Origin of the sequence: Nocardioides sp. NPDC059952 (genome assembly GCF_042730435.1) — a bacterium.
In the GTDB taxonomy this organism is placed as follows: domain Bacteria; phylum Actinomycetota; class Actinomycetes; order Propionibacteriales; family Nocardioidaceae; genus Nocardioides.
Genome location: NZ_JBHWLY010000048.1, coordinates 1 through 45,896 on the forward strand (window position 1 = coordinate 1; position 45,896 = coordinate 45,896).

The window sequence follows — 45,896 nt, forward strand, 5'->3', positions numbered from 1 at the left end:
AGTCTATGCGACCTGGTTGCTCACACACCGTAAACACCCCCCCCCACAACTCGACCTGCCAGACTGTCCGCGTGACCGAGCCCTTCCGCATCGCCCTGCTGATCGACGCCGACAATGCCCCCGCGTCCAAGATCGACGCGATCCTGAACGACCTGGCCGAGTACGGCGAGGTGACGATCCGGCGGGCCTACGGCAACTGGACCAAGTCCGAGCTCAAGGGCTGGATCGAGGAGCTGCACGATGCCGCGATCCGGCCGATGCAGCAGTTCGACCTGACCGCGCACAAGAACGCCTCCGACATGGCGCTCGCGATCGACGCCGTCGAGCTGCTGCACGCGGCGATCCCGGACGCGTTCGCGCTGGTCTCCTCCGACTCCGACTTCACGCCGCTGGTGCACTACCTGCGGGAGAAGGGGCGCGCGGTCTACGGCTACGGCCGGGAGAAGACGCCGGCGCCGTTCAAGAGCGCCTGCACCCGGTTCACCGTGGTGGAGAAGCTCGGCGGCTCCGAGGAGGAGACCGACGCCGACGCCGAGGCCGGCGCCACGCCTGCCCGCAAGCCGTCCTCGGCGACCTCGGGGCAGCTGCTGAAGCGCAACGCCCGGCTGATCCAGCTGCTGCGCAACTCCATCGCCGCGGCCGCCGACGACGACGGCTGGGCCCTGGTCGGAACGGTCGTCTCGCGCATCCGCAACCAGTCCTCCGAGGACCCGCGCAACTACGGGTACGCCACCTGGACCAAGCTGATCAAGGCGATCGACCTGTTCGAGCTCAAGGACGAGGGCACCTCGGCGATCGCGGTCAGCGACAAGCGCACGAAGAAGTGACGTACGTCTGCTAGGCCGCGTCCGCGGCGCGGTCCCGGTCGGTTGCCTTCTTCGGCTTCGGGCGGGTGCAATCGATCCCCTGGGGCACCGACCCGTTGAGGTGCTTCAGCGCGGCCTTGAAGTCGCGGCAGCGCTCGGTGTCCTCCTCCTTGTTGCGCGGGTAGCCGATCGCCGCGTTGACCGCGCCCATGTCGAGAGCGTCGGCGAGCGGGTTGATGTCGCGGGCGACGGTCCAGTACCACCGCGAGATCGGCGCGCTGTAGTCAAGCGAGCGGGCGAGCTCGGGGCGGCGGCGCAGGTCGATGTCGAAGTAGGCGCCGGCATCGGAGTAGTTGGCCTCGCCGGTCAGCTGGATGTAGCCGCGGCCGGCGTACTTCCGCTTGTCGTGGGGGCCCTTGGCGTCGTGGTGGAAGGAGCTCTCGTTGGCGAGGGTGGTCAGATACGCGGCCTGGCGGTAGGCGCTGGTGATGTCAGCGTCGGCCATGGCGCGGTTGAGGCTCGGCAGCCCGGTCTCGACGGTCCGTCGGTCGCCGACCTTCTCGCCGAACATGGCGACCAGATCGGCATACGTGACCGATGTCCGCGCCGGTGCTGCACCAGCGCTCGGGGATACGGGGACAGCGAGAAGGGTGGCCGAGATCGACGCTGCGACAAGGCCGAGAATCCTGTGGCGCATGGGGACAGAGTGACTGCTCATCGGCGATCCCGCAAGCGGCCCCTGCCAGGCATAAGATGATGCCACTCAATCAACACACGCCGTGGTGGGGGAAGCCGGTCGAATCCCGGCGCTGACCCGCAACCGTAGGCCCGAGCACCGAGAGTGTCCTGGGCGAGCCGGAGCACCTGCCGACGGACGCGTACTGACCTGACGCTGTCGTGGAAAGCAGCGGGTCGGCCCTGGGCCTTCCCGACGAACAGCGCGGAAGGAACCATGAAGAAGACCGTCCTCGGTGGCATCGCCGCCGCCCTCGCCCTCACCTCGCTCGCCGGCTGTGGCGAGAAAGCCATCGAGGAGGGGGAGAAGTCCACCTACGACGCCAAGGTGTCGACCTCGGTGGCCGACTGGCTCGTGGCCCAGGCGCCGGAGGGTGTTGCCCACAACGCGCAGTACGGCACCGACGACTTCGGGCTCAGCGCCGACATCGGGATCGCGCTGGCAGAGGTCGGCGGCTACGACGAGGAGCTCTCCACGATCGCCTCGGCCGTGATGGACAACAAGAAGGCCTACACCTCGCCCGGATTCGGCACCGTCACCTCGGCGGGGGCCACCGCGAAGGCGCTGGTCCTCCAGCAGAACGTGGACGCCTCCGACCCCGATCTGCTGAAGCAGCTCGAGGGCACGGTCGCCGCCAACGGCCGCATCGCCGACAAGCTCGACCCCAAGAACAAGGAGGCGGCCGACTACTCCAACACCATCGGACAGTCGTACGCCGTGTGGGCGCTGAACAACGCCGAGAGCAAGAAGGCCGCGGCCGCGACGGAGTTCCTGGCCGGGCAGCAGTGCGAGGAGGGGTGGTTCCGGGTCACTTTCGCTGCCGACCCCACCGCCGCCGACCAGACCTGCGACGCCGACCCGAAGGCCGTCCCGGACGCCGACGCCACCGCGTTCGCGCTGATCGCCCTGTCCGGTGTGGCATCGCCGGAGGCGGAGAAGGCCGTCGAGTCAGGCGTGGAGTGGCTCAAGGAGACCCAGGCGAAGGACGGCTCGTTCAAGGCCGCCACCGGCAACATCGCCAACTCCAACACCACCGGCCTGGCCGGGTGGGCGTTCGGGCGCGCCGGTGAGACCGAGGCCGCGGAGAAGGCCGCGACCTGGGTCGCCGACCACGTCGTGACCTGTGGCGACGACGCCGGCGCGGTGGCCTACGACGATGCCGCTCTGACCGAGGGCAACACCAAGGGGCTGACCAAGGAGTCCGAGGGGATGTATCGCCTCGCGGCCGCTCAGGCGCTGCCGTCGCTGGTCTTCCTGCCCAAGGACGCGACCGCGAAGAGCTCGTGCTGATCCTGCGGTCCTCGTTGGTGGCCCTGGCGATCCTTGCCGGGGCCACCGCACCCGTCCTCACGCCCGTCTCCGCATCCGCTGCCGCTGTCGCCGTCTCCGAGGGGTGCGACGGCGTCACCGTCGTCGTCGAGCCCAACGCGCTGGGCGGCGACCCCGAGGTGACCTGTGTCCAGCCCGGGGAGGGCGACACCGGCGCCGACCTCTTCGAGAAGGCCGGACACCCACTCACCTATGTGACCTCGATGCCCAGCGTCGTATGTCGCGTCGACGAGCGACCGAAAACCGCCGGTTGCGCCCAGATGCCGCCTGCCGACGCGTACTGGTCGCTGTGGATCACCGACGATTCGGGGGCCTGGAGCTACGCCTCCAGAAATGTTACCGAAATCAGCGTGACCTCCGGGCAGGGTGTTGCGTTCACGTGGATAGACGACGATGTCGTTACCGCTCCGGCGACGGAGCTTGGGGATGCTGTGGGGGCGCCCTCAAGCCCGTCGCCGGAGTTATTTCCGGAGGAATCGACAGATCCGGCCTCGGGGGCCGAGCATCTGCCCGCCTGGGTCGCACCCGCGGGGATCCTCGCGCTCTTCACCGTCGCCGGAGTCGTGTGGTGGCGACGACGATGAGCGAGCTCTTCCGTGAGGCTGCGGTCGCCCGCCTGCCCCGTGATCTGCACCCCGTCGCCTGGTGGGTGTGGGCGATCGGCATGGCTGCGTACGCCTCCTTCACCACCAATCCGTTGCTGCTCCTGCTCGTGGTGGGGGTCGTGTCGGTCGTGGTCGCTGCGCGCCGCGGTGAGCAGCCGTGGGCGAAGGCGTTCCGGCTCTACGTCGGCCTCGCGGTGTTCATCGTCGTGACCCGGGTGCTCTTCCGGGTGCTTCTGGGCGCCGTGCCGGGTCACGTGCTCATCGACTTTCCCGAGATCCCCCTCCCGGAGTGGGTGCTGGGGATCCGGCTGCTCGGGCCGCTCACCCGGGAAGCGCTGCTGGCCGGCCTCTACGACGGGATGCGGCTGGGTGTCATCGTGATCTGCGTCGGCGCGGCCAACGCACTGGCGAACCCGAAGCGGCTGCTGCGCTCGCTTCCGCCGGCGCTCTACGAGGTCGGCACCGCTGTCGTGGTCGCCGTGACGGTGCTGCCGCAGCTGGCCGAGTCGGTGCAGCGGGTGCGTGCCGCGCAACGGCTGCGCGCCGGTGCGACCGGGAAGGTCAAGCGGCTGCGGCGCTTCCTGGTGCCGGTGCTCGAGGACGCCCTTGAGCGGTCGATGGCGCTGGCGGCGGGGATGGACACGCGCGGCTACGGGCGTACGGCCGGCGTCCCGGTCGCCACCCGGCGGATCACCTCGGTGCTCATGCTGGTCTCGCTCGTCGGGCTCTGCGCCGGTGTCTACGCGGTGCTGGACGGCACCACGCCCGGGTGGTTGGCCGTCACCATGCTGAGCCTGGGCGTCGGCACCGCGGCCGGAGGGCTGGCGCTCGCCGGCCGCCGGGTGACGCGGACCGTCTACCGGCCCGACCGATGGCGCTGGCCGGAGGTCGTGGTGGCGACGAGCGGGATCGTGGTCGGCGCCGTGGGCTGGTGGATCGCCCGTGATCAGGTCCCGGTCGCCTTCCCAGGAGTGAGCACCGTGCCGCCCGTCACGCTGAGCGCCATGCTGGGTGTGCTCGTCGGGCTGGTCCCGGCCGTCGCCGCCCCGCCACCGGCATCATCGCTCGTCCACGAGGAGGCAGTCGCATGATCGACCTGCGAGGCATCACGTTCACCCCGCCGGACTCCTCCGAGCACGTGCTCAAGGACGTCGACCTCACCATCGAGGAGGGCGAGCTGCTGCTCGTCTCCGGTCCGACCGGCTCGGGGAAGTCGACGCTGCTCGGTGTGCTCGCCGGCCTGGTGCCGCGCTTCTCCGGCGGCGTGCTCGACGGTGACGTCCTGCTGGACGGGGCCTCGATCGTCCACAGCCCGCCGCGCGAGCGCGCCGGGATCATCGGCTACGTCGGGCAGGACCCGGTGGCCGGGTTCGTGACCGACACGGTCGAGGAGGAGCTCGCCTACGGGATGGAGCAGCTCGGCCTCGCGCCGGCGACCATGCGGCGCCGGGTGGAGGAGACCCTCGACCTGCTCGGCATCGCCGAGCTCCGGCAGCGGTCGCTGCGGGAGCTCTCGGGAGGGCAGCAGCAGCGCGTCGCGATCGGCTCGGTGCTCACCACCCACCCCCGCGTCGTCGTGCTCGACGAGCCGACCTCCGCCCTCGACCCCACCGCCGCCGAGGACGTGCTCGCCACCATCACCCGGCTGGTGCACGACCTCGGCACCTCCGTCGTGCTCGCCGAGCACCGCCTCGAGCGGGTCGTACCCTTCGCCGACCGCATCGCGCTCCTCGTCGGCGACGGCTCCGTCGCCGTCGGCGACCCTGCCGAGGTCCTGGAGACCTCACCCATCGTGCCGCCGCTCGTCGAGCTCGGCCGCGAGCTCGGCTGGTCGCCGCTGCCGCTGACCGTGCGGGACGCCAAGCGGAAGGCGAGAGGTGTGGCGCTTGCTGACCGTGTTGGTCTCGACACGCCCCCACCGCCCAGCGGAGCCGGCGGCTCGACCAGCGCACTCACCGTCACCCGAGGACGTACGCCGGTCCTGCACGACGTCTCGATCGAGCTGCCCGCGGGGCGGGTGACGGCGCTGATGGGACGCAACGGGTCGGGCAAGTCGACGCTGCTGTGGACGCTGCAGGGGACCCAGAAACGGCTGGCCGGGTCGGTCGCCGTGGCCGGCAAGGATCCGGCGGCCCTCGACCCGGAACGGCGGCGCGCCCTCGTCGGGCTGCTGCCGCAGACCGCGGCCGATCTGCTCTACCTGGAGACGGTGGCCGAGGAGTGCGACGCCGGTGGCCCACGGACCCGGGAGATCCTGGACAGCCTCGTCCCTGGCATCCCCGACGACCAGCACCCGCGCGACCTCTCCGAGGGCCAGCGCCTGGCGCTGGCACTGTCGCTGATCCTCAGCGCCGACCCTCCGGTCGTGCTCCTCGACGAGCCCACCCGCGGCCTCGACTACACCGCCAAGCAGGCCCTCTCGGAGATCCTTCGCGACCTCACCGGAGCCGGTAAGACGGTCCTGGTGGCGACCCACGACGTCGAGTTCGTCGCCGAGGCCGCCGACGACGTGGTGGTGCTCGCCGACGGCGAGGTGGTCTCCGCCGGTGACGTACGCACCGTCACGGCCGAGTCGCCCGCGTTCGCGCCCCAGGTGAGCAAGGTCTTCGGCCCGGGCCGGCTGACCGTACGCGAGATCGTCGAGGCGGTGGGCGAGGGATGATCAGGTTCTCGCCCCGCACGGCGGTCCTGCTCGCGATCATCTCCGTGGCCGGGCTGATGATGTTCGGGTGGCCGCTGCTGCTCCACGGCTACGACCGGGTGCAGCCGCCGTTCATCTTCCTCGCGCTTCTGCCGCTGATGCTGGTGGTGCTGCTGAGCGAGCTCTCCACGGGCGGGATCGACACCCGGATGATCGCGGTCCTCGGCGTGCTCAGCGCGATCGAGGCCGTCCTGCGCGCCGTCTCCGCCGGCACCGGCGGGGTGGAGCTGGTCTTCTTCATGCTCATCCTCGGCGGCCGGGTCTTCGGTCCGGCCTTCGGGTTCGTCCTCGGCTGCACCAGCCTGTTCGTCGCCGCGCTCGTGACCGCCGGCGTCGGACCGTGGCTGCCCTACCAGATGATCGGCGCCGCCTGGGTGGCGATGGGGGCCGGACTCCTGCCGCGGGCGAGCGGCCGCCGGGAGATCGGGTTGCTGGCGGCGTACGGGGTCTTCGCCTCGTACGCCTACGGGCTCCTCCTCAACCTGCAGGGCTGGCCGCTGCTCACCGGCGTCACGGTGCCCGGCGCGAGCGGCAACCTCTCCTACGAGCCGGGTGCCGAGTTCAGCGAGAACCTGGCGACGTTCCTGCGCTACACCCTGGTGACCTCGACCAGCAGCTGGGACACCGTGCGCGCGATCACCACCGCGGTCGCCATCGCCCTGCTCGGGCCCGCCGTGCTCGCCACCCTGCGCCGCGTCGCCCGTCGGGCCACGGTCACCGGGGTCGTGCGCTCGACAGGCTCGACCACCGGCTAGATCACACGCGCCGGTGCTCGGCGACCCGGGCGAGAAAGGCGAGCAGCAGCTGGTGGACCCGGTCGGGCTGCTCCATCTGTACGAAGTGGGTGCCCTCGAGCTCGACGTAGGTGCCGTTCTTGACTCCGGCGGCGACCCGCGACATGTGGCGCGAACCTGCGATGAGGTCGCGGGTGCCCGCGACCAGCACGACCGGCACCTTGATCCGGCGCAGCGAGACCGAACGGCGCTGCGAGGTGCGCAGCGCGAGGTGGAAGTACCACTCGACCGGGGTGGTCAGGAACTCGGCCAGCGCCGCCGCGGCGAGCTCGGGATCCGGGACCTTGCCGATCAGGCCGGCCTTGGAGAACACCTCGATCGCCCGCGGACCGAGGTCCAGGCGCGCAGCCAGGGGAGTGATCAGGGAGCCGGTGCGACGCAGCACCCTCGAGGCCGTGCGGGTCACGATCGCGGCTGCAGGGGCCGGCAGCCGTAGCGGTCCCAGCATCGACTTGAACGTGTCACCGGGCACCCCGGCGACACCGAAGACGCCGGAGACCCGCTCGGGATGGTCCGCGGCCAGCTCGAACGCGGTGTTGACCCCGATCGACCAGCCCATCACGACCGGCCGGGAGAGCGCGAAGGCGTCCATCACTGACAGCGCGTCCTCCGCGAAGTGCCTCGAGGTGGTCTGCTCCGGGTCCTTCGGCCGCGCCGAACCGGAGGTGCCACGGTGTTGCCAGGAGACGACGCGTACGCCGCACGAGGTGTGCAGCAGCGCCGGCCAGTTCCACGGGCTGGTGCCGAGGCCGTTGCACAGCAGCACCGTCGGCCCCTCGATCACGCCCTCGGGGTCGTTGGTCCAGGCACGGATCAAGGTGCCGTCGTCGGAGAGCACGTCACGGAACGCGACCGTCGACTCGGCCATCGCCCGCGGAACACTCATGCCGACATTCTCTCCGAAGCGAGCAGCTGGAGATAGTTCTGTACGTCCTCACGCTCGGCACGCCGCAGCAGGATGGCCTCCTCGGCGGCCTTGGCGTTGTGCCGGGCGACGAGCTGGGAGGTCACCGGCCAGGCGAGCAGCAGCTGGATCGGTCGTAGGAACGGGCCGACCATTCGCCCCGCGGTGCGTGCGGCGAGGAGGGCGGCCACCTGGGCGACGGCAGGGGTGTGTACGGGTGCGGTGATGGTCGACAACGGAGCAACTCCAAGGACAGGCGGCGGACCGGGCGGCGGAGGGGGAGTTGTCACCAAACTGTAGTGACCCCGACGTTCGGAGTCAGTGACGTTCCGATGTCGCTTGTGTGAAACGCCCCACTACACCGGGGTCGACTCCGCCGGCACGTGATGCTCGGGCTTCCCGGTGCGGGTCGCTCCCGCGGAGGCCACCACGACGCAGGCGATCGCCAGCCACTGCAGGACCGAGAGTCCCTCGTGGAGGATCAGGATCGCGGCCAGAGCGCCGGCGGCCGGCTCCAGCGACATCAGGATCGCGTAGAGCCCCGACTTGATCGAACGCAGGGCGACGAGATCGAGGGAGTAGGGGATCACCGACGACATCAGGCCCACGATCAGCCCGACCAGCCACACGTGCGGAGAGCCGAGCCCGTCCGCGTACGCCATCGCCGCAGGTGTCAGGGCCACCGCCGCGACGGTGGAGGCCAGGGCGAGCCCGTCGAGCCCCTCCCAGCGGGCGCCGGTCGCCTTCGACAGCACGATGTACGCAGCCCAGCAGACCCCTGCGAGCAGCGCGAAGAGCACGCCCACGACCGAGATCCGGCCGGGCTCGAGACCGAGCAGCACGACCCCCGCTGCTGCCAGCGCTACCCAGACCAGGTCGCGGGCCCGACGCGATGTGACCAGCGCGATCGTGAGCGGACCGATGAATTCAATGGTGACCGCGATCCCGATCGGGAGCCGGGCGAAGGACTGGTAGATGGCCCAGTTCATCAGCCCGAGCGAGGCCCCGAAGGCGACCACGACCAGCCAGTCGCGGCGCGAGAGACCGCGAACCCTGGGCCGGGTGATCGCCAGCAGGATCAGCGCGGACAGCGTCAGCCGCAGCCACACCATGGCCGTCGGGGTGACCTCGTCGAAGAGCGACTTCGCGAAGGTCGCGCCGACCTGCACCGACGCGATCCCGATCAGAACCAGAACGACCGGGTGGGCCAGCCTCGCCCGGAAAGAGGAAGCTATGACCACCCGGTCAGTCTAGAACCACGTAAAGACCCGCTAGTGCGCCGAGTCCGTCTGCGAGACGTTGGACAGGTTGGTGGCCTTGTTGGCCTCCTCAGCGAGCCGCTCGGACCCGCGCACGGAGTCGTTCGGGATCGTGGCGTGCTCGGTGTGGTCCTGCTCGTAGATCTCCGGCGGGATCGGCGGGGGCACGGTGGCGGTGATCCGCGATCCGTCGGGGCGGATGCCGCGGTGCGGCTCCTCGTCGATGTGGGCGCCGATCCGCGGTCCCTGGTCGGCGAGCGGCACGATGACCGGCGATCCCTTCGAGACCACGAACTCCTCCCCGCGGACGCTGATCGGGATGTCGAACTCCTCGCCCGGGGTGTCCACGACGGTGAACACGATCTGGTCCCGGGTGACGGCGACCTGCATCCGGGTCGAGTGCCACTGCACCCGGAAGACCAGCGAGCCCCACTCCACCGGCAGGCGCGGGTCGAAGGAGAGCTTGCCGTCGTAGTCGCGCATCCCGCCGAAGCCGAACGCGAGCCCGCCCCACACACCCCCGGTGGAGGCGATGTGCATCCCGTCGACGGTGTTGCCGTGCATGTTGTGGAGGTCGACGTAGAGCGCGTCGTAGAAGTAGCGCAGCGCGTCGTCCTGGTAGCCCACCTCGGCCGCCACGATCGACTGCACGACCGCCGACAGCGTCGAGTCGCCGGTGGTGATCGGGTCGTAGTACTCGAAGTCGGCCCGCTTCTCCTCGGGGGTGAACCGGTTGCCCTGCTGGAAGAGGGCGAGCACCACGTCGGTCTGCTTGAGCACCTGGAACCGGTAGATCACCAGCGGGTGGTAGTGCAGCAGCAGGGGACGTACGTCGTCGGGGGTGTTGGGCAGGTCCCACACCTCGCGGTCGAGGAAGTTGTCGTCCTGCGGGTGGATGCCGAGCCCCTCCTCGTAGGGGATGTGCATCGCGGCGGCGCAGCGACCCCACTCGTCGACCTCGTCGGGGGAGATGTCGAGCCGGCCCATGACCTGCGCATACTCGCGCGGGTAGTCCGCCCGGAGCATCTCGATGGTCTCGACGGCCTTCTCCAGGTTGTAGCGGGCCATCACGTTGGTGAACAGGTTGTTGTTGACCACCGTGGTGTATTCGTCCGGCCCGGTCACCCCGTGGATGTGGAAGGACGGCTCGCCGTTGTGGCGCCAGAAGCCGAGATCGGCCCACATCCGCGAGGTCTCGACCAGGATGTCGACGCCCTCACGGATGAGATAGCCGATGTCACCGGTCGCGTAGACGTACTTCATCAGCGCGAAGGCGATGTCGGCATCGATGTGCACCTGCGCGGTGCCGGCGGCGTAGTAGGCCGAGGCCTCCTGCCCGTTGATGGTGCGCCAGGCGAACAGCGCACCCTTCGCGGCCATCTCCAGCGCCCGCTGCCTGGCCGCGGGAAGCATCACCGAGCGGGCGTGCATCACGTTGCGGGCGACCTCGGGCTGGGTGTAGCAGAGGAACGGGACGACGTAGCACTCCGTGTCCCAGAAGTAGTGCCCCTCGTAGCCGGAGCCCGTGACGCCCTTCGCGGGGACGCCGAGCCCGTCGGTGCGCGCCGTCGCCTGGGCCAGCGAGAACAGGTTGAACCGGATCGCCTGCTGGGCCGCGGCGATGTCCTCGGCGTCGTCTTCTGCGGCGGCGGAGATCTCGACGTCGGCGGCGGACCAGAACTCGTCGTACCAGTTGCGCTGGTCGCGCTCGAAGTGGCCGACGCCCAGCCGGATCGCCCGGTCGAGCGTACGTCCGCAGCGATCTGCCAGCTCGCGCACCGGCACCCCGCGGGAGGTGTGGTACGTGACCGTCTTCTGCACCCGCAGCGTGCTGCCCTCGGTCGCGTCGACCCTGAAGACCGTCTTGGCCAGGTCGTCCTCGGCACGGACGACGGTCTCGACCGGGTCCGGCGTGTCGATCTGGTGGGCGGCGCTGACCGCGATCGTCATCCCCGAGTTGGCGCACCGGTAGCCGAGGGTCATCTGCTCCTCGTCGGCGACCGACATCTGCGGGAGCAGGACCCGGGTGTCGAAGGCGGAGGCCTTGCGCGGGTCCATGCCCTCGCCCAGCGCCGCCGACGGCACGTGGTACTCGTCCTTGCCGTCTTGCCGGTTGAGCAGCTGGGAGGAGATCACGATCGGCGCCGCGCCGCTGAGCATCGTGATCTCCAGGGTCTGGATCGAGAGGTGCCGCTGCGTCATCGACACCATCCGGGTCGACTTGATCGCGACCCGCTTGCCCGAAGGCGTACGCCACACCAGGTGCCGGCGCAGCACACCCTCGCGGAAGTCGAGCACCCGCTCGTACTCCTCCAGGTCGGAGGTGCCGAAGGTCAGGGGTTCGTCGTCGACGTAGATCTTCATGATCTTGGCGTCGGGGGCGTTGACGATGGTCTGGCCGGTCTTGGCGAAGCCGTAGGCGTTCTCGGCATGGCGGATCGGCCAGGTCTCGTGGAACCCGTTGATGAAGGTGCCGTGCGCGTAGGTCGGGCGACCCTCCTCGGGAGTGCCGCGCATGCCGAGATAGCCGTTGGCGACGCTGAAGATCGTCTCGGTCAGGCCGAGGTCGTCGGGGGAGTAGCTGGTCTCCACCAGCCGCCACGGGTCGATGGGGTAACGGGCCCGGTCCAGGGGGTTCGGGCCGACGTTGGTTCTCACTGCTGTGCTCCTTGAGCAGGGACGAGTTCGTCGAGATCGGAAACGACAAGACCGGCGCCGGCGGCCGTGAGGGTGTCGTGGCCGGCGCCACGATCCACCCCGACGACCAGCCCGAAATCGCCTGCCTTGCCGGCGCGCACCCCGGAGACGGCGTCCTCGAGGACGACGGCTTCGCTCGGGGTGGCTCCGAGGACCTTACCGGCGTAGACGAACGTGTCCGGTGCAGGCTTGCCGGGCAGGCCGAGCTCATCTGCGACGGCGCCCGACACGACCGTCTCGAACCGGTCCAGCAGCCCGGCCGCCTTCAGCACGGTCGGCGCGTTGACCGACGACGACACCACCCCGAGCCGGACGTCGAGCGTGGCGAGATGGTCCAGGAACCGCACCGAACCCGGATAGGCCTCGACGCCGTCGCGCTCGAGCACCAGGTTGAAGGCGTTGTTCTTCCGGTTGCCGAGTCCACACACGGTCTCGAGCTCGGGCGCGTCGTCCGGGGTGCCCTCGGGAAGCGTGATGTCGCGGGAGGCGAGGAAGTCACGGACGCCGTCGTAGCGCGGCTTGCCGTCGACGTACGCGAAGTAGTCCTGGTCGGTGTAGGCCGGCGCCCCCGGGGTCTTCTCCTGCAGGTAGGCGTTGAACATCTCCTCCCAGGCACGCATGTGCACGACCGCGGTCGGCGTGATCACGCCGTCCAGGTCGAAGAGGATCGCGGTGAACGTCTCCCAGGCAACAGGTCTGGTCATGACTTCAGGCTAGGGGCTGGGCAGCTCAGGCCGAAGAACCCGGGCCCGCCCGGTGCCCCCGACGCGCGATGTTTTCCCTCGACGTCCTGTCGCCGAAATCTCCTGGCCACAGACGACGACCGGGTGGATGCTGGAGTGCATGGGTACGCAGCTGCTGGTCGGGACCCGGAAGGGTCTGTGGATAGGGCGCTCGGACGACGCCCGGCAGGACTGGGATTTCACCGGTCCGCACCATGACATGGAGGAGATCTACTCCGCCATGATCGAGCCCGGGACCGGGCGAGTCCTTGCCGGATGCTCCTCGCTATGGCTGGGTGCGCTGGTGCGCGCCTCCGCCGACGGTGGCGAGACCTGGACCGAGACCTCGATGTCGTTCCCCGAGGACGTCGACGCGAGCCTGGCTCGGGTCTGGCAGCTCCAGCCGGGGCTACCGGAGGGCACGATCTGGGCCGGCGTCGAGCCCGGCGCGATCTTCCGCTCACGCGACGCCGGCGCGTCCTTCGAGCTGGTGCGCGGGCTGTGGGACCACCCGCACCGCACCGAGTGGAACGAGGGGTTCGGCGGGCAGGCGTTCCACACGATCCTGCCGCACCCGACCGATCCTGACTCGGTGACCGCGGCGATCTCGACCGGCGGCGTCTACCAGACCTCGGACGGTGGCGAGACCTGGGAGGCGCGCAACAACGGCATCATCGCCGTCTTCCTGCCCGAGGGGCAGCAGTATCCCGAGTTCGGCCAGTGCGTCCACAAGGTCGCCCGTCACGCCTCCCGCCCCGAGCGGCTCTTCCTGCAGAACCACGGCGGCGTCTACCGCTCCGACGACGAGGGCGTCTCCTGGAAGTCGATCGCCGACGGCCTGCCCACCGACTTCGGCTTCGCGATGGTCGTCCACCCGCAGGAGCCCGACACGATCTTCACCTTCCCGATCGGTGCCGGCGAGTCCCGCTACCCGCCGGAGGCCAAGCCGATCGTGTGGCGCTCGCGTGACGCCGGTGACCACTGGGAGGCGCTCGACAAGGGCCTGCCCGACCACTTCTACGTCGGGGTCATGCGCGACGCGATGTGCGCCGACGACCACGAGGTGGCCGGTGTCTACTTCGGCGCCCGCAACGGCTCCGTCTGGGCCTCCGCCGACGCCGGCGAGACCTGGCGCGAGATCCTCCGCGACATCCCCGATGTGATGGTGGTCAGGGCCGCGAAGATCTGAGGCGCACGGATCCCTAGCGTGTTGCCGTCCTCGATGCGGCCGGTCGAGGCTGCACAGGATCCTTGGTCTGGGGGCATGCTGGATGTATGGGATGCCACTGGCTCACCGCCGTGCTCGTATGCGCGCTGTCCGCCTGTGGCGCCGGCACACCAGTCGGGTCCTCAACGACGCAGGCCCCTCCTTCGCCCTCGTCGGTTCCGGCGCCCACCTTTGCTGCAGAGCCGCGAGTGCGGCTGACCGTCGTCGGGGATCTGATGCTGACCCGCGGGGTGCCCGATGCGGCGGCGGCGCTGGCTCCGATGCAGGCGCGCTTGGCAGGCGCTGACATCACCGTAGGCAATCTCGAGTCGACGTTGTCGAAAGCAGGGAGTCCGACTCAGGGTGGGGATTCCTTCGGTGCTGGGCCGGAGGTGCTGCGGCCTCTGCGGGAGGCTGGTTTCGATGCGATCTCGTTGGCGAACAACCACACAGGTGACTTCGGCGACCGGGCGCTGACGCAGACGGTCGGGGCGTTATCGGGGGCGGGGATCATGCCGTTCGGGGCAGGGCGGGATCTCGACGCGGCTGCCCGGCCGGCCGTGGTGGAGAGAGCCGGGATCACCTTCGCGTTCCTGGGGTTCAACGCGATCGGCGAGACGCCCCGGGCGAAGAGGAGCGACCCGGGCGCCTTCTCGGTGCGGATGCCGCCACGTACGGGTCCTCTCGTCGATGCCGACCTGCGCCGGGTCGAGCGGGAGGTCCGAGCCGCCGAGAAGGTTGCCGACGTCGTGGTGGTGCTGCCGCACTGGGGTACGCAGTACACCCATCGCCCCGAGGCAATCCAGCGCCATGTCGCCCGTCGTCTCGTCGCTGCCGGGGCGGATCTTGTCGCCGGCGGCCACCCGCACTGGGTCCAGCCGCTCGAGCGGGTCGGCGGCGTACCGGTCATCCACTCGCTCGGAAACTTCGTCTTCGACATGGACTTCATGTCCCAGACGATGGAGGGCGTCGTTCTCGAGGCGACCTTCCGCGGCGCCATGCTGGAGGATCTGAACCTCGTGCCCTACCGGATGGATCCCGAGACGTTTGCTCCACGCGTGGTGGGCGGTCGTGAGGCGGCCCGGATCCTTGGGCAGGCGAGGCCATGATCCGTCGCATCGCGTTCGCGGCCGGGTCCCTGCTCGTCCTCACCGGGTGCGGTGAGGCGCCACCGACCCCCGAGACCTCTCCGGCAACCACCGCGACCGCGCCGGCCACCGCGTCCAAGCCCTCGCCCACCCCGAGCGGGACCCAGGCCGCCCCGCCATTGACGCCCGAGCAGCTACGCGTCGGGACAGCGACCGACGCCGTACGCCATCTGGCGGGGGAGATCGGCCCGAGACCCGGGACGTCGCCCGCTTACCATCGAGCCGCAGCCTGGGTCGAGGGACAGCTGGAAGGGTTCGGCTGGCAGGTGCAACGACAGCGGTTCCAGACGCCTGCTGGAGTCTCGTGGGGCATCCCGGTCAGCGCGGGGGAGTCGGTCAACCTGGTCGCCGCCAGAGGAGACGTACGCCCCGGGCAGCCGTGGCTCCTGGTCGGTGCCCATCTCGACACCGTCCCGCAGGCACCGGGTGCGGAGGACAACGCGTCCGGCGTGGCTGTGCTGCTGGCGATCGCCGAGACGGCCGCAGGACGGTCGACGAGGGTGCCGGTGCGGTTGGTCGTCTTCGGCTCCGAGGAGCCGCGAGGCGAGACCGACGACGACCACCACTACGGCTCTCGCGCGTATGTTGCGTCCCTCACGCCCGTCGAGCGCAGGTCGCTGGCCGGCATGGTGTCACTGGACCGGGTCGGCGTAGGGGAGGCTGTCCCGGCGTGCGGCGCACGCCCAGGACTCGACCGCACCCTGGCGAGCCTCCGAGCGGCGGCAAGGCGCGCGAAGGTGCCGACCACCGGCTGCTCCCAGACCCCCAACCGTTCCAGCGACCACTGGTCCTTCGTGCGGGCGGGCCTGCCCGGCGTGCGCCTCGGTTCGACTCCATACGCCGCCTACCACTCACCCGCCGACACACCCGACGTCGTCGACCCGGCCCAGCTCGTTCGCACCGGCCGGATCATGCTTGCCTGGCTCGCCTGACGTCCGCCGTTCGGCGCTGTGTGCAAAGACCTACGCCGACGGGTCTAGCCTTCTGGCATGCCCACTCTTCGCTCCGCAACCTCGACCTCGGGCCGCAACATGGCGGGTGCTCGCGCACTCTGGCGCGCGACCGGCATGACCGATGACGACTTCGGCAAGCCGATCATCGCGATCGCCAACTCGTTCACCGAGTTCGTGCCCGGCCATGTCCACCTCCGTGACCTCGGCAAGATCGTCGCCGAGAAGATCCAGGAGGCCGGGGGAGTAGCCAAGGAGTTCAACACGATCGCCGTCGACGACGGCATCGCGATGGGCCACGCCGGGATGCTCTACTCGCTGCCGAGCCGAGAGCTGATCGCGGACGCGGTGGAATACATGGTCGAGGCGCACCGCGCCGACGCGATCGTGTGCATCTCCAACTGCGACAAGATCACCCCCGGCATGCTGCTGGCCAGCCTGCGGCTCAACATCCCGGTGGTCTTCGTCTCCGGCGGCCCGATGGAGGCCGGCAAGACGACCGCCATCGAGGGGATCGTGCATGACAAGCTCGACCTGGTCGACGCGATGGTGCTCTCGGTCAACGAGGCGGTCAGTGACGAGCAGCTCGACGTCATCGAGCGTGCCGCCTGCCCGACCTGCGGCTCCTGCAGCGGCATGTTCACCGCCAACTCGATGAACTGCCTCACCGAGGCCATCGGTCTCAGCCTGCCCGGCAACGGATCGACCCTGGCCACCCACGCCAAGCGCCGCGCACTCTTCGAGGAGGCCGGCCGCACCATCGTGGAGCTGTGCCGCCGCTACTACGAGGAGGGCGACGAGTCCGTCCTGCCACGGAACATCGCCAGCCGCAGCGCCTTCGAGAACGCGGTCGCCCTCGACGTCGCCATGGGCGGCTCGACCAACACCGTGCTGCACCTGCTCGCGGCCGCGCGCGAGGCCGAGCTCGACTTCAACGTGCACGACATCGACGCGATCTCGCGTCGGGTGCCGTGCCTCAGCAAGGTCGCCCCCAACAGCCCGAAGTACCACATGGAGGACGTCCACCGCGCCGGCGGCATCCCCGCTCTGCTCGGCGAGCTGCGCCGCGGTGGCGCGCTCAACGAGGACGTCCACACCATCCACTCCGACACCATGGACGAGTGGCTGGGCAGCTGGGACATCCGCGCCGAGAACCCCAGCCAGGAGGCGCTCGACCTCTTCCTCGCCGCACCGGGTGGGGTGCGTACGACCGAGGCGTTCTCCACCGAGAACCTCTGGGCCAGCCTGGACACCGACGCCGCCGAGGGCTGCATCCGCGACTTTGCTCACGCCTACTCGGAAGACGGCGGGCTGGCGATCCTGTCGGGCAACCTCGCCCCCGAGGGCTGTGTCGTGAAGACCGCCGGAGTCCCTGACGAGTGCCTGACCTTCACCGGCACCGCGATCGTCTTCGAGTCCCAGGACGACGCGGTCGACGGCATCCTCGCCAAGAAGGTCGAGGCCGGCCACGTCGTGGTGATCCGCTACGAGGGCCCGAAGGGTGGGCCGGGCATGCAGGAGATGCTCTACCCGACCTCGTTCCTCAAGGGCCGTGGTCTGGGCCAGAAGTGCGCGCTGATCACCGACGGCCGCTTCTCCGGCGGCACCAGCGGCCTCTCGATTGGCCACGTCTCCCCGGAGGCGGCCGGAGGCGGCCTGATCGCCCTGATCGAGGACGGCGACCAGATCTCCATCGACATCCCGAACCGCTCGATCGCCCTCGACGTCGACGACCTCGTCCTCGACCAGCGCCGAGCCGTCCAGGAGAAGCGGGACAAGCCCTACACCCCGGCCAACCGCGACCGTAAGGTCTCCGCGGCCCTGCGGGCCTACGCCTCGATGGCCACCTCGGCCTCCGACGGCGCCTACCGCAGCGTGCCCGAGTAACCGGGCATGGGAAAGGTTCATGCCCGCGTCGAGGGTCGGCTGCGGGAGTTCGTCGATCGCCAGGTCGTCTTCTTCGTAGCCACCGCACCGCTCTCCGGCGAGGGCCATGTCAACCTGTCGCCGCGCGGTATCCCGGGCACCTTCGGGATGCTCGACGAGCTCACCTTCGCGTGGCTCGACGGCACCGGGAGCGGCAGCGAGACGATCGCGCACCTGCGTGAGAACGGCCGGATCACCGTGATGTTCTGTGCCTTCGACGGGGCGCCGAACATCGTCCGCTTCCATGGGCGCGGCCGGGTGGTGACCCGCTACGAGGAGGAGTACGCCGAGCTCGCCAGCCGCTTCACGGACCTTCCCGGTGCCCGCGCGGTCGTCGTCGTGGACATCGAGCGGGTCTCCGACTCCTGTGGCTTCGCCGTGCCGCTGATGTCGTACGTCGGCGAGCGTGAGCTGCTCGGGCCGTACTTCGAGCGCAAGGGGATCGACGGATCGGCCGACTATCGACGCACCAAGAACCTGACCAGCCTGGACGGCCTGCCGGCCTACGACTTCGACCCGGCGCTGGAGTAGCCGACGCAGGTTGTGAAGCTGAGAGTGACCTATAGGCCACGCTCAGCTTCACAACCTGTCGGATTCGGGTGGCTTCGTTCGTGGGAGGGGTGAGGGGCCCCACAACGGGCGGCCCACCGGGGTGTGGGAGTGGTTGCGATGTCGGATCAGAAGTCGGATCGATGGAAGCGGAACCTGCTGGTGTTCCTCGGCGGCCAGACGGTGTCGTCGTTGGGGTCGATGATCGTCGGGTACGCGGTGATGTGGCATCTCACCGTCGAGACCGGGTCGGCCGCGGTGCTGACCCTGAGCGTGGCGGCCGGGATGCTGCCGCAGGCGGTGGTGTCGGTCTTCGGCGGTGTCTGGGCCGACCGGCACTCGCGCAAGCTGTTGATCATCGGCGCCGACTCGGCGATCGCGGTGGCGACCCTGGTGCTCGCGCTGCTGATGCTGAGCGGGGTCGGCGACCTGTGGATGATCTTCGTCGCGATGGCGGTCCGCTCGGCGCTGGCCGGGATCCAGGGGCCTGCGGCCAACGCCATGCTCCCGCAGATCGTCCCGGCCGAGCATCTGATGCGGGTCAACGGGGCGCAGCAGACGATCCAGTCGGGGATGATGCTGTTCGCGCCCGCAGTGGCGGCCGCGGTCTACGCGAGCACCGGCATCGTCGCGGTCTTCTTCATCGATGTGGTGACGGCCGTGGCCGGCGTACTCCTGCTGCTTCTGGTCCCGGTGGCGCGCACGGTTCGTTCGATGGAACCGATCAGCTACTTCGGCGACCTCCTCGCCGGTGTCCGGTACGTCAAGGGGAACCCCTCGGTGCGCTGGGTGATGGGGCTCGTGGCCGTCGTCATGTTCATGGCCGGCGCGCCGGCGCACCTCACGCCGCTGATGATCACGCGCAGCTTCGGCGACGAGGTCTGGATGCTGAGCGTCAACGAGCTGTTCTGGAGCGTCGGGATGGTCCTCGGCGGCGCGCTGATGGCCGTCTTCGGGCCTCGGGCGAAGCGACGGGTGCGGCTGATGGTGGCGGCCTCGGTCGGTGTCGGGGTGCTCGTCGTCGGGCTGGGTGTCTCGGGCGACTTCTGGGTGTTCTCGGTCGCCGGCCTGGTGATCTGCATCCTCTTCCAGACGCTGCTGGTCCCCGCGGCGACCGTCCTGCAGGAGCAGGTCGAGGACGCGATGCGCGGCCGGGTGTTCGGGTTCTACGGGATCGTGATGTCGGTGGCGATGCCCGTCTCGATGATCGTCTTCGGGCCGCTCGCGGACAGGTTCGCGGTGGAGTCCGTGATGGTCCTCGCCGGGATCCTGCTCCTGGGCTGCCTGGTCGGGATGCTCGCCCTCGGCGGCGCCCGGCGCTCGCTCGCGACGGTCGGCGAGAATGACGACCGTGACGAACTTCTTGTATCCCGTGGGTGATGTCGTCGAGAGCTGGGAGACGCGGCCGTGGCCCGAGCCGGTGACCCTCGAGGGGAGCTACGTCCGGGTCGCGCCGCTCTCCTCGGCGCAGTACTCGGACCTCTACGCCGCGGTCTGCGGCCCCGAGGACGCCGACCTGTGGACCTACCGGCCGATCACGATGCCGACCTCGCTGCAGGATCTGTGGATGCACCTGGCGGGTCTGGTCGACGCGGCCGACGTCGTGCCGTTCGCGTTCATCCCGAAGGACGGGGAGCGGGAGGGCCGGGCGAGCGGGGTAGCGGGCTACCACGCGATCAACCCGAGGAACGGGAGCATCGAGGTGGGCGGGGTGCTCTTCGGCTCCGCGCTGGCTCGTACCAGGGCGGCGACCGAGGCGATCCACCTGCTCATGCGGCACGCGTTCGACACGCTGGGCTACCGGCGCTTCGAGTGGAAGCTCGACTCGCTCAACGAGCCGTCCCGGCGGGCTGCGGAGCGGCTCGGGTTCAGCTATGAGGGCCGATTCCGCAACCACATGGTCGTCAAGGGCCGCAACCGGGACACCGACTGGTTCTCGGTGACCGCGGAGGAGTGGCCCGAGGTCCGGGAGAGCCACGAGCGCTGGCTGGATCCGGCGAACTTCGATGAGCAGGGGCGCCAGCTCAGCCGGCTGCGTACGCACGATTGCGTACGCGGCCCCCGCTCCTGAGCCGATGTGCCGGCGGCTCGTGGGCAGCAGTCTGAGGGCATAGGCAAGCCCGACAGATTGGACACGAGCAATGAGCATCAACGAGACGGTGGCCACCGTGGTGGCCGACGACCACTGGGGTCCGTGGCGCGAGAACGGACCATGGCAGGACGGGGGAGGGCCGCCGGCGTTCTGGCCGATCTTCCCGATCCTGTGGTTCCTGGTGATCGCAGCGATCATCACCGCGGTCGTCCTCTACAACCGCAAGCGGGTGGCCGAGGCGCCGCGGCGCGCGGGTGAGGCACGCTTGGCCGAGAGGTACGCCGCCGGCGAGATCGACGAGAACGAGTATCGCGCTCGTCGCGACGTCCTGCGTGAGAAGCCGGGCCCGGCCAAGGGCGACTGACACTCCCGCTGGTCCGTGGCAGGGTGACTGTCATGGACCAGCGCATCAGCTTCGTCACCCTGGCCGTCGCCGACGTGGCGGCGAGCCGGTCGTTCTATGTCGACGGCCTCGGCTGGACCCCCGAGATGGAGGCCGAGGGCGTGCTCATGATTCGCGTCGGCGAGCACGTCATCCTCTCGCTGTGGGACCGGCGCGAGTTCGAGGAGGAGGTCGGCCGGATCGCGTCCGGCGGCGACGGCCTGGCGCCGTTCACTCTCGCCCACAACGTCGCCACCCGCGCGGAGGTCGACGCAGTCCTGGAGGTCGCCCGGTCGCTCGGGTGCGAGGCTCCGGCCGCCGAGGAGCGGGTCTGGGGCGGCTACACCGGCTACTTCGCGGACCCCGACGGCGTCCGCTGGGAGATCGCCTACAACCCCGGCCCGGTCGGGCAGACCGTGCTGCCCTGACGCGGTGGACCCTCAGCCCGCGAACCCGGGCAGATACTCCTCGAGGATCTCCCGGAACGGCGCCTCCGCGTTGAGCTGCGCCAGCACCCCGAGACCACCGAGCCAGACCCGGTGGATGAGCAGGTAGGACGGCGGCAGGTTGAGCTTGAGGCCGACGGTGTAGGCGGGATCCTTGGGATCGTTGATCCGCTTGAACTCCTCCCGCATCCACTCCCGGGTGAACCGGAAGCGCTCCTCCAGCGCCGGGGTCACGAACGGCGCCAGGTAGTCGAGCACGTGCTGCGGCTCGACCTTGATCCCCTCGCGGATGAAGCCCACGTCGCGCAGGCCCGCGACCAGTGCATCGGCGTCGCCGGTCGCGGCGATCCGGATCAGCCGCCCCATCGGCTCGGGGAAGCCCCGTTCCGGGAGTCGCGCGGCGAGCCCGAAGTCGAGCACGGCCATGCGGCCGTCGGGAAGGACCCGGAAGTTGCCCGGGTGCGGGTCGGCGTGGAGCATCCCGGTCAACCCGGGTGCGGAGAACCAGAACCGGGCGAGCAGCTCGCCGTAGTGGTCGCGTTCCTCGGGAGTGCCCTCGGCGATCACCTTCGCGATCGAGCCCTCCGACTCCACCCACTCGGTGACGAGCACCGAAGGTCCCACGGCGACGACGTCGGGGACGTCGATGAGGGGATGGTCGGCGTACGCCACCGCGAAGACGTGCTGGGCCTCGGCCTCCTTCGGGTAGTCGAGCTCCTCGACCACCCGCTCCTGCAGCTCCGCGACCAGTGCCTTGACGTCCATCCCGGGAACCACCGCGTTGCCGATCGCCGCGACCCGGCCGATCTGGCGCAGGTCGGCGCGCAGCGCCTCGTCGGCACCCGGGTACTGCACCTTCACCGCGACGTCGCGCCCGTCGGCCCACCGGCCGCGGTGGACCTGCCCGATCGAGGCCGAAGCGGCCGGCTCGTCGGAGAGCTCGACCAGCTGCTCGGACCAATCAGGTCCGAGGTCGCGGGCCAGCAGGCCGCGTACGATCCCGGTCGGCATCGGCGGAGCGGAGTCCTGGAGCCGGGTGAGCTGGGCGCGGTAGTGGGCCGCCTGCGACTCCGGCAGCGCCGCCTCCATCACCGAGAGCATCTGCCCGAACTTCATCGCGCCGCCCTTGAGCTCGCCCAGGGTGCGGAACAGCTGGTCGGCCGTACGCTGGTGCACATCGGCCAGCACCGCCTCGGCGGGCTTGCCCCCGATCCGCTTCCCGAGCCCGAGCGCCTTGCGCCCGGCGTACCCCATCGGCAGCGCGGCCAGCTTCGCCGTCCGTGTCGCTGCTCGCCGCGGCAGACCCTTCGACGACCCATCCGCGTCACTCATGACGCAATTGTGCCTGTCGGCTGCAACTTGCACACCGCGAAGTAGCCTTCCCGCATGAGTGAGCGCCAGCGAACGACGACAAACGTCAGGCCACCGCATCCGTACTCTTTGCCCTGCCCTACGGAGGCGGTGGCATGACCTCCGAGCCGAGCATCACGACCCCGCTGGACCCGAGTGCGAACGACCCGTTCGGTTGGCTGGAGGAGGTCGAGGGGGTCGATGCGCTGGCGTGGGTGCGGGCCCGCAACGAGGAGGCCCACGCGGGCGTCGGTGCCGATCCCGTCTTCGCCAAGATCGAGGCGCAGATCCTCGAAGTGCTCGACTCCGACGACCGGGTGCCCGAGGTCTCACGCCTCGGTGAGCATCTCTACAACTTCTGGCGCGACGCCGACCACGAGCGCGGCATCTGGCGGCGCACCACGCCGGACTCCTACCGCACCGACGACCCCGAGTGGGAGCTCTTGCTCGACCTCGACGCGCTCGCCGCCGAGGAGGGGGAGAGCTGGGTCTGGCACGGCGCCTCGGTTCTCCGGCCCGAGCCGGGCGAGCCGTGGCGCAAGGTGCTCGTCGACCTCTCCCCGGGCGGCTCGGACGCCGATGTGACCCGGGAGTTCGACCTGGTCACGAAGGCGTTCGTGACGCCGGAGGACGGTGGCTTCACCCGTGCCGTCGAGCAGGGCGGCGCCAAGGGCGCGCTCTCCTGGTGCGGCCCCGACGCGGTCTACGTCTTCACCGACTTCGGGCCGGGATCGCTGACCCCGAGCGGCTACCCGCGGATCGTGAAGCTGTGGCGCCGCGGCACCCCGTTCGAGGACGCGGCGGTGGTCTACGAGGGCACCGACGAGGACATGTACATCTCCGCCCGCCGCATCCACACGCCCGGCTTCGAGCGCGACCTGGTCAGCCGCTCGATCGCGTTCTACAAGTCCGAGACGTACGTCGCCACGGACCCCGGCACCCCCGAGCAGACCCTCACCAAGCTCGACATCCCGGACTCCGCCGAGGCCGGCTTCCACCGCGAGTGGCTGGTCATCGAGCTCCGCGAGGAGTGGACCGTCGCGGGCACGACGTACGCCGCCGGCTCGCTGCTCGCGAGCGACGCGGAGCGGTTCCTGGCCGGTGAGCGCGACCTCACCGTGCTCTTCGAGCCCACCGCGAAGACCTCGCTCGCCGGGGCGACCTGGACCCGCAACCACCTGGTCCTCAACGTGTTCGAGGACGTCAAGAACCGGCTGCACGTGCTGACTCCGACGGCTGCGGGGGAGTGGACGCGCTCCGACTTCCCCGCGACCGACCCGGTGGCCGCGGTCGGCACCCGTGCCGTCGACGCGGTCGAGTCCGACGAGGTCTGGGTCGTCACCAGCGGCTACCTGACCCCGACGACGTACGGACTGACGACCATCGGTGCCGCGACGATCGAGCCGCTCAAGTCGGCGCCGTCCTGGTTCGAGACCGACGGACTCCGCGCCGAGCAGCGCTTCGCCACCTCGGCGGACGGGACCCGGATCCCCTACTTCATCGTCGGGACGGACGCCGCCCTCGAGGGCAGGGCGAACGGCCCGGCGCCGACGCTGCTCTACGGCTACGGCGGCTTCGAGATCCCGATGACCCCGGGCTACTCCGCCGGCGTCGGCCGCACGTGGCTGAGCGAGGGTGGCGTCTACGTCGTCGCCAACATCCGCGGGGGAGGGGAGTACGGCCCGGCCTGGCACCAGGCGGCGCTGAGGGAGAACCGGCACAAGGCCTACGAGGACTTCGCCGCGGTCGCCCGCCACCTGGTCGAGACCGGGGTGACCGACGCGAGCCACCTCGGGATCCAGGGCGGCTCCAACGGCGGGCTGCTGACCGGCAACATGCTCACCCTCTACCCCGAGCTGTTCGGTGCGGTCGTGATCCAGGTGCCGCTGCTGGACATGAAGCGCTACTCGCACCTCCTCGCCGGGGCGAGCTGGATGGCCGAGTACGGCGACCCGGACGTGCCGGAGGAGTGGGAGTACATCCGGACGTTCTCGCCCTACCACCTGCTCGACGCTGCCACGACCTACCCGCCCGTCCTGCTCACCACCTCGACCAAGGACGACCGCGTCCACCCCGGCCACGCCCGCAAGATGGCCGCGCTCCTGGCGGCCACGGGCAAGGACGTCACCTACTACGAGAACATCGAGGGCGGCCACGGCGGTGCCGCCAACAACGCCCAGTCAGCCCACCTGTCCGCCTTCGCCTGGACCTTCCTGCGCGAGCGGCTCGGCCTGGTCTGAGAGCTCGAGGACCACGACCGGAGTGGGGTGCGAGCGCCGGACGGCGTAGTCGTCCAGCTCGCCCCACCCGTCGTCGCTGGCCGCGAGCAGCTCCCACAGCCGCTCCCGGTCAGGGCCGGTCGCCTCGCGGGCGTGCACCCGCTGCGTGCCCTCCTCGACCGTCTCGGCGACGGCGTCGGGATTCGCCAGCAGGTTGAGCCACCAGGCGGGCGGCGGGTCGGCCCAGCCGTTCATCGCCAGCGTGACGTAGCTCGACCCGTCGGGGACGTAGGACACGATCACCGAGCGCTCCTGTCCGGTGCGGCGCCCGGTCGTGGTCAGCCGGAGCATGCCGGCCCGCTCGGCGGTCGGGCGGCGCAGGAATCGCGCTCCGCCCGCGGCGTACAGCCGGCGGTGGAACCACCACGCGGCGCGGATGAACCAGCGGGGCGGCAGCCACGCGGATCTGTGCTTCTCGTCGGTCGACATCGTCGCCTCCACAGGACGGACCCGAGAACCACTTCGTACGTCCAGGTTAGCGATCCCCGCGGGCCGGCCGCCTCGGTGAGAACCCTGAGATCCAACCGAGCGACTGACAGATACTGGGACGGTGATCTCAGATCATGGGACGCGCGATAGGGTGAGGTGACACGGCGCGACACATGGGGTTAACGTGTGGGCATGCTGAACAGCATTCTCGTACTTATCAGGCGCGTCGCCTAGGAGCCACTGGCCCCAGACGACGCGTCTCCCTCCGTTGCCCGCCGGGCCGGAGGGTTTTTTGTTGCACGAGCAGCCCAAGCCAGACAACCGAGTACAGCCCATGAGTAGAAGCTCCGATGAGTAGGACGGCGGACATGAGCGAGCAGATGACAGGCGCACAGAGCCTGATCAAGTCGCTGGAAGCAGCGGGTGCCGAGAACATCTTCGGCATTCCGGGAGGAGCGATCCTTCCGGCGTACGACCCGCTGATGGACTCGAAGATCCGCCACATCCTCGTACGTCACGAGCAGGGCGCCGGCCACGCGGCCCAGGGCTACGCCGCCGCGACCGGCAAGGTCGGGGTCTGCATGGCCACCAGCGGCCCGGGCGCGACCAACCTGGTCACCCCGCTCGCCGACGCCAACATGGACTCCGTGCCGATGGTGGCCATCACCGGCCAGGTCGGCGCGGCGATGATCGGCACCGACGCCTTCCAGGAGGCGGACATCCGCGGCATCACGATGCCGGTCACCAAGCACAGCTTCCTCATCACCGACCCGGCGGAGATCCCGCTGCGGGTCGCTGAGGCCTTCCACCTCGCCTCCTCCGGGAGGCCGGGTCCGGTCCTCGTCGACGTCACCAAGTCGGCGTTGCAGGCCACCACCACCTACCGGTGGCCGACCGAGCTCCACCTGCCGGGCTACCGCCCGGTGACCAGGCCGCACGCCAAGCAGATCCGCGAGGCGGCGCGCCTGATGCTGGAGGCCAAGAAGCCGGTCCTGTACGTCGGTGGCGGCACGATCCGCTCCGGCGCCCACCGCGAGCTCCTGGCGCTGGCCACGCTCACCGGGATCCCGGTGGTGACCACCCTGATGGCGCGCGGCGCCTTCCCCGACTCCCACCCGCAGCACCTCGGCATGCCGGGCATGCACGGCACGGTCGCCGCCAACGCGGGGCTGCAGAAGTCCGACCTGCTGATCAGCCTCGGTGCCCGCTTCGACGACCGCGTCACCGGCAACCTGGACTCCTTCGCGCCTCACGCGAAGGTGATCCACGCCGACATCGACCCGGCCGAGATCGGCAAGAACCGCTACACCGACGTCCCGATCGTGGGCGATGTGCGTGAGGTCCTGACCGACCTGATCGCGGTGCTGACCGCTGAGAAGGAGGCCGGCAAGGAGGGCGACTACGAGGGCTGGGTCGCGTTCGTGGCCGGGATCAAGAAGTCCTACCCGCTCGGCTACGACATCCCCGAGGACGGTCTCTCACCGCAGTACGTCATCGAGCGGCTCGGCAAGATCTCCGGCGAGGACACGATCTTCACCGCCGGTGTCGGCCAGCACCAGATGTGGGCCGCGCAGTTCATCGGCTACGAGCACCCCAACACCTGGATCAACTCCGGTGGCCTCGGCACGATGGGCTACTCCGTCCCGGCCGCGATGGGCGCGAAGGTCGGCTGCCCGGACTCCACGGTGTGGTCGATCGACGGCGACGGCTGCTTCCAGATGACCAACCAGGAGCTGGCCACCTGCGCGATCGAGGGCATCCCGATCAAGGTCGCGATCATCAACAACGACAACCTCGGCATGGTGCGCCAGTGGCAGACGCTCTTCTACGGTGAGCGCTACTCCAACACCAACCTGCAGTCCCACGGCCAGCCCAAGCGCATCCCCGACTTCCCCAAGCTGGCCGAGGCCATGGGCTGCGTCGGCCTGGCCTGCGACTCCGCCGAGGACGTCGACGCGACCATCGAGAAGGCCATGGAGATCAACGACATGCCCGTCGTCGTCGACTTCCGGGTCAACAAGGACGCCATGGTGTGGCCGATGATCGCCGCCGGCTCCTCCAACGACGAGATCCAGTACGCGCGCGACCTCGCGCCCGAGTTCGACGAGGACGACCTGTGATGAGCATCCAGCCCGTGAAGACCGGCGGCAAGCACACGCTGAGCGTCCTGGTCGAGAACAAGCCCGGCGTCCTGGCCCGTGTGGCCGCGCTCTTCTCGCGCCGCGGCTTCAACATCGAATCTCTCGCGGTGGGGCCGACCGAGCACGACGAGCTCTCCCGCATGACGGTCGTGGTCAATCTCGAGAACACCCCCCTCGAGCAGGTCACCAAGCAGCTCAACAAGCTGGTCGAGGTGATCAAGATCGTCGAGCTCGAGCCCGAGACGCGCGTCCAGCGCGCCCTCATGCTGGTCAAGATCACCGCCACCACGGAGACCCGCAGCCAGGTGCTCGACACCATCCAGCTCTTCCGGGCCAAGGTCGTCGACGTGTCCACCGACACCGTCATCGTCCAGCTGGCCGGCAACACCGGGAAGCTCAACGACTTCCTCCGGGTCATCGAACCCTTCGGTATCCGTGAGCTCTCCCAGTCCGGCATGGTCGGCATGGGCCGTGGCTCCCGGTCGATCTCCGAGCGCAGCCTGCGATCCGTGGCTGTGCCGGCTCCGCCTTCCGCGGTCTGAACCCCAACAAACACAACCTCTAAGGAGAAGCCCTCGTGGCTGAGATTTTCTACGACGACGACGCCGACCTCTCGCTGATCCAGGCGAAGAAGGTCGCCGTCATCGGCTACGGCAGCCAGGGCCACGCCCACGCGCTCAACCTGCGTGACTCCGGTGTGGACGTGCGCATCGGCCTGCAGCCCGGTTCGAAGTCGACCCCCAAGGCCGAGGAGGAGGGCTTCAAGGTCCTCGCGCCGGCCGACGCCGCCGCCGAGGCCGACGTGATCGTCATCCTCGCCCCCGACCAGCACCAGCGTGGTCTCTACAACGACCAGCTCGCGCCCCACGTGACCGCCGGCAAGACCCTCGTGTTCGGCCACGGCTTCAACGTGCGCTTCGGCTACATCAAGGCGCCCGAGGGCGTCGACGTGATCCTGGTCGCCCCGAAGGCCCCGGGCCACACGGTGCGTCGTGAGTACGTCGCCGGCCGGGGCATCCCGGACATCATCGCCGTCGAGCAGGACGCCTCCGGCTCCGCGTGGGACCTCGCGAAGTCGTACGCCAAGGGCATCGGTGGCACCCGCGCCGGTGTCATCAAGACGACCTTCACCGAGGAGACCGAGACCGACCTCTTCGGCGAGCAGGCCGTGCTCTGCGGCGGCGTGTCCCACCTGGTCCAGGCCGGGTTCGAGACGCTGACCGAGGCCGGTTACCAGCCCGAGATCGCCTACTTCGAGGTGCTTCACGAGCTCAAGCTCATCGTGGACCTGATGTGGGAGGGCGGCATCGCCAAGCAGCGCTGGTCGATCTCCGACACCGCTGAGTACGGCGACTACGTCTCCGGCCCGCGCGTCATCGCCCCCGCCGTCAAGGAGACGATGCAGCAGATCCTCGCCGAGATCCAGGACGGCTCCTTCGCCGCCCGCTTCATCGCCGACCAGGACAACGGTGCGGCCGAGTTCAAGAAGCTGCGCGAGGAGGAGGCCGGTCACCCGATCGAGGCCACCGGCAAGACCCTCCGCGCCCACTTCTCGTGGAGCCAGTCCGACGACGACTACACCGAGGGCAGCGCCGCCCGCTGACCGAAAACCCACGCCGAGTCGGCGCGTTCTAACGCGCCGACTCGGCTGGATTTGTGGTCAGGATGCGCCGACTCGGCGATTTACTTGACCTCGGACCTGAGGACGAGGCGGAGGCCCACCAGCATCGGGATCACGAGCCAGATCAGGCCGGCGACGGCCAGCTGGGCCCACATCTTGTCGGTCATCTCGGAGTAGAGGTTCATGGTCGCCCAGTTGAGGTCGAACCAGGTGGCGTGCTCGGCCCACCAGGTGTTCGTCGAGGCGAGCGCCGAGGAGACGCCGGGGAGGACGAGGGCGTAGACGAAGTACGCCACGATCGCGGCCGGCGAGCTGCGGAAGATCGTGCCGAGCATGAAGCCCATGAACATGCCGATCTCACTGGCCAGGGTCACCTGGGCGAGCTCGGTGAAGGAGATGTTCCACACCGGGTCGAGGTCCATGACGGCCGCCACACCGAGGTAGCCGAGCGCTCCGACGGCCGCCGCGACCGCGATGGCGACGACGCCGATCACGGCGGTGACGAGCGCCTTCGCAGCGATGACGCGCCCGCGGCCAGGCACCAGGGTGAAGGTGGTCAGGGCGCTGCGGGCGCTCCATTCGCTGGTGACCGCCAGCACCGCGATCATCGGCAGGACCACCGACATCGGCATTCCCCAGGCGCTGGCGAAGCCCTCGTAGTCGAGGTTGTCGGCGTCGACGAAGATGATCGTCACCGCGGTCGCGGCCAGCGAGAGCACGACCAGGCTGGCCATCAGCCAGAACCCCGAGCGGGTGTCGAACATCTTGCGCAGCTCGATGCCGGCGATCCGGCCGAAGGGGATCGGGGCGGGCACGGCCCGCTCGCGGCGGCGTACCGCCTCGGGGTTGCGTCCGGCCGGGGTGGCCGGCTCAGGGGCGAGGGTCGTGGTGCTCATGCTGCCTTTCCTTTCGATGAGTGCAGCCCTTCCGGGGTCTCGAGGTGGTCGCGCTGGGTCTCGGCGGTCAGCTGGAGGAACATCTCCTCCAGCCCGGCGCCGTCGGCGGCGCGGAGCTCGGTCAGCACGAGCCCGGTGTCGAAGGCGACCTGGCCGACGGTGGTGAGGTCGGCGTCGCTGAGGACGGCCCCCTCGGTGGTGATCTCGGCGGTGTGGCCGACCCGCTGGAGCGCCCGGCCGAGTGAGGTGGGATCACTGGAACGGGCGTACGTCTCGCCGCTGGCGAGCAGCTCCTGCTTGGTGCCCTGCGCCACGATCCGGCCGTTGCCGATGACCACGATGTCGTCGGCGATCACCTCGATCTCGTGCAGCAGGTGCGAGGAGAGCAGCACGGTGCCGCCGTCGTCGGCGAGGCCACGCAGCAGGTCGCGCATCCAGCGGATGCCGGCCGGGTCGAGGCCGTTGGCCGGCTCGTCGAGGATCAGCACCTCGGGGTCGCCGATCAGGGCCGTCGCGATCCCGAGCCGCTGCCGCATCCCGAGGGAGTAGTTGCGTACTCGACGCCCGGCCTCCTCCTCGGTCAGGCTGACCCGGTCGAGGGTCTCGGCGACGCTGGACTTCGCCAGTCCCATGGTGCGGGCCGCCAGGGTGAGGATCTCGCGGCCGGTGCGCCCGCCGTGCTGGGCCGAGGCGTCCAGCAGCACCCCGACCTCGCGACCGGGGTTGGGCAGTTGGGAGAAGTGACGGCCGAGCAGGTGTGCGCTGCCGGAGGACGGATCGGTGAGTCCGACCAGGATGCGCATGGTCGTGGACTTACCGGCGCCGTTGGGGCCGAGGAAGCCGGTCACCCGGCCGGGCTCGGCGGTGAAGGTCACGTTGTCGACGGCCGTGAATCTGCCGTACCTCTTGGAGAGGGCATCGATCTGGATCATGCTCCGAGCCTCGTCGCACTCGGTCCCCTGGCGCTTCGGGCAGAACCCTGGCGGATCCCTGGTCGGTTCTAGGCCGTTCCCCTGATCTCCCCTGAGACCGTCTCAGGGGCCCTGCTCATGAGGCACAGCGGTCCGCTGCGGAATGTTTCGTACCGAACGAAACGTTCTCGCCACATGCGTATTGATGTCTGGTCCGATGTCGTCTGTCCCTGGTGCTACATCGGCAAGCGCCACCTCGAGGAAGCCCTGGAGCGCTTCGAGCACAGCGACGACGTCGAGATCGTCTACCACTCCTTCGAGCTCGACCCGACCGCGCCGCAGGTGCCGGTGGAGACGACCGTCGAGGCCCTGGCGAAGAAGTTCGGCGCCTCCGTGGACGAGGCCCGTGAGCTGATGAAGCGGGCGAACGTCCCCGCCGCCGCAGCCGGCCTGGAGTTCCGTCACGAGGACACCCCGCACGCGCGCACCATCGACGCCCACCGGCTGCTCCACCTGGCCAAGGCCGAGGGCAAGCAGGCCGTGCTCAAGGAGGAGCTGCTCGCCGCGTACTTCACCCGCGGTGAGTCGATGGGCGACCACGCCGTCCTGAAGGAGGCCGCGGTGAACGTCGGTCTCGACGCCGGCCGCGTGGACGAGGTGCTCGCGGGCGAGGAGTTCTCCGGCGACGTGCAGGCCGACATCGACCAGGCCCGCGCCTACGGCGCGACCGGGGTGCCGTTCTACGTCGTGGAGGGGAAGTACGGCGTCTCCGGCGCTCAGCCGACCGACCTGTTCAGCCAGCTCCTGGAGAAGGTCCACGCCGAGACGAAGCCGGCCCTCACGATCGTCGGTGACGGCGACGCCTGCGGCCCCGACGGCTGCGCGATCTGACCAGGGACAAATCTCGGTCCCGGGCTACAAGGTGAGCCTTGCCTAAGGTTACGCTGCGGGAATGCTGCCAACGTTCGTCATCGGCCTGCGCGAGGGGCTCGAGGCGGCGCTGATCGTCTCGATCATCGCCACCTTCCTGCGCCGTAACGGCGCCCCGCTGCGTGGGCTGTGGATCGGTGTCGGTGCCGGCATCGGGTTGAGCATCGCCGTCGGGGTCGCGCTGCGGCTCCTCGAGCAGGCGTTGCCGCAGCGGCAGCAGGAGATGCTCGAGTGCGTGATCGGCGTGATCGCCATCGTCTTCGTGACCGGGATGATCCGCTGGATGCACACCCACGCCCGCACGCTGAAGGGTGACCTCGAGCAGGCGGCCGCCGCCGCACTGAGCACGGGGACGCTGGCCGCGATGGCGGTGATGGGTTTCCTGGCCGTGCTGCGCGAGGGCTTCGAGACCTCGGTCTTCTTGCTGGCGACGATCCAGAACGCCACCAGCGCCCCCGCCGCGATCCTGGGCGCACTGCTCGGGCTGGCGATCGCGATCGGTCTCGGCTGGGGGATCTATGCCGGCGGCCTGCGGCTCAACCTGAAGGTGTTCTTCCAGGTCACCGGCGTGTTTCTGGTCTTCGTGGCGGCAGGTCTGGTGATGTTCGCGCTGCGCACCGGGCACGAGGCGGGCTGGGTCACCGTCGGCCAGGGCGCCACCGTCGACCTGTCTGGGCTGATCCCCAACGGCTCGGTGCGCTCGGCACTGATCACCGGGATCCTCGGCATCCCCGCCGACCCGCGGGTGATCGAGGTGCTCGGCTGGTTCGCCTACCTGGTGCCGATGCTCGCGATGCTCCTCCTGCCCGCACACCTGCGGCCAGGAACCACGCTCGCCCGACGGCTGCGGATCGGCGGCGCCGTCGTCGCGATCGTCAGCGCGGCCGCCCTCTTCCTCCTCGTGCCGCTACCGAGCGTCGAGGTGCCTCGCGAGGCCCCGCTGGCGGACGGACGTACGGCGGTGCTGGCCGTCACCGGCGACCGGGCGACCCTGACCGCGGACAGCGAGAAGATCGAGCTGGCCGACCCGTCCGATCACACCGGCACCGCGGACACCGCCTGGTACGCGGAGGGCTCCGGGGAGCTGCCGGCCACGCTCACCGCCCAGGACCTGCTGACCTACACCGGCGGCCGGATCCCGGTCGGTCTCAACCTCAACACCGCCCCGGGCCCCTACGAGGCCCGCTGGACCGACACCACCCGTCACACGGTGCTGACTCGTGACGACGGTCTGGTCGACGTACGCACCTCCGGCAAGCTCGTGCTGACCATCGAGTCCGGCGGACTGACCTCACCGCGCACCTTCACCGTCGACGGGGCGGTGCTGCAGGTCGAGGAGACCTACGCGAAGGACCTGACCGAGAAGATTGCCGAGGCGGACCGGGCCGCCCACGACCGGCTGCTGTGGAAGCACTGGGTGCCGGTCGCCCTCATCGTCCTCGCGGGGCTGCTGCTGTGGCAGTCCCTGCGCAGGTCCGGCCGCGGCACAGAACCGCCGGCCGTCAACGACCCCGGCCGCGAACGGGGCCAGGAGTCATCAGTGGAAGGAACCACCCATGTCGCGTAAGGCGATCTCCGTTGCAGCACTCACCGCGCTGTGCCTCACCGGGCTGGCTGCCTGTGGCAGCGACTCCGACGATTCGGCGTCGCCGAAGAAGAAGGGCGCCGGCCAGGTCGCAGTGAAGCTGGTCAGCGGCTCCGCCGGTGACGCCTGCGAGCTCGACACCGACACCGCCGCCGCCGGGCCGGTGACCTTCACGGTCACCAACGAGTCGGCCGCTGGTGTGACCGAGGTCGAGCTGATGGATGGCCAGAAGATCCTCGGCGAGAAAGAGAATCTCGCTCCCGGCCTCCCCGGTGCCTCCTTCACCCTGACCCTCGGTGGTGGCGACTACGAGTTCTACTGCCCGGGCGCCGCCGAGGAGCGGATCCCCTTCACGGTGACCGGTGAGGCCGCCGCCGCCCCGACCGGCGACACCGCCGAGCTGCTCGCCGCGGGTGCGAAGGACTACACCACCTACGTCAACACGCAGCTCGACGCGATGATCACCGGCGTCGAGAACCTCCAGAAGGCCGTCGACTCCGGCGACGTGGCCGCCGCGCAGAAGGCCTACGCCGACGCCCGCCCCTTCTACGAGAAGATCGAGTCTGACGTCGAGGGCTTCGTGATGGACGGCTTCGACCCGACCGACAACAAGGGCAACCTCGACTATCTGATCGACATGCGCGCCTCCAACCTCGACGAGGCGGTCGGCTGGAGCGGCTTCCACGCCGTCGAGCGCGACCTGTTCGAGGCGAAGAAGATCACCGACCAGACCAAGACGTACGCCGCCGACCTGGTCACCAACGTCACCAAGCTCGCCGAGGTGGGCAAGACGCTGGAGTTCAAGCCCGAGGACCTCGCCAACGGCGCCGCCGCGCTGCTCGAGGAGGTCCAGTCGGGCAAGATCACCGGCGAGGAGGAGGCCTACAGCCACATCGACCTGGTCGACTTCGCCAACAACGTCGAGGGTGCCCAGCAGGCCTACGCCGCCCTTCGTCCGGGGCTGGAGAAGATCGACGCCGAGCTGGTCGCGACCATCGACGAGCGGTTCACCGCGGTGACCGACGACCTCGAGGGCTACAAGGACCCCGCGGCCCTGGGCGGCTACCAGGCCTACACCGCCGAGCTGAAGGCCTCCGACGGCAAGAAGCTCTCCGCAACCGTCCAGTCGCTGCAGGACGTGCTCGGACGCCTGGCGGAGAAGGCAGCGACGGCCTGATGTCCACCGAAGGCAAGGGCTTCTCCCGGCGCGGGCTCCCCGCGGGCGCCGGGGGCGGCGTCGCGGCCGGGGCGGCGGTCGGCTTCCTCGGCGGCCGCGCCGTCTCGCCTGCCGAAGCATCGGCCTCCGACGGGCTCGACCTCTCCAAGGCGTACGACTTCTACACCGGCGACCACCAGGTCGGCATCGCCACCCCGCCGCAGCGGCACCTGGTCTTCATGTCCCTCGACGTCGTAGAGGGGACCACCACGGAGCAGCTGAAGGTCCTCTTCGCGCGTTGGTCGGCCGCGATGGCGACGATGATGAAGGGCAACCCGGTCGGATCCGTCGAGCCGACGAGGAGCAACGGCGTGCCGCAGGACACGGGGGAGGCGTACGACCTCTCGCCGGCCTCGCTCACCGTCACCCTCGGTCTGGGGCCCGGTCTCTTCGACGACCGCTTCGGCCTGGCAGGGAAGGGGCCGAAGCTGTTGGCCGAGATCCCGCGGCTGCCCGCCGACGAGCTCAAGCCGGAGCTGTGCGGCGGCGACCTGGCCTTGCAGGCCTGCGCCGACGACCCGCAGGTGGCCTACCACGCCATCCGTGACCTGATCCGGATCGGACGCGGCCTGGTGACCACCCGTTGGACGGTGCTCGGCTTCGGCCGGGCCTCGGCCGGCAAGGGTCAGAAGACCCCGCGCAACCTGATGGGTCTCAAGGACGGCACCCGCAACATCACCTCCGAGGAGGACCTGGACGAGTTCGTCTGGGTGGTGGACGAGGACGAGCCGGCCTGGATGCGGGGCGGCAGCTATCTGGTCACCCGCAAGATCAACATGGACATCGAGGTCTGGGACGGCACCACCATCCAGACCCAGCACGTCACCATCGGCCGCGACAAGGCCGAGGGCGCTCCGCTGACCGGTACGAAGGAGTTCGACACCCCGGACTTCAAGGCCGTACGCGACGGCGAGCCGGTCATCGACCCGACCTCCCACGTCGCCCTGGCCGCCTCGGAGAACAACGGGGGAACCAAGATCCTGCGCCGCGGCTACAACTTCACCGACGGGCTGAACTCGTTCGGCCAGCTCGACGCCGGGCTCTTCTTCATCGCCTACATGAAGGACCCCGCGACCTTCGTCGACCTGCAGCGCAAGCTCGGACGTGTCGACCTGCTCAACGAGTACATCGCGCACGTCGGGTCGGCGATCTTCGCCGTCCCGCGGGCGCCGAAGTCAGGTCACTTCCTGGCCCAGGAGCTCTTCGACTAGGTCGGCGGGCGGGATGCTCACCGAGGTAACTCGGTCTGCGCGCGCTCTCCTCGCGGAACTCCACGAAGGAAGCGCATGCTCACCGAGGTAACTCGGTGAGCATCCCGGGCAGCCTCAGCGCTTGGTGGCGAGCAGGACGCTGGTGTCGGCGGCGACCATGACCTCGACGGTGGTGAAACGCTCGTCGGTGAGCCAGGACTCGCGCAGGCTGTCGACGCGGCCGTAGACGATCGGCGGCCACAGGTCGGTCGGGATGAGGTCGTCGATGACGACGATGCCACCCTCCTCGACGAGGTCGGAGAGCTGGTCGGGGGAGACCCCGCCAGGGGTCTCGGCGTCCAGGAAGAGCAGCGCGAACGGGCCGCGGTCGCGCAGGATGCCCCAGTCGGCGGCGATGACCTCGACCTGCGCGTCATCGGCGAAGATCTCGGCGGCCTCCTTGGCGAGGTGCTCGTCGAGTTCGGCGGAGACGATCTGAGCGGCCTTGCCGCGTACGCCGCTTCGCAGCCACGCGGTGCCGACACCGCACCCGGTGCCGAACTCCGCCATCGTGCCGCTCCGGGTGGCCGCCAGAGTCGCCAGCAGCCGCCCGGTCTCGTTGCGGCAGAACGACACATAGCCCGCTCGACGGGAGACGTCGAAGGCACGGGTCACGATGTCAGGAAGCTCTGGAGGTGCGCTCACAGGACCAGTCTTCCCGATGTCCCGACGACTTACCCGCATGTGTGTCTCGGATGTCGGACCTTTGGTCCAGATTCGATGACGGAAGAGACATCTCGGGTTACCGTCAGTTCACCATGCGGAGCATTTTTCTCGTACTCGAGTGCCGCGACGGGGCCCGGCGGTAACGACCGCAGGAGAAGCCACCTCGTCGCGGTGGCTTCCGTCTTCCCAAAGACCCCGGCTTCTCTCCCACACCCTCTGTTGACCCGATGTGTGAAGGAAGAAGCCATGTACGCGATGTACCCCGAGAGCCCCGCCGACTACAACGAGCGGGGCCGCGAGTGGGGCCCGGCGAGCCACGACCCCGACAACCCGCACAGCGTCGAGAACACCATCGCCGCGGTCCAGCAGGCGCTCGACCTGCGGGACAACGGCGGCCAGCTGCCCGACGACAACTAGTCTCGCCGTATGTCTACGACCAACCTCGCAGTGATCCCCGGCGACGGCATCGGACCGGAGGTGACTGCCGAGGCTCTCAAGGTGCTCGAGGTCGCTTCACCGGTGAAGTTCGAGCAGACCCGCTACGACCTCGGCGCCGAGCGCTATCTCGCCACCGGCGAGGTGCTTCCGTCCTCCGTGCTCGCTGAGATCAAGGAGCAGGACGCCATCCTGCTCGGTGCGGTCGGCGGCAAGCCCAACGACCCGAACCTGCCTCCCGGCATCCTGGAGCGCGGCCTGCTGCTCAAGCTCCGCTTCGAGCTCGACCACTACGTCAACCTGCGCCCGTCGCGGCTCTTCCCGGGGGCGACCTCCCCGCTGTCGCCGGCCGTGCTCGACAAGGGCGAGATCGACTTCGTCGTGGTGCGCGAGGGCACCGAGGGTCTCTACACCGGCAACGGTGGCGCGATGCGGGTCGGAACCCCGCACGAGGTCGCCACCGAGACCTCGGTCAACACCGCCTACGGCGTGGAGCGGGTCGTACGCGACGCCTTCGCCCGTGCCCAGGCGCGCCCGCGGAAGAAGCTGACGCTGGTCCACAAGACCAACGTGCTCGTCAACGCCGGCTCGCTGTGGTGGCGGATCACCCAGCAGGTCGCCGAGGAGTTCCCCGACGTCACCGTGGACTACCTCCACATCGACGCGGTGATGATCTTCCTCGCCACCGACCCGAGCCGCTTCGACGTGATCGTCACCGACAACATCTTCGGCGACATCATCACCGACCTGGCCGCTGCCATCACCGGCGGCATCGGCCTGGCCGCCTCCGGCAACATCAACTCCTCTCGGGAGTTCCCCTCGATGTTCGAGCCCGTCCACGGCTCCGCCCCCGACATCGCCGGCCAGCAGAAGGCGGACCCCACCGCGGCCATCCTGTCCGGGGCCCTTCTGCTCGAGCACCTCGGTCACCCCGAGGCTGCCGCAGTCATCGACGCCGCCGTGCTCGCCGACCTCTCCGAGCGCGGCACCGAGCCACGTACGACCTCCGAGGTAGGCGACGCGATCGCCGCCCGCGTAGCCGGCTAGACGCTCATCCCCCGAAGGGGCCGGGCGCAGAGAACTCTGCGCCCGGCCCTTCGTCTGTCCTCATCACTTACCCCTGCCGCAATGGCACAGCACTCGCAGAACAGGACTAATCTCATGGTCATGGAGATCAGCACCACATTGTCGACCCAACCGGCCACCGACAAGCAGCTCGCGGAGGTCCTGGCGAACCCAGGCTTCGGCAACCATTTCACCGATCACATGCTCACCGTCGAGTGGACGCCCGAACAGGGTTGGCACAACGGTCGCATCGAGGCGTACGCACCGCTCAGCCTGGATCCGTCGGCAGCCGTGCTGCACTACGCCCAGGAGATCTTCGAGGGGATGAAGGCCTACCGGCACGAGGACGGCTCGATCTGGTCGTTCCGTCCCGAGGCCAACGCCGCCCGGATGGCCCGCTCCAGCGAGCGGCTCGCGCTGCCCGTCCTCGACATCGAGGACTTCGTGCAGACCGTCTTCGACCTGGTCAAGGTCGACCAGCGGTGGGTGCCCGAGGCCTCCGAGACCGACGAGAAGAGCCTCTACCTGCGGCCCTTCATGTTCGCCTCGGAGTCGTTCCTCGGCGTGCGCCCGGCCCAGCACGTGACCTACATGGTCATCGCCTCGCCCGCCGGCTCCTACTTCAAGGGCGGCGTGAAGCCGGTGCGGATCTGGCTCACCGAGGACTACACCCGCGCCGGCCGCGGCGGCATGGGTGCGGCCAAGACCGGCGGCAACTACGCCTCCTCCCTGGTCGCCCAGGCCGAGGCCTCGGCCAACGGCTGCGACCAGGTGGTGTTCCTGGACGCGCAGGAGGGCAAGTACGTCGAGGAGCTCGGCGGCATGAACCTCTACTTCGTCCACGCTGACGGCCGCATCGTCACCCCCGAGACCGGCACCATCCTCGAGGGGATCACCCGCGCCTCCATCATCGAGCTCGCGGGCAAGCTCGGCTACACCGTCGAGGAGCGCCGGTTCGCGATCGACGAGTGGAAGGCCGGCGTCGAGTCCGGCGAGATCACCGAGGTCTTCGCCTGCGGCACCGCCGCCGTCGTCACCCCGGTCGGCGAGCTCGTCCACAACGGCGGCTCCATCGCCTCCGCCGGTGACGGCGAGGTCTGGAAGACCATCCGCAAGCAGCTCGTCGACATCCAGTTCGGCCGCGCCGAGGACACCTTCGGCTGGATGCGCAAGATCGTCTGACCCCGCAGGCCGAGAAGCCACTCGCGTCGGCCGAGGCGTCAGGCACGCAGGTCGAAGCGTCACCCCGGTCGGCCGAGGTGGCACCCCGGTGCCATCTCGGCCGACGCAGGTGACGCCTCGGCCTGCGGGAGCGACGCCTCGGCCGACGTACGTGACGTCTCGGCCGGGTGTCGGCTGCGGCCGATAAGGTTTGTCACGTGACGACAGCCCCTCGCCGTCTCCCGGCGAACCAACGGGACACCGTTGGTGACTACGACCTGCTCTCCCTGCTGGGGCAGGGCGGGATGGGCCGGGTCCACCTGGCCAGCCACCGTGCGAGCGGTGAGCGGGTGGCGCTGAAGGTGCTGCGCACCCAGTTCGTGGGGGATGAGGAGGGCCGCCATCGGCTCGCGCGCGAGGTCTCCTCGCTGCAGCGGGTGCGGAGCAGGTGGGTGGCCGGCGTGGTCGGCGCCGACCCGTGGGGTGAGGTGCCCTGGCTGGCGACCCGCTACGTGCCGGGACCGACGCTGCACGACAAGATCGTCAACGAGGGTGTGCTCTCGCGCGAGGAGGTCGAGCAGCTGGCCAGCGATCTGGCCGAGGGCATCGCCGACTGCCATGCCGTCGGTGTCCTCCACCGCGACATCAAGCCGGCCAACATCATCGTCGAGGGGCGCACCCCGATCCTGATCGACTTCGGGCTCGCCCGCGTCACCGACGACCCGAAGATCACCGTCACCGGCCTGCTGATCGGCACGCCCGGCTACCTTCCGCCCGAGATCGCCGTCGGCGACCCGGCAACCCCGGCCTCGGACGTGCACTCGTGGGCCTCCGTGGTGGCGTACGCAGCGACCGGCCGCCCGCCCTTCGGCGAGGGCAACGCGATGAAGCTGATGGACCGCGCCCGGCGCGGTGAGCACGACCTCGAGGGAGTGCCGCAGCCGCTGCGCGGGCTGCTCGGCCAGGCGCTCTCACCCGACCCCGCCGACCGCCCGACGCTGGACGAGGTGCGTGAGTGGCTGCGTACGCCGCGCCGGCCGTTCGTGCACCGGCCGGTCGAGCAGCTCTCGCTGAGCGACCGGGCAGAGCGGGAGAAGGCCACCACCCCGGCCGCGCCGTTCCCGCCCGTCGCGAAGATCGCTCCGCCACCCAACAAGCGCCTGGAGAAGCTGCGCCGCGGGGCCCTCTGGCTCGGTCTGCTCGCCTTCGCGGTCGGCGTGATCGCGGCGTTCCCGAGCATCGGGTTCTGGACTGTGCTCGGCGCCGCCTGGCTGATCCGCGCCGGCACTCTCGCAGCCGGAGACCTGCGCCGCTGGCGGTGGTATCGCGGCCGCAAGTGGCACGACGCGCCCCGGCTCCTGATCGGCGCCCCGTGGCGGCTGGTCCGTTCGCTCCCGAAGACGTTCGTCGTCGGGGTGTGGGGCTTCGGCTTCGTGGTGGCGGCGGTGCTGATCGGCTTCGCCCTGCAGCTCTCCCTCGAGGCGGCGCTGGGACTCGCCGGCCTGGCGTTCGTCGTCGCGCTGTGGACCGGGTCCGGACGTGACCGGCTGCGTGACCCGGTGACCAAGGCGGTCCACCGGATCTCGGCGCGCTGGGTGCCGTGGATCCTCGGGTTCGCCGTGGTCGTCACCCTGGCGCTCTTCCCGATCCAGACCCTCTCCGAGGAGGGCTCGCAGTTCTCCGGCGGCGACGAGCCGTGGTGGGTCGAGCTCCTCGGCTGGTGAGACGCTCGTCCCACGGGAGGAGATTTCGTGGCAGTATCGGGGCCATGACGACCCACGTCATCATCATTCGCTAGCGCGTCGAGCACCTGCCCGACGCGCCACCCTCTCGTTCCCGAGAGGGTTTTTTGTTGCCCAGCCCCAGGCCGACCCGAGGACACAAGAGCCATGGAATTCCACGTCTACGACACCACCCTGCGCGACGGTGCGCAGCAGGAGGGCCTCAACCTCAGCGTCGCCGACAAGCTCGCGATCGCCCGGCACCTCGACGGCCTGGGCGTCGGGTTCATCGAGGGCGGCTGGCCGGGTGCGAACCCGAAGGACACCGAGTTCTTCAAGCGGGCCGTCTCCGAGCTCGATCTCAAGCACGCGCGGCTGGCGGCGTTCGGGTCGACCCGCCGGGCCGGGGTGCGGGCGGCTGACGACCCCCAGGTCGCCGCGCTCCGCGACTCCGGCGCGTCCGTCGTCACCCTCGTGGCCAAGTCCCACGACCGCCACGTCGAGCTCGCGCTGCGCACCACGCTCGAGGAGAACCTCGCGATGATCCGCGACACGGTCTCCCACCTGCGCGAGGAGGGCCAGCAGGTCTTCCTCGACGCCGAGCACTTCTTCGACGGCTACCGGGCCAACCGCGACTACGCCCTGGAGGTGCTGAGGACGGCCTACGACGCGGGCGCCGAGGTGGTCGCGCTGTGCGACACCAACGGCGGCATGCTTCCGGGCTGGGTGGCCGACGTCGTCCACGATGTCCGCACCGCCACCCAGGGGGCGGTCGGGATCCACTGCCACAACGACACCGGGTGTGCGGTCGCCAACTCGCTGGCCGCCGTGGACGCCGGCGCGATGCACGTCCAGGGCTGCATCAACGGCTACGGGGAGCGTACGGGCAATGCCGACCTCGTCTCCGTGGTCGCCAACCTGGAGCTGAAGCTGGGCCGCGAGGTGCTGCCGACGGGGCTGCTGGGCGAGGCGACCCGCGTCGCCCACGCGGTCGCCGAGGTGACCAACGTGCCGCCCGCAGGCCGGCAGCCGTACGTCGGTGCCTCCGCGTTCACCCACAAGGCCGGGCTGCACGCCTCCGCCATCAAGGTGGACCCCAACCTCTACCAGCACATGGACCCGGCCGGCGTCGGCAACGACATGCGGCTGCTGGTCTCGGACATGGCCGGGCGGGCCTCGATCGAGCTGAAGGGACGCGAGCTCGGCTACGACCTCTCCGACGATCGCGACCTGGTGACTCGGGTGACCGATCGGGTCAAGGAGGCCGAGCAGCGTGGCTACACCTTCGAGGCGGCCGACGCCTCCTTCGAGCTGCTCCTGATCGAGGAGGTCGAGGGCTCCCGTCCCTCCTTCTTCGAGGTCGAGTCCTGGCGGGTCATCTCCGAGGCCCGCGGTGGTGGCCACGAGGCCGCCTCGACGACCGAGGCGATCGTCAAGATCCACGCCGACGGCGTACGTCACGTCTCGACCGGCGAGGGCAACGGCCCGGTCAATGCGCTCGACCAGGCATTGCGGGCCGCGATCACGCGTGCCTTCCCGGTGGTCGCCGACTTCGACCTGATCGACTTCAAGGTGCGGCTCTTCGACCAGGGACACGGCACCGACGCGAGGACCCGGGTGCTGATCGAGACCTCCGACGGCTCGACGCCGTGGACGACGGTCGGGGTCGGGTCGAACGTGATCGAGGCGTCGTGGGAGGCCCTGGTCGACGGGCTCACCTTCGGGCTGCGCCGGCATGTGGGCGAGACCACACTCCCGGAGGCCGCTGTCACGGAATGAACCTCCGCCGCGAGGACGTTGGACACTTCAACATTGAACTTTCCGTGTCCTACGAGGAGAACCCGTGACCGACACCCGTATCGCCGTACTCGTTGGCAGCCTGCGCGCCGACTCCATCAACCGCAAGCTCGCCGAGAAGCTGGTCGCCGAGGCGCCTGATGGTGTCGTCCTGGAGATCGTCGACGGGCTGGCGGACGTGCCGTTCTTCAACGAGGACCTCGAGGCCGACCCGGGCGAGGCCGTGAGCCAGCTCCGCAAGGTGATCGACGAGGCCGACCGCGTCCTCATCGTGACCCCTGAGTACAACGGCACGATGCCCGCCGTCATCAACAACGCGATCGACTGGCTCTCGCGCCCCTACGCGGCCGGCGTGCTCAAGGGCAAGATCCTCTCCGTCGTCGGCGTCGCCCCGACCCCCTACGGTGCCAAGTGGTCCCACGCCGACGCCGCCCGCTCGGCCGGCATCGGCGGCGCCATCGTCGTCGAGGACGCCATCGTCTCCCAGCCGGTCCACGAGATCGACGTGTTCACCGACGCTGACGCCCAGGCCCGCTTCACCGAGGCCGTCGCGAAGCTTGCGGGATTCGAGCCCGCAGCCGCCTGATCCCCATCCAGGAGGCATCGAAGGGCAGGTCCGCGGGGGAGACCTGCCCTTCGTCATTTATCGCGTGCGCGAAGAGCGATTCAGCCGTACGTTTCGGGCATGAGTGGACCGGTGAAGCAGCTCCGTCTGGTGGTCGAGGCCAAGGACTACGCAGAGGCGGTGGCGTTCTACCGCGACACCCTCGGCCTGCCGGAGGAGGCCGCGTTCTCCGGGCCCGGTGAGGCTCATGTGACGATCCTGGACGCCGGCCGGGCCACGCTCGAGCTCGCCAACTCCGCCCAGCACGCCTACATCGACGAGGTCGAGGTCGGTCGTCCGGCCGCCGGCCACGTACGGGTGGCGTTCGAGGTCGAGGACTCCGCCGCCGTCGCTTCCCGGCTCGTCGATGGCGGTGCCGCGCTCGTCGCGCCGCCCACCCGCACGCCGTGGGAGTCCCTCAACGCCCGTCTCGACGGGCCGGCGGGTCTGCATCTGAGTGTCTTCCAGGAGCTCGCCGAGCCGGCGCTGGCGCCGGACTACCCGGTCACCACCGAACGGTTGGCGCTGCGCCCGATCGACGTCGAGCGCGACCTTGACGACCTGCACGCCTATCTCTCGCTCGAGGAGGTGTGCCGTTTCATCCCGCCGGTGCCGCGTGACCGCGAGCAGCTGCGGAAGGCGTACGCACCCGAGAGGCGCCTCTCCGTCCTGCGCCAGGAGGGAGAGGTGCTCTGCCTCGCCGTCGAGCACGAGGGCCGGCTGATCGGCGACGTGGTGCTCTTCTGGCACAGCAAGGAGCAGCGCTCGGGGGAGATCGGCTACGCCTTCAACCCCGAGTTCAGCGGCCGTGGCTTCGCCACCGAGACCGCACGGGCGCTGCTGGGCCTGGCGTTCGACGGACTCGGCCTGCACCGGGTGACCGCCAGGGTCGACGAGCGCAACGAGGCCTCGGCGCGGGTGATCGAGCGGCTCGGGATGCGCAAGGAGGCGGTCGAGCGTGAGGCCGAGTGGTTCAAGGGCGAGTGGACGACATTGGTGCACTACGCGATGCTCGAGGACGAGTGGCGTTAGCCTGCAGGGGTGGCCGAGCTTCATGATCTGACCGCCCTGGAACAGGGAGAGCTGCTGCATCGATGCGAGGTCTCCCCGGGAGAGATCGCCGAGCACTATCTCGACCGGATCGCCCGGCTCGACGATGTCGGTGCCTTCGTCACGGTGGCTGAGGAGCGGATCTCCACGTGTGCTCGGGAGCTCGCGGTGAAGCCGGTCGGCGCCTCACCGCTGTGGGGCGTACCCACCGCGATCAAGGACCTCAACCTCACCCGCGGAGTGCGTACGACCTTCGGGTCGGCGGTCTTCGCCGACTTCGTCCCCGACGTCTCCGACAACGTGACGCTCTCGATCGAGGCGGCCGGGATGATCTCCCTCGGGAAGACCAACACCCCCGAGTTCGGCTCGCCCTGCTACACCGAGCCCGATGTGGCGCCGCCTGCCGTCACCCCCTGGGACCGTACGCGGATCGCCGGTGGCTCCTCCGGGGGTGCTGCCGCGGCGGTCGCCGCCGGGCTCGTTCCGGTCGCGCAGGGCTCCGACGGCGGCGGCTCGATCCGGATCCCGGCGTCGTGCTGCGGGCTGGTCGGCCTCAAGCCGACTCGTGGGCGGATCTCCCCGTCCCCGATGTACGGCGACGCGGCCGGACTCGCCACCGCCGGTCCGATCGCTCGGTCGGTGCGGGACGCGGCGGCCTTCCTCGACGTGCTCGCCGGGCGGCGTACGGGCGATCCCTTCTGGGCTCCGTCGGAGCCCGCTCCGTTCCTGGACGCGTGCGAGCGGCCGCCGGGGCGGCTGCGCATCGCCCGGTTCATCGAGCCGTTGATCGCCCCGACCTCGGTCGACGTCGAGTGCGTCGCGGCCTGGGAGAACGCCTCCGCCCTGTTGGAGTCGCTGGGCCACGAGATCGTCGACATCCCACGGCCGCTGCCGGTCGAGGCGGTCGCGGTCTTCGAGACGGTCTGGGCCGTCGGCACCGCGATGTCGGTCGTCAACCTGACGCCCGAACAGCGGTCGCAGATCCGGCCGCTGACCCGCTGGCTCACCGAGCAGGGGGAAGCGGTCAGTGGTCCGGCCTTCGGACTGGCGATCGCGGAGCTGCGTCGCTTCGCCGCCGGGGCGCTCGAGGCGCTGGCCCCCTACGACGCCGTGCTCACCCCGACTCTCGCCACCCCGCCCCCGAAGGTCGGCGAGATCCGCGACGATGCCGACCCCGCGCGCGACTTCCAGGCCCAGAAGGAGTTCACCCCCTGGACCTCCGCCTGGAACGTCACCGGCATGCCCGCCATCTCCCTGCCCCTCCACTGGACCCCGTCCGGTCTCCCGGTCGGGGTCATGCTCGCCGCCCGCCCCGCCGAGGAGCCCCTCCTGCTGTCCCTCGCGGCCCAGATCGAAGACGCCGCCCTCTGGGACCACCGCCTCCCGCCCGGCTGGTAACCCCTCGCCGAAACCGCATAAATGGCGAGCCGAATCGGTAGTTGTGGGGGGGGGAAGTGGTCGTTGGTGGGGCCCAACATACCGCGCGGGCGCCGGGACAAACCATTCGGGGGGGGGGAGTGGGCGCGGGCGCGGGGC

General features: G+C 69.7%; 42 protein-coding genes and 1 riboswitch. Of the genes, 31 read left to right on the top strand and 11 right to left on the bottom strand.

The window, feature by feature from the left end:
* Positions 1-71 precede the first annotated feature (71 nt).
* A complete protein-coding gene (locus ACFV9G_RS20145) occupies positions 72-827 on the top strand; it encodes an NYN domain-containing protein (RefSeq protein WP_378729314.1) in 756 nt (251 codons plus the stop codon).
* 10 nt (positions 828-837) lie between these two features.
* Here ACFV9G_RS20145 and ACFV9G_RS20150 read toward each other — a convergent pair whose 3' ends face one another.
* The gene (locus tag ACFV9G_RS20150) at positions 838-1,377 is read right to left on the bottom strand and encodes a glycoside hydrolase family 19 protein (protein ID WP_378729315.1); all 540 of its coding nucleotides are present in this window, start codon (positions 1,375-1,377) and stop codon (positions 838-840) included.
* A 166-nt stretch (positions 1,378-1,543) separates the two neighbouring features.
* Positions 1,544-1,693: riboswitch (cobalamin riboswitch) on the top strand.
* 65 nt (positions 1,694-1,758) lie between these two features.
* Here ACFV9G_RS20150 and ACFV9G_RS20155 point away from each other — a divergent pair.
* Genes ACFV9G_RS20155 through ACFV9G_RS20175 form a run of 5 tightly spaced genes read left to right on the top strand, consistent with a single transcriptional unit; the run spans position 1,759 to position 6,932 of the window.
* Positions 1,759-2,832, top strand: a complete 1,074-nt coding sequence (locus ACFV9G_RS20155; protein ID WP_378729316.1) for a prenyltransferase/squalene oxidase repeat-containing protein — start codon at positions 1,759-1,761, stop codon at positions 2,830-2,832.
* 17 nt (positions 2,833-2,849) lie between these two features.
* Complete coding sequence (locus ACFV9G_RS20160; RefSeq protein WP_378729317.1) at positions 2,850-3,455, top strand: hypothetical protein; 606 nt, start codon at positions 2,850-2,852, stop codon at positions 3,453-3,455.
* Complete coding sequence (locus ACFV9G_RS20165; protein WP_378729318.1) at positions 3,452-4,567, top strand: CbiQ family ECF transporter T component; 1,116 nt, start codon at positions 3,452-3,454, stop codon at positions 4,565-4,567. The genes ACFV9G_RS20160 and ACFV9G_RS20165 overlap by 4 nt, the downstream gene beginning before the upstream one ends.
* The gene (locus ACFV9G_RS20170; RefSeq protein ID WP_378729319.1) at positions 4,564-6,138 is read left to right on the top strand and encodes an ABC transporter ATP-binding protein; all 1,575 of its coding nucleotides are present in this window, start codon (positions 4,564-4,566) and stop codon (positions 6,136-6,138) included. Before ACFV9G_RS20165 ends, ACFV9G_RS20170 begins: the two co-directional genes overlap by 4 nt.
* The gene (locus ACFV9G_RS20175; RefSeq protein ID WP_378729320.1) at positions 6,135-6,932 is read left to right on the top strand and encodes an ECF transporter S component; all 798 of its coding nucleotides are present in this window, start codon (positions 6,135-6,137) and stop codon (positions 6,930-6,932) included. Before ACFV9G_RS20170 ends, ACFV9G_RS20175 begins: the two co-directional genes overlap by 4 nt.
* Position 6,933: 1 nt before the next feature.
* On the opposite strand, the gene ACFV9G_RS20180 is transcribed toward ACFV9G_RS20175, so the two are convergent.
* The 5 genes from ACFV9G_RS20180 to ACFV9G_RS20200 form a co-directional block, all read right to left on the bottom strand.
* Entirely contained in the window at positions 6,934-7,857 is a 924-nt protein-coding gene (locus ACFV9G_RS20180) for an alpha/beta fold hydrolase (RefSeq protein ID WP_378729321.1), read from the bottom strand.
* Entirely contained in the window at positions 7,854-8,111 is a 258-nt protein-coding gene (locus tag ACFV9G_RS20185) for a hypothetical protein (protein WP_378729322.1), read from the bottom strand. Before ACFV9G_RS20185 ends, ACFV9G_RS20180 begins: the two co-directional genes overlap by 4 nt.
* A 120-nt stretch (positions 8,112-8,231) precedes the next feature.
* On the bottom strand, positions 8,232-9,116 hold the full coding sequence (locus ACFV9G_RS20190) for a DMT family transporter (protein ID WP_378729323.1): 885 nt from the start codon (positions 9,114-9,116) through the stop codon (positions 8,232-8,234).
* Positions 9,117-9,146: 30 nt separating this feature from the next.
* Positions 9,147-11,792, bottom strand: a complete 2,646-nt coding sequence (locus ACFV9G_RS20195; protein WP_378729324.1) for a glycoside hydrolase family 65 protein — start codon at positions 11,790-11,792, stop codon at positions 9,147-9,149.
* Positions 11,789-12,535, bottom strand: coding sequence for an HAD family hydrolase (locus ACFV9G_RS20200; RefSeq protein ID WP_378729325.1), 747 nt, complete (start codon positions 12,533-12,535; stop codon positions 11,789-11,791). Before ACFV9G_RS20200 ends, ACFV9G_RS20195 begins: the two co-directional genes overlap by 4 nt.
* Positions 12,536-12,674: 139 nt before the next feature.
* Here ACFV9G_RS20200 and ACFV9G_RS20205 point away from each other — a divergent pair, with 139 nt between their 5' ends.
* The 9 genes from ACFV9G_RS20205 to ACFV9G_RS20245 all read left to right on the top strand — a co-directional run bounded on the left by ACFV9G_RS20205 (position 12,675) and on the right by ACFV9G_RS20245 (position 21,235).
* Positions 12,675-13,742, top strand: a complete 1,068-nt coding sequence (locus tag ACFV9G_RS20205; protein ID WP_378729326.1) for a WD40/YVTN/BNR-like repeat-containing protein — start codon at positions 12,675-12,677, stop codon at positions 13,740-13,742.
* 86 nt (positions 13,743-13,828) lie between these two features.
* Complete coding sequence (locus ACFV9G_RS20210) at positions 13,829-14,869, top strand: CapA family protein (RefSeq protein ID WP_378729327.1); 1,041 nt, start codon at positions 13,829-13,831, stop codon at positions 14,867-14,869.
* Positions 14,866-15,840 (top strand): M28 family metallopeptidase, encoded by a 975-nt coding sequence (locus ACFV9G_RS20215; RefSeq protein WP_378729328.1) that lies wholly within the window; start codon positions 14,866-14,868, stop codon positions 15,838-15,840. The genes ACFV9G_RS20210 and ACFV9G_RS20215 overlap by 4 nt, the downstream gene beginning before the upstream one ends.
* A gap of 57 nt (positions 15,841-15,897) precedes the next feature.
* Positions 15,898-17,745: a dihydroxy-acid dehydratase gene (gene ilvD, locus ACFV9G_RS20220; protein ID WP_378729329.1), complete on the top strand. Its 1,848-nt coding sequence runs from the start codon at positions 15,898-15,900 to the stop codon at positions 17,743-17,745.
* 6 nt (positions 17,746-17,751) lie between these two features.
* Positions 17,752-18,315, top strand: coding sequence for a pyridoxamine 5'-phosphate oxidase family protein (locus ACFV9G_RS20225; RefSeq protein WP_378729330.1), 564 nt, complete (start codon positions 17,752-17,754; stop codon positions 18,313-18,315).
* Positions 18,316-18,453: 138 nt separating this feature from the next.
* The gene (locus ACFV9G_RS20230) at positions 18,454-19,713 is read left to right on the top strand and encodes an MFS transporter (RefSeq protein ID WP_378729331.1); all 1,260 of its coding nucleotides are present in this window, start codon (positions 18,454-18,456) and stop codon (positions 19,711-19,713) included.
* Positions 19,685-20,404 carry a GNAT family N-acetyltransferase gene (locus ACFV9G_RS20235; RefSeq protein ID WP_378729332.1) on the top strand — a complete coding sequence of 240 codons (720 nt, stop codon included), beginning with the start codon at positions 19,685-19,687 and terminating at the stop codon, positions 20,402-20,404. The genes ACFV9G_RS20230 and ACFV9G_RS20235 overlap by 29 nt, the downstream gene beginning before the upstream one ends.
* Positions 20,405-20,474: 70 nt before the next feature.
* Positions 20,475-20,789, top strand: a complete 315-nt coding sequence (locus ACFV9G_RS20240; protein ID WP_378729333.1) for an SHOCT domain-containing protein — start codon at positions 20,475-20,477, stop codon at positions 20,787-20,789.
* Positions 20,790-20,821: 32 nt separating this feature from the next.
* Positions 20,822-21,235 (top strand): VOC family protein, encoded by a 414-nt coding sequence (locus tag ACFV9G_RS20245; protein WP_378729334.1) that lies wholly within the window; start codon positions 20,822-20,824, stop codon positions 21,233-21,235.
* A 12-nt stretch (positions 21,236-21,247) separates the two neighbouring features.
* Here ACFV9G_RS20245 and ACFV9G_RS20250 read toward each other — a convergent pair whose 3' ends face one another.
* On the bottom strand, positions 21,248-22,585 hold the full coding sequence (locus ACFV9G_RS20250; protein ID WP_378729335.1) for an ABC1 kinase family protein: 1,338 nt from the start codon (positions 22,583-22,585) through the stop codon (positions 21,248-21,250).
* A gap of 134 nt (positions 22,586-22,719) precedes the next feature.
* On the opposite strand from ACFV9G_RS20250, the gene ACFV9G_RS20255 reads away from it, so the two are divergent.
* Positions 22,720-24,843, top strand: a complete 2,124-nt coding sequence (locus tag ACFV9G_RS20255; RefSeq protein WP_378729336.1) for a prolyl oligopeptidase family protein — start codon at positions 22,720-22,722, stop codon at positions 24,841-24,843.
* Here ACFV9G_RS20255 and ACFV9G_RS20260 read toward each other — a convergent pair.
* Positions 24,784-25,311: a nitroreductase/quinone reductase family protein gene (locus tag ACFV9G_RS20260; protein WP_378729337.1), complete on the bottom strand. Its 528-nt coding sequence runs from the start codon at positions 25,309-25,311 to the stop codon at positions 24,784-24,786. The genes ACFV9G_RS20255 and ACFV9G_RS20260 overlap by 60 nt on opposite strands.
* Before the next feature lie 368 nt (positions 25,312-25,679).
* Here ACFV9G_RS20260 and ACFV9G_RS20265 point away from each other — a divergent pair, with 368 nt between their 5' ends.
* The 3 genes from ACFV9G_RS20265 to ilvC are packed head-to-tail and all read left to right on the top strand — an operon-like array spanning position 25,680 to position 29,055.
* Entirely contained in the window at positions 25,680-27,431 is a 1,752-nt protein-coding gene (locus tag ACFV9G_RS20265; RefSeq protein WP_378729338.1) for an acetolactate synthase large subunit, read from the top strand.
* Positions 27,431-27,994: an acetolactate synthase small subunit gene (gene ilvN / locus ACFV9G_RS20270; RefSeq protein ID WP_141792540.1), complete on the top strand. Its 564-nt coding sequence runs from the start codon at positions 27,431-27,433 to the stop codon at positions 27,992-27,994. Before ACFV9G_RS20265 ends, ilvN begins: the two co-directional genes overlap by 1 nt.
* A gap of 35 nt (positions 27,995-28,029) precedes the next feature.
* On the top strand, positions 28,030-29,055 hold the full coding sequence (ilvC, locus tag ACFV9G_RS20275; RefSeq protein ID WP_378729339.1) for a ketol-acid reductoisomerase: 1,026 nt from the start codon (positions 28,030-28,032) through the stop codon (positions 29,053-29,055).
* A gap of 80 nt (positions 29,056-29,135) precedes the next feature.
* Here the strand turns inward: ilvC and ACFV9G_RS20280 are convergent, their stop codons facing one another.
* Entirely contained in the window at positions 29,136-29,969 is an 834-nt protein-coding gene (locus ACFV9G_RS20280; RefSeq protein ID WP_378729340.1) for an ABC transporter permease, read from the bottom strand.
* Entirely contained in the window at positions 29,966-30,901 is a 936-nt protein-coding gene (locus tag ACFV9G_RS20285) for an ABC transporter ATP-binding protein (protein WP_378729341.1), read from the bottom strand. The genes ACFV9G_RS20280 and ACFV9G_RS20285 overlap by 4 nt, the downstream gene beginning before the upstream one ends.
* A gap of 174 nt (positions 30,902-31,075) precedes the next feature.
* Between ACFV9G_RS20285 and ACFV9G_RS20290 the strand changes: the two genes are divergently transcribed.
* The 4 genes from ACFV9G_RS20290 (at position 31,076) to efeB (ending at position 35,822) form a co-directional block, all read left to right on the top strand.
* Positions 31,076-31,771, top strand: coding sequence for a DsbA family oxidoreductase (locus ACFV9G_RS20290; RefSeq protein ID WP_378729342.1), 696 nt, complete (start codon positions 31,076-31,078; stop codon positions 31,769-31,771).
* 61 nt (positions 31,772-31,832) lie between these two features.
* Positions 31,833-33,377 (top strand): iron uptake transporter permease EfeU, encoded by a 1,545-nt coding sequence (gene efeU / locus ACFV9G_RS20295; protein WP_378729343.1) that lies wholly within the window; start codon positions 31,833-31,835, stop codon positions 33,375-33,377.
* Entirely contained in the window at positions 33,367-34,572 is a 1,206-nt protein-coding gene (efeO, locus tag ACFV9G_RS20300; RefSeq protein WP_378729344.1) for an iron uptake system protein EfeO, read from the top strand. The genes efeU and efeO overlap by 11 nt, the downstream gene beginning before the upstream one ends.
* The gene (efeB, locus tag ACFV9G_RS20305; RefSeq protein WP_378729345.1) at positions 34,572-35,822 is read left to right on the top strand and encodes an iron uptake transporter deferrochelatase/peroxidase subunit; all 1,251 of its coding nucleotides are present in this window, start codon (positions 34,572-34,574) and stop codon (positions 35,820-35,822) included. The genes efeO and efeB overlap by 1 nt, the downstream gene beginning before the upstream one ends.
* A gap of 114 nt (positions 35,823-35,936) precedes the next feature.
* Here the strand turns inward: efeB and ACFV9G_RS20310 are convergent, their stop codons facing one another.
* Positions 35,937-36,506: an O-methyltransferase gene (locus ACFV9G_RS20310; protein WP_091049459.1), complete on the bottom strand. Its 570-nt coding sequence runs from the start codon at positions 36,504-36,506 to the stop codon at positions 35,937-35,939.
* 267 nt (positions 36,507-36,773) lie between these two features.
* On the opposite strand from ACFV9G_RS20310, the gene ACFV9G_RS20315 reads away from it, so the two are divergent.
* The 8 genes from ACFV9G_RS20315 (at position 36,774) to ACFV9G_RS20350 (ending at position 45,758) form a co-directional block, all read left to right on the top strand.
* Entirely contained in the window at positions 36,774-36,944 is a 171-nt protein-coding gene (locus tag ACFV9G_RS20315) for a hypothetical protein (RefSeq protein WP_176884072.1), read from the top strand.
* A gap of 9 nt (positions 36,945-36,953) precedes the next feature.
* On the top strand, positions 36,954-38,009 hold the full coding sequence (locus tag ACFV9G_RS20320; RefSeq protein WP_378729346.1) for a 3-isopropylmalate dehydrogenase: 1,056 nt from the start codon (positions 36,954-36,956) through the stop codon (positions 38,007-38,009).
* 120 nt (positions 38,010-38,129) lie between these two features.
* Positions 38,130-39,209: a branched-chain amino acid aminotransferase gene (locus tag ACFV9G_RS20325; RefSeq protein ID WP_378729347.1), complete on the top strand. Its 1,080-nt coding sequence runs from the start codon at positions 38,130-38,132 to the stop codon at positions 39,207-39,209.
* 197 nt (positions 39,210-39,406) lie between these two features.
* Positions 39,407-40,912, top strand: a complete 1,506-nt coding sequence (locus ACFV9G_RS20330) for a protein kinase (protein ID WP_378729348.1) — start codon at positions 39,407-39,409, stop codon at positions 40,910-40,912.
* Positions 40,913-41,077: 165 nt separating this feature from the next.
* Positions 41,078-42,688 (top strand): citramalate synthase, encoded by a 1,611-nt coding sequence (cimA, locus tag ACFV9G_RS20335; RefSeq protein ID WP_378729349.1) that lies wholly within the window; start codon positions 41,078-41,080, stop codon positions 42,686-42,688.
* A gap of 64 nt (positions 42,689-42,752) precedes the next feature.
* On the top strand, positions 42,753-43,292 hold the full coding sequence (locus ACFV9G_RS20340; protein ID WP_378729350.1) for an NADPH-dependent FMN reductase: 540 nt from the start codon (positions 42,753-42,755) through the stop codon (positions 43,290-43,292).
* Between the two features lie 99 nt (positions 43,293-43,391).
* Entirely contained in the window at positions 43,392-44,342 is a 951-nt protein-coding gene (locus ACFV9G_RS20345) for a GNAT family N-acetyltransferase (RefSeq protein ID WP_378729351.1), read from the top strand.
* Positions 44,343-44,351: 9 nt separating this feature from the next.
* Entirely contained in the window at positions 44,352-45,758 is a 1,407-nt protein-coding gene (locus ACFV9G_RS20350; RefSeq protein WP_378729352.1) for an amidase, read from the top strand.
* The last annotated feature ends 138 nt before the right edge of the window (positions 45,759-45,896 follow it).

Bases quoted from the DNA above. Each gene is read 5' to 3' on its own strand.
- ACFV9G_RS20210 (WP_378729327.1), top strand. From the start codon at position 13,829: ATGGGATGCCACTGGCTCACCGCCGTGCTCGTATGCGCGCTGTCCGCC.
- ACFV9G_RS20240 (WP_378729333.1), top strand. From the start codon at position 20,475: ATGAGCATCAACGAGACGGTGGCCACCGTGGTGGCCGACGACCACTGG.
- efeU (WP_378729343.1), top strand. From the start codon at position 31,833: ATGCTGCCAACGTTCGTCATCGGCCTGCGCGAGGGGCTCGAGGCGGCG.
- ACFV9G_RS20315 (WP_176884072.1), top strand. From the start codon at position 36,774: ATGTACGCGATGTACCCCGAGAGCCCCGCCGACTACAACGAGCGGGGC.
- ACFV9G_RS20250 (WP_378729335.1), bottom strand. From the start codon at position 22,585: ATGAGTGACGCGGATGGGTCGTCGAAGGGTCTGCCGCGGCGAGCAGCG.
- ACFV9G_RS20280 (WP_378729340.1), bottom strand. From the start codon at position 29,969: ATGAGCACCACGACCCTCGCCCCTGAGCCGGCCACCCCGGCCGGACGC.
- ilvN (WP_141792540.1), top strand. From the start codon at position 27,431: ATGAGCATCCAGCCCGTGAAGACCGGCGGCAAGCACACGCTGAGCGTC.
- efeB (WP_378729345.1), top strand. From the start codon at position 34,572: ATGTCCACCGAAGGCAAGGGCTTCTCCCGGCGCGGGCTCCCCGCGGGC.
- ACFV9G_RS20325 (WP_378729347.1), top strand. From the start codon at position 38,130: ATGGAGATCAGCACCACATTGTCGACCCAACCGGCCACCGACAAGCAG.
- ACFV9G_RS20165 (WP_378729318.1), top strand. From the start codon at position 3,452: ATGAGCGAGCTCTTCCGTGAGGCTGCGGTCGCCCGCCTGCCCCGTGAT.
- efeO (WP_378729344.1), top strand. From the start codon at position 33,367: ATGTCGCGTAAGGCGATCTCCGTTGCAGCACTCACCGCGCTGTGCCTC.
- ilvD (WP_378729329.1), top strand. From the start codon at position 15,898: ATGCCCACTCTTCGCTCCGCAACCTCGACCTCGGGCCGCAACATGGCG.
- ACFV9G_RS20260 (WP_378729337.1), bottom strand. From the start codon at position 25,311: ATGTCGACCGACGAGAAGCACAGATCCGCGTGGCTGCCGCCCCGCTGG.
- ACFV9G_RS20345 (WP_378729351.1), top strand. From the start codon at position 43,392: ATGAGTGGACCGGTGAAGCAGCTCCGTCTGGTGGTCGAGGCCAAGGAC.
- ACFV9G_RS20150 (WP_378729315.1), bottom strand. From the start codon at position 1,377: ATGTTCGGCGAGAAGGTCGGCGACCGACGGACCGTCGAGACCGGGCTG.
- ACFV9G_RS20180 (WP_378729321.1), bottom strand. From the start codon at position 7,857: ATGAGTGTTCCGCGGGCGATGGCCGAGTCGACGGTCGCGTTCCGTGAC.
- ACFV9G_RS20245 (WP_378729334.1), top strand. From the start codon at position 20,822: ATGGACCAGCGCATCAGCTTCGTCACCCTGGCCGTCGCCGACGTGGCG.
- ACFV9G_RS20200 (WP_378729325.1), bottom strand. From the start codon at position 12,535: ATGACCAGACCTGTTGCCTGGGAGACGTTCACCGCGATCCTCTTCGAC.
- ACFV9G_RS20230 (WP_378729331.1), top strand. From the start codon at position 18,454: ATGTCGGATCAGAAGTCGGATCGATGGAAGCGGAACCTGCTGGTGTTC.
- ACFV9G_RS20290 (WP_378729342.1), top strand. From the start codon at position 31,076: ATGCGTATTGATGTCTGGTCCGATGTCGTCTGTCCCTGGTGCTACATC.
- ACFV9G_RS20155 (WP_378729316.1), top strand. From the start codon at position 1,759: ATGAAGAAGACCGTCCTCGGTGGCATCGCCGCCGCCCTCGCCCTCACC.
- ACFV9G_RS20320 (WP_378729346.1), top strand. From the start codon at position 36,954: ATGTCTACGACCAACCTCGCAGTGATCCCCGGCGACGGCATCGGACCG.
- ACFV9G_RS20255 (WP_378729336.1), top strand. From the start codon at position 22,720: ATGACCTCCGAGCCGAGCATCACGACCCCGCTGGACCCGAGTGCGAAC.
- ACFV9G_RS20265 (WP_378729338.1), top strand. From the start codon at position 25,680: ATGAGCGAGCAGATGACAGGCGCACAGAGCCTGATCAAGTCGCTGGAA.
- ACFV9G_RS20170 (WP_378729319.1), top strand. From the start codon at position 4,564: ATGATCGACCTGCGAGGCATCACGTTCACCCCGCCGGACTCCTCCGAG.
- ACFV9G_RS20175 (WP_378729320.1), top strand. From the start codon at position 6,135: ATGATCAGGTTCTCGCCCCGCACGGCGGTCCTGCTCGCGATCATCTCC.
- ACFV9G_RS20215 (WP_378729328.1), top strand. From the start codon at position 14,866: ATGATCCGTCGCATCGCGTTCGCGGCCGGGTCCCTGCTCGTCCTCACC.
- cimA (WP_378729349.1), top strand. From the start codon at position 41,078: ATGGAATTCCACGTCTACGACACCACCCTGCGCGACGGTGCGCAGCAG.
- ACFV9G_RS20285 (WP_378729341.1), bottom strand. From the start codon at position 30,901: ATGATCCAGATCGATGCCCTCTCCAAGAGGTACGGCAGATTCACGGCC.
- ACFV9G_RS20225 (WP_378729330.1), top strand. From the start codon at position 17,752: ATGGGAAAGGTTCATGCCCGCGTCGAGGGTCGGCTGCGGGAGTTCGTC.
- ACFV9G_RS20205 (WP_378729326.1), top strand. From the start codon at position 12,675: ATGGGTACGCAGCTGCTGGTCGGGACCCGGAAGGGTCTGTGGATAGGG.